This window comes from Winogradskyella jejuensis, assembly GCF_900129745.1.
GTDB classification, from domain to species: Bacteria; Bacteroidota; Bacteroidia; order Flavobacteriales; family Flavobacteriaceae; genus Winogradskyella; species Winogradskyella jejuensis.
This window is the reverse complement of the sequence record NZ_FQWS01000002.1, coordinates 288,357-346,027: the sequence shown is the minus strand read 5'-3', so window position 1 is coordinate 346,027 and position 57,671 is coordinate 288,357. Positions and strand designations below refer to the sequence as shown.

Below are 57,671 nucleotides of genomic sequence, written 5' to 3'. Positions count from 1 at the left end.
GAGTCATTAAAGGCTAAGGCAATGTCTTTTGAGGCGTCTTCTGTACCATCAATGCCAAGCAATAGTTCAAAATCAGTAAAGGTTTGAGATAATAAGCTCTCAACAGTAGCCTTAATGGTCTTTTCGCCATTATAAACAGGAAGTAATATGGTAACCAAAGGTGAATTCATCTTAAGTAAACTTCGCTTTTAGTTTTACTAATCTTGATAGTAAAGGATGAAATCTTTTTTGAAGTTTTTGTCGACATTCTTTATGCAAATATGGCAACAAGGTATTGTAATACGTCTTATATAAAACCTCCGTTTCATTTATTTTTTCAGACTTATTAACAGCAGATGCTTGAGCAGAATGCAATCTAAACGAGCTTAAATAGGCATCAACAAAACCTATTTTGTAAAAAGGCATTAAACGACTCCAAAACTCACAATCTAAGGCTTGCTTTAATTCCTCATTAAAATAACCAACTTTATCAAAACATGCTTTATCTATAAGTACACTTGTCGGTTCTCCAATTTTATTTTTTGGGGCGTTTAAGAATGATTTATCTGCTAAATAGTCTTTACCTTCTAAAACACCTTCAGAAATATTTAGATTAAACCAATAGTTATGAAGCGCTCCGTATACGTTTTTAAACTCTAATAATTGTGGTGTTTCTTTTTCGTATATAAAATCCCGCTTGGCATAAACCATAGCAATATTAGTATCTGAAAGCATCACATGCATTAGCTTTTCAACACAATCTCGCTCTAAAATATCATCTTGAAACAAAAACTTTATATAGACACCATTAGCATGCTTTACACAATTATTCCAATTGGCACCTATACCATTAGGCTGATGATTAAAAATATGAATTGGAATATCATTTTTGGATTTATAATCATTTATGATAGCCAATGTATTATCACTTGAGGCATCATCAGAAATTACAATTTCAAGTTGACTATAAGTTTGAGCTAAAGCTGAATCCAAACATTCTTCTAAATAGCTTTCACCATTGTAAGTTGGTATACAGATGGAAACTAAAGGCCTATTATCTGTTTTCATCTAAATACGTTTTTTGGTGCAAATCACTTTTTAGTTCACCGCTTTTTTTCAATAACCAAGATGCAGATTCATTAGCTGTTTTCTGATAATAAATTTGCTCTTTTGTAAGATTAGCAGGATTAATATACCAACCGCCGTGAATAGCCTGTAATGGATAATCTGTACGCCAAGCTTTTGTAAAATTTTGTTTTTTATAGGTATAACCTGGTCTATACAAAGCAAAAGTGGTATCTATTTCCGCTTTGTAAGCTTGTGGACGAATTTTAGTTGTCCAGAATTGCGCTTCCCAGTCTTTAATGGTTTGTGCTTGAGGATTAGAATCTGGAATATCATCAAGCTTCAGAGAAAACCCAACTTTGGTTCGGTCATAAGCTTTATCTAAAAGTTTAAGCATGGTTTTTAAAAAATCGTCTGGGCATTCAGCCAACGGAACAATATCTGGGTCAGTAACTACATAATAGCCTTTAGTATATTTTTCCACAAGCTCTCTTTGCTTCCAAAAAGACAAATGACCATAATTAGAAGATAATCTATGAATTTTAACCGCTTCCTCAATGCTTTTATAATAGTCTAACAAAGGCTTATAGGATGAGTTATTGTCTAGAATAACAATATTGGCATATCCTCTTTTTTGTAAACTCTCAATGAGCTGTTTAAGATAATAGAGTTGATTAAAGTTATTGATGATGATAGGTATAGACTTGGTATCTCTAATTTGTTTCCGAATTGTTTTATTAAATAATTTGTTTGAAAGAATAAAGCATGAATGAGTTATTAAGCTAGTAAATTTGTTGTATCTATTTTTTAGTTTTGAAAACATAAATATTACTTATAAAGAGATACTTTGCTTAAAAAAAAGTCGCCTCTAGAAAACAATTTATGACTCAATAACCCGAACCTTAAAAGCCTTTTTTCTTTATTAGTAAGCTTTTCTACTTTTTTAATTTTTTCTTTATAAACTACTTCAGCATATTTAAAACTTCCCAACCTAGTGAATCTTTTAAAAATAAAAAGGTAGAAAATATTTAAAATGTCTTTACTCTTTTGACAAAGATTTCCTTCTAGCTTATTTTCTAACATATTTCTAGCTAGGTAATAATGCCAATACTTTTCGCTAGATGTTTTGTTAGATATATTATTACTATGATTTCTAATATAATCTAAAGGCTCGTTTATCGAACTATAATCAGCATATTTTTGAAAAATTCTAGCAAATAATTCCCATTCTTGACCAGCTTGTAATGACTCATCAAAAAAGAACTTGTTATTTATTATAAAATCTTTTTGAAAGATTGGAGCCTGTATAGGAATGATTATTCTTTTTGAAATAAAATCATTAAACGGGTCATCAGTTTTCACATCCTTAGATTTAAGTATAAGTTCTTTATTGTCGGTAATAGAATTTTCAAAAACATAAGACTTACAAATAGAGAAAAACACTTTATCCTCAATTATTTTCATAATTTGTTTTTCTAATTTCATAGGGTGAAAAATATCATCACTATCTAGCCAATTAATATATTCACCATTACTCAATTCTAAACCGTAATTTCTACATGCATTAGCCCCTTTTGGTTTAGATTCTGGTCTTTTATGAAATCTTATCCTACTATCCTTTTTTGCCAAGGCATTAATGACCTCAAAACTATTATCAGTACTTCCATCATCAACAATTACACATTCCCAATTCTTATAGGTTTGAGCAATAATAGACTCTATTGTTTCACCTATCAAATCTGCCCGATTATAACTTGGAATAATGATTGAAACTAATGGTTGCATTTCTAATTCTTTAAACTATCGTAATAAATATCTAATAATTTTTCTCCTAATATACTGCTATCATAATTTCTTACAACAAATTGCCTACCTGCTTCACCCATTTCTTTTCTAATACTTGGGTTATCCATTAACCATACTATTTTTGAAACAAATGTATCAACATTACTCTCTTCTACAATAAAACCTGTTTTCTTATCAATTAAACCATCAGAAATTCCACCAACGTTAGATGTTACTACTGGTAATTGCATAGCTTGCGCTTCTTGTATAACTAAGCCTTGGGCTTCAGAATTACCTTGACCATCTACAATACCTGGAAAAAGAAATATATCAGAATTTTTCATATGATACTTTATATCTGATTGGGATTTACTCCCCAAAAGATGAATTCTATCGGTTAGATTATTTATTTCTATATAGCTTTCACACTCTGAAAACATTGGTCCATCTCCAATAATATTAAGAATTACATTGTCTCGAGCCTCTAATATCTTCTCAACAATCTTAATAGCTAAAATTGGTCCTTTTAATTCTATTAAGCGCCCTACAAATAGAATATTTATATTATCAAATTTGCTATCCTTTTTTTCTGGATTAAAAATATTAGTATCTAAACCTACAGGCAAAATATTTATTTGAAAAGTATCAAAACCTAATTTTTCTACTTTACTTTTCGTGAAATTGGTATTGACCGTTATCGTTATATCCTTTCTCTGAGATAATAAATTATAGAAAGATTTCTCAAACTTATGAGCATCATATCCGTGGAATGTAACCACTATACTTTTCTTAAAATTGTTTATTAAACTATCTAGATGCACCGCATTGTCTCCATAATGAATATGGACAACATCATAATTATAAATATTAAAATAATACTTGTAATAAGTTTTAAAAAAAACATTAAAATTTAAAGCATCACTACCATACTTAAATACATTAAATGCTTTTAATAAATGAATAGAACTACGGAACTTTAATAAAATTGAGAAGGCTTTAAACAATCTCTGAAAATAAGATTTAGACAATAATGAAGTTTTACTAAGCTCTCTAGCTTTTGTCTTTAAAGAATTATAAGCTTCAGAAGAACAAAGTGGATTATCTAAATCTAAATGTCTAGTTGCTAAAATATCTACATGATGACCTGACTTAACTAAAAACCTCAACTGGTTAGTTATAAAAGCTTCCGAAACACTAGGAAAAACTCCAACCACTACAGCTATTTTTAAAGGTTTTCTCTTTTTCATTTTTTACCAAACAATTTTACCAATATTCGTTTTATATGCTTTAAGAAATCGATGACTTTTCCATTTTTAAAAAGTAAATCAATACTCATCCACAATGCGGTAGATAAATGATTAGCTCTAATATTGGCATTTAAAAAATTTTTATAAGAATGCAAATATTTACGTCTAAGATATTGATTAGAAGCGTTATCAAGGTATATTTCTTTATGCGTGAGATAACCGATTTTGTAGCCATTGTATTCGGTCACAGAAGTATGGATACCTCCATCATGCATTCTATAAACAGCTCCAAAAAAATTAAGACATGCTCCTTCTCCCTTTTTTAAAAGCTGAGAAATAAGATGCACGTCTTTAAAATTCTTAAATTTTTTGAATGCAACGGCGTTAAAATTTTCTTTTCTAAATACTAAAGTCTGATTTCCTATATGCCAACCTTCACTAAAAGTCTGATAAGTAAATGGAACAAATTTAGAATCATTATGAAAATGTTTTCCGTTAAAGTCCTCTACAAAAGAATCATTATCATTCTTATATACCTTAAAACGTGTATAACAAAAGCTATAGCTTGGATTGTCTCTCAAAAAATCAACTTGCTTTTGAAGTTTATTTTTATCATTCCAATAATCATCACCTTCGCAGATTGCAATAAAATTGCCATTAGATTTTGAATATGCATATTCAAAATTCTTAGTCATACCAAGATTTTCTTCGTTCCTAAAATATCTTAAGTTTAAATTTTTAGAAGTATTGCTAACGGATTTTACTGCTTGCTCTGTGTCGTCTTTAGAATTATCATCTGCAATAATTAGCTCAAAGTCAAAGTTAGTAACCTGATTAACAATACTTTCAACAGCTTGTTTTATGTACTTTTCATGATTATAGGTAATCATTATAACACTCACTTCCATAGTTATAATAATTTTCTCATTTTGTAACGCTTGGTACCTTCTTCTATAATACTAAATCCTTTTTTTTTATACAATTTAATAGCCGATACATTGGATTTTAAAACTTCTAAATCAAAATACTTAAATCCAATCTTTTTTAAATGGTCTTCTGCTTTACATATCAGCTTTACAGCTATACCATTACCTCTATGAGATTTATCAACAGCTAACATGCTCATGTAGGCAATTTTAAATTCTGTATCGTTGGCGTAGAAAGCTATGAAACCTATTAATCTATCATTTAGGTACTCAGGATATAAAACACTTTTGTTGACTAACTTTAAAACATATTCTTCAATTCCAAAAGAAATGAGTCTTCCTGAAAACTCTGAATTTATACGTTTTAATAAATCAACTATATCTTCTTTCAAACCAAAGTATATTTTTCTAAAAGTTCTCTAGTAGACGCTTTAGAATTAAACATTAACACATCCAATATAGAAAGAAATGGGACGAATTCGTTTCCAAACTGCTCATATTTTATGTCATGTGTTTCGAGAAATGCTAAATCTATATTCTGGGCTTTAAACTCATTCTTATTATAAAGTGACTGTCCTCCAATTGCATTGACATACGTCTGCTTACCTGATTGTTTTGCTATTGCAATTAAACGCTCTGCTTTAGTTAGCTTTTTTGTACTCGGATAATCGTTTGAACTTAAACTAAACTTACAATTAACATCTAAGTATTTACAAACCTGCGTAACACTTATCATTGAAAGTTCAGATATGTTTTTGTAGTCAGAATTAAAAATAGTTTTTACTATCTGTACTACTTCTTCATAGAAAGGCGCCGATTTGTAGGCATGCTCTAATGTTTTTAAAAAACCATTAAACCATTTTTGGTCAGTATAAACTTCAATATCTTTTATGAGCTTGTTCTGAGATGCTTCTTTTAATGGTGTTGTAAACTGAAATGCTTTTTGGTTAAGTAAAATTGAGTTTCTATTGATGTAACTTTTTTTTATAAAATTAACGTCGTCATAAAACACAAATTCATCAACAGCATTTATTAATTGAAAATACCCTATATATGGAAAAAAGTAAGGCTGCATTATAGCTATCCTCATAAACTATGCTTTACTAATTCTATAATTTTTTCTTGCTGTGACTTATCTAAATCATGATATAAGGGTAAACACAGTACTCTATTTGCTATAGACCTAGACACTTTACAATTATAACCACTTACATAGGGTAATTCATCCAAACTAGGATAAAAATAACGCCTTGGATAAATATCATTTGCATTTAAAACATCTAAAATAATTTTTAGCTTTTTCTCTGAAGGACAAATAATTGGGTAATAACTAAAATTCCATTTTGTAGCTTCTCTAAGCCTTAAAAGGCTTAGAGAAGTATTACTAAATGCCTTATTATATGCGAACACAATAGCTTCTCTTCTTTCAATTATTGACTCTATATAAGGAAAAACAGCTAATCCCATAGCAGCTTGTAGCTCACTCATTTTTGCATTGATGCCAATACCGAAAAATCGTTCAGTACCGTCATGTCCAAAATTATGATGGTAATAAAAATCGTTATACAACTCGTCAGAATTAAAAAACGCTGCGCCGCCTTCTCCTGTATGGAATAACTTTGTTGCATGAAAACTACAGGTGCTTACATCACCATATTCAAAAACGCTTTTGCCTTTATAAGTTACACCAAAACAATGTGCGGCATCATAAATAACTTTAAGATTATGTTTTTGAGCAATGGCTTCTATAACATCAATATTGCAAGGATTACCAAAAACATGGGTAGCTAAAATTGCTGTTGTGTTTTTGGATATAGCAGCTTCAATTTTAGTTTCGTCAATGGTTAAGTATTCTGGGTGTATATCTACAAAAACAGGGTTACAACCTTCCCATACAATACTAGATGTGGTAGCCACATAACTGAATGGCGTTGTAATTATATCTCCCGATAACCCTAAAGCTTTTATAGCTATTTGTATGGGTAAAGTCCCATTAGTCATACAAATAACATTTTTAACGTCGAGATAATCTTTTAATTGAACTTCTAGCTCCTTCACCAAATGACCTCGATTAGTTATCCAACCAGAATTCCATGCTTTTTTTAGAATAGCCTGATATTCGTCTTGAGGCGGTAAAAATGTTTTGGTAACCTTAATCATCTGCTATACTCCAATTAAAATTTGGTCTTATGTAACCTGGCTCTCTTCCCATATATTCACCAATATCACGACTAGAATCTACAACTGTAAAACTAATAATATCGCGCTCTACAAATGCGGCGTGCTTCTTATCTTTTACAACTATCAGTGACAAAAAGTATTGACCAGATTGCAAAAACTTTGCTGGTATTTTACATAGCAACTTATTTTCACCTTTCTTCAAAGGTGCATCAGTTTTATAGTTAGAAAACGAAAACATGGCATCACCTAACTCATTAGTCATATGGTAAGTGATATGTAAATTTTCAGGTGTATTACTCTTTACAAATAATTCAGTTTTCACTTCTATATCTAGACTCTCCTTGATAATGTCTTTTACTTTACTTCCTGAGTTATATACACTAATGTTTTGAAGATTAAATTCCTCTTTTTCGTAATCTTCACCAAAATCTTTTGCATTTTCAATTTCTGCTCCACCTTTAAGGTAGTAACTCACTGCCTCATCTGTTCCTCCTGAGAATACAATACTTCCATGTTCTAATACTATGGCTTTTGTACACAATGTTTTTACCGATGCCATGTTATGGCTAACAAACAATACAGTTCTTCCTTCGCCTTTGCTTATATCCTGCATCTTACCAATAGCCTTTTTTTGAAACTCTGCATCACCAACTGCTAAAACTTCATCAATAACCAAAATATCAGGTTCCAAGAAAGCAGCTACTGCAAAGGCTAAACGGACTCTCATACCTGATGAATATCTCTTAACCGGCGTATCTATATACATTTTACAACCGCTGAACTCAACTATATCATCTTCTTTCTCCTGAATTTCAACTTTGGTCATACCTAAAATAGCACCATTAAGATAGATGTTTTCTAAACCAGTTAATTCTGGATGAAAACCTGTACCTACCTCAAGTAATGAAGCTATACGACCTTTTGTTTTTATTTGCCCTTTTGTTGGTAAAGTAATACGAGACAATATTTTGAGTAAGGTAGATTTTCCTGCGCCATTCTTTCCTATAATTCCTAGAACCTCACCTTTGTTTACATCAAAATCTATATTACGTAATGCCCAAACATAGTCTGAAGTTGCAGATTTATTCCTATCGCTACTATCTCCTACTTTTAAAAAAGGGTCTTCCTTTCCTCTAATCTTATACCAAAAACGCTTTAAATCATCACCTAGAGTTCCTGTACCAATAAGACCTAAGCGATATTGCTTTGATACATCTTCAACTTTAAGTATAATCTCTTTTTCCTTCATTATGCGTTTTTAAAGATATTCTTTAATCTAAAAACTCCTAAGTTTTTACAAATTACGAATAACATATAAGAAATTTTAAAACGTACATTGTAATTAAAATTAAATCCCTTGAGTAAACTCTTATTAATAGTTAACTCTGGATACAATTTGTTTGAAATATTAGCATCATGGATAGTTTGAAGCCAATAAAATTTATTATCAATAGCTATAAAGTCTGCTAAATCACCCCAAGAGGTATGCTCACAATCATAAACAGTTTTAAGTGAATTAATATCTGATTTCTTTTCAATTAAAGTTATAAATGGTCCAGAAAACACGTTTTCTCTTTTAGCTAATTTGTTTTCATCTTCAATAAGCATGGTTAACCCTTTAGATAACTCTATGATTGTTGAGTCTTTTTTTACAAAAGCTTTTTGAATAGCGCCAATGGCATCTTCATGAAAACAATCATCATTATCAAAACGTGATGTCATTATATATTCTGTATGTGAATTTTCAAATACAAACTCACGTAAAGTATTTTCAAAATCTAGAAAGTCATTTACATATAATGGTATAAACTGTGGTAATTCTCGCCTAATACATTCATTTACTTCCTTAAATTCTTGAGGAGTATCTTTATCAAAAAAAACTAACCAAGAATACTCTTTTTCGGTTTGAGTTTGCATTGAGGGTAAACAAAATTTTTTGAATAAATCATATCGCTTTTTAAGCCAAATAAAATCATTGACTTTCTTACCATTTTTATCATTTACCCAACCTTCAGATTTGATATTAAACCGAGTGACTATATAATGGGAAAAAACTTTCATACTAAACTGTGTCTATAAAAGTTTTTTCAGTTTTATTAAAAATAATAAGACCTATAAAGAAAATAACAACAGTTATTAAACTTGTATATGCTAAACCTCTTAAAGAAAAAGAGCCCTCATTTAACAATACAAATCGAGTAGCTTCAATAATATATGCAAGAGGATTATAATTAACTAACCATGCAAACTGAGGTAATTTTTCACGCATTAATGCTAAAGGATACATTACTGCTGATACGTACATCAATAATTGTACACCGAAATTGAGTAAAAACTTAACATCTCTATATTTTGTAACCATAGATGATATAATCATCCCTAATCCTAGACCTTGGAAGGCCATAAGAATTATTAACAATGGAAAAATGAAAATAAATTCGTTAATACTAATAGCTGCACCATTTATATAATAATATATATAGAAAATAATAAAGACTAATAATTGAATTAAAAAGCGCAATAAATTAGATATAACAGATGATAATGGAGAAATAATTCTAGGAAAATATACCTTAGAAAATATTCCAGCATTTCCACTAAATGTATTTGAGGTAGATGTTAAACAACTTTTAAAATAATTCCAAATTGAGATTCCTGCTAAATTGAATAAAAATGGTGGTACTGCTCCTGTTTCTATATTAGCGACTTTATTAAAAATTAATGTGAAGGTCAGGGCTGTAAACAAAGGCTGGATTAAATACCATAAAGGCCCTAATATGGTTTGTTTATATACGGTAATTACATCTCGCTTAACAAAAAGCACCAATAAGTCTCGGTACTGCCAAATTTCTTTAAAATTGAAATCAATGAGTTTACGCTTTGCAGAAATGGTATAAAGCCAGTTGTCGTCTTGCTTAGCTTTCAAATTGGTTGACATTTAGGGTTGGGCTAATATAGGAATTATAACAAATACATACACTCTACACGAAAGAACTTATCCGTAAAAAATAAACAGGTAATCTCTATTTACGCTTAAAAAAACTCTTGATGCGTTTTACAAGTCCTTTTTTATCATTCTCATGATAAGCATCTCCATATGCCCCGTATCCATATCCATAACCATAACCATAGCCATAACCGTACCCATAACCATGACCTTTTTTATGACGGTAAAAATTAAGTAGGAAATTAACATTTTTCAACTCACCCTTTCTCACTTTAGAATTGACTAAAGCCAGCATCCCTTTTTTTGTATAATTAAGTCGTACCATAAAAATAGAAGCATCAGCATGCTGAGATAGCTCTAAAGCATCAGTGACTAAACCTAATGGCGGTGTATCTAAAACCACCATGTCGTATTTTAACTTCAACTCATTAATAAGTTCAGTCATGCGCTCACTCATTAGCAATTCTGATGGGTTTGGAGGTATTGGACCTGATAAGATTAAATCTAAATTTGGAATATGTGTTTGGTGTGTTATCTCTTCTAGATTACTATCATTGATTAAAAAATTTACAGCACCTTTATCATTTTTTACTTCAAAATCATCGAAGATTTTGGGTTTACGTAAATCTAACCCTACTAAAACAGTCTTTTTACCTGACAGAGCATAAACCGTTGCTGTATTAATAGAACAAAATGTTTTTCCTTCACCACTTATAGAAGAGGTAAACATGAGCGTTTTAGCTCCACTATCCTTTTGTTGACTCTTGTAAATAAACTGTAAACTTGAGCGTATGGCCCTAAACGATTCTGCTACTGCTGATTTTGGTTTTTCAAAAGCCACTAGATTGTTCTTGTAATTGTACTTGCCCACTAAACCAATGATCGGAATTTTGGATAAGCGCTCTATATCTTCTGAACTGCTTATAGTATTATCTAAAACAAAAAGAACAAAAATGCCCAGTACTGGTATTAATCCACCCAGCATTAAGGCCATCATATAATTCAAAGACTTCTTAGGACCAATTGGGCCATTACCCACATCTTTTGCAGCATCAATCATTGTAATATCAGAAACATTAGCCGCTTTAACAATAGCCGCCTCAGAACGTTTCTCTTGATATACATTATAGGCTTCTTGACTTATGTCTAACTTTCTTTGAATTTTTAAAAACTCCTGCTGTTCTTTTGGTAATTTTTTAAGTTCGCTTTCTAATTTGGCTATGGAGCCATTAATAGAGCCTAATTGAAGATTTATACCTCTACGAGCAGCACTAATCAGCTCAAAGGTTACGTTCTTTTCTGTATCAATCTGAGCATCTAAACGACGAAGTAATATAGACCCTTCTCGTGCAGTTTTGGATTGGTTTTGGCGCTGTATAGCTAAACTTGTGAGTTTACTAATACTGTTTAACAAACCACTTTCCTCAATACCAACAGAAGTTGGTGCTGCTATGTTTGTATAATCTGATTTATTTTGAAGATAGCTTTCAAGATTATTTAAGTAATTAATTTTTGTGCGTTCAGCTTCACGACTGGTCTCGTATTCTTTTAAACGCTCAGATGTATTAGTAATATCGTCTGTAACATTAAATACCTTATTTGATGACCTAAAGTTATCCATTTCTTGATTTACACCTTTTATATCATCACCTACCGCTCTCATTGTACTATCAATAAAGGCTATTGTATTAGTCGCATAAAGATTTTTAGTTCGGAGCTCAGTTTTTCTCAATATTTCTGTAGTCGCATTAAGATAATCTACAATTTTAGCTTTATTATTTCCAGATTGAGATAAGGACAAGACTGTAGAACTTCCCCTAAAAAAACTAACATTAACACTATTTTGAAATCTAGATACAAGACTATCAAAATTCAAAAAGTAAATAAAGTACTGATTTTCAGTATCTGGATTAATACCATTTCGCTTGTTTACAGTAGCATTAAAAAACGGCAAGCTTACAGGCTCTCCATAATTAAATACTTGCTCGAAAACACCTGGCGAAACGGGCACACTAATAATTGAACGGTCAGAATAACGTTGACAAGACACAGATTGTGTTTCACCAAAATCGTATATAATTTTAAACTGATTGTCATTAACGTGCTTTAATTCCAACGGACTACCTAATATTTGATGCTTAGATTTGTCTAAAATAACATCATAAGGCGAGGCCTTATAAATATCTAACAAATGATATTTTCCTTGTTTTAAATATTGCTTGTAAAACTGAAGTGAGTCGATAACTAACTCATTATGACTTCTTGTGGCCAAGGTGGTCATCACTTTTCCTAATTTACCTGAAACACCTCCCCAATTAAATGAAATACTAGTGTTAGCAGTAAAAAAAGGATTTTGCTCAGACTCTACAGAAACAAGAGCATTAAGACGATAGATATTCTGCTTTCTAACGTTTATGTAATAAGCAATACCCAAAGCAATACCAACAGATATGGCTATAATAATCCAGTTATTGAGAACTTTAAATAGAAATCCTTGAAAATCAAAAGTTAGTCTTCTGCTTGATTCATCAAATTCGATATCTTGATCTAAATTGGCCATAAAATTAGAGTCTATCAATCAATAATATAGTACTCGTTACAACAGTAACAACTCCTAAAATTGCAGTAAATGTTTGAAGTCCATTTGTTCCTGTTCCCAAAGACTTTTGCACTAATGGATCTACGATAATTACATCATTAGGTTGTATGTAATAATATGGAGATTTCATCACGTCAATGTTTGTTAAGTCTAAACGATGTATTTCTTGACCATGAGGATATTGTCTTAATATACGAACCTCTTTTCGATTACCTTCTATAGGTATGTCTCCAGCATTGGCTATAGCCTCTAAAATAGTAGCTCGCTCTTGAAATATTACCTGAGAACCTGTGTTGTTGATTTCGCCTAAAGTGGTGTAGCGTAAGCCTGCTAATTTTACAGTCACAAATATCTGTGCAAATTCATTAAACTCCTTTTCTAAAAGTCGATTGTTAACTAAAACTTCTATTTCCTCAAGAGTTAAATTTAAAACATCAAAATCACCTAATTGAGGAATTCTAATATTCCCTCTCAAATCCACAGTAAATCCATCAAAATAAGCACGCTCTTGGGAACTAGCTTCCAAACTACCTTCACCAGTTGGATTAAAAATTGTAGCATTATCTTGATCTAAAACCTTAATACGTATATTAAGTATATCGTTAATCTGAACACGGTAAGGTTTCTGTTGTTCAACAACACTTGGAATAGTATCATTTGTATTGCCTTTATCCTGAAGGTAAATGATATCTTTTTGAGGCACACAAGACGTACAAATCACAAGACCCAAAAAGCAAATGGCCAATAAATACCGAATCATATATTATATAGGTTTACTCACAAATATAATCTAACGTTAGGAATAACAAAACTATTGGGTTTGTTTTTGGTTTATTTACCATCTTTGCATAAAATTACTTAAGATTGAATTACCTCAACGTTGAAAATATATCTAAGTCCTACGGAGAACTCCAATTGTTTAGCGACATCTCTTTTAGCATTCATAAGGACCAAAAAATTGCATTTGTAGCTAAAAACGGAAGTGGAAAAACGTCTATTTTAAACATCCTATCAGGAAAAGATTCTCCAGATTCAGGTCAAGTTGTTGTTCGTAAAGGTTTAAGGTTAGCTTTTCTAGACCAAGAACCAAACTTAGACCCAAAGCTCTCTATTGAAGAAACCATTTTCGCAAGTGATTTACCAATTCTAAAAGTTATAGAAACCTACGAAAAAGCATTACAAAACCCAGAGGATACTGAAGCTTACCAACTTGCTTTTGAAGCTATGGATAGACATAACGCATGGGAATTTGAAACGCAGTTTCAACAAATATTGTCTCAGCTTAAACTCAATGATTTAAAAGCTAAAATCGCTTCACTTTCTGGAGGACAAAAAAAACGTTTAGCCTTAGCACAAGCGCTCATAATTAAACCAGATATCCTAATTCTTGATGAGCCTACGAACCATCTTGATTTAGAAATGATTGAGTGGCTCGAAGATTACTTTGCCAAAACACAACAAACCCTGTTTATGGTAACGCACGACCGCTATTTTTTGGAGCGCGTTTGCAATGAAATTATTGAGCTTGACCATGGTAAAATGTACACATATAAGGGTAACTATTCTTACTACTTAGAAAAAAAGGAAGAACGTATAGCTAACGAACAAACCGAGGTTGGTAAAGCCAAGCAACTCTTTAAAAAAGAGCTCGACTGGATGCGTCGTCAACCTAAAGCACGTACCACAAAATCTAAAAGCAGAATCGATGATTTCTTTGAGATTAAAAAGAAAGCACACCAACGTCGTAAAGACCATGTCGTTCAGTTAGAAATAAGCATGGAACGCCTGGGCAGTAAGATTGTGGAATTTCACAATGTGTCTAAGGCTTTTAAAGACAAGGTAATTCTTAATGGATTTGATTATACCTTTAAAAAAGGTGAACGCATTGGTATTATAGGAAAGAATGGCACCGGTAAATCTACATTTCTAAACATGCTTACAGGCGCTATTGTTCCTGATGGTGGAAAAATAGTTGTTGGAGAAACAGTTAAATTCGGGTATTACACACAAGGAGGCATTAAGGCCAAACCTAACCAAAAAGTCATTGATGTTGTTAGGGATTATGGCGATTATATTCCGCTTGCAAAAGGCAGACAGATTAGCGCACAGCAATTACTCGAACGTTTTTTATTTGACCGCAAAAAACAATATGACTTTGTCGAAAAATTAAGTGGTGGTGAGCAAAAACGATTGTATTTGTGCACGGTTTTAATTCAGAATCCTAATGTTTTAATTCTAGATGAGCCTACAAACGATTTGGATATTGTAACACTCAATGTTTTAGAGAGCTTTTTGTTAGATTTCCCTGGATGTCTGCTAGTCGTTTCTCATGATAGGTATTTTATGGATAAAATTGTGGACCATCTATTCGTTTTTCAAGGCGAAGGTGTTGTTGATGATTTCCCAGGAAATTACACAGATTATCGTGCCTATGAAAGTAGTCAACCTAAGCAAGAAGCAAAAGTTGAAAAAATTGAAAATACCGAAACCGTAAAAAAGAACCAAGCGAATAAGCTATCTTACAACGAACAGAAAGAATATAAAAACTTGGAGTCTAAAATCCGTTCATTAGAATTAGATAAAAAGGAATTTGAAAAGAAATTTTTGAATCCAAATTTATCTCAAGATGAAATCACTAAACTCTCCGAAGAGCTACAAATTATTATTGATACGATTGAAGAAAAAGAAATACGTTGGTTTGAATTGGCAGAGAAGTTTGAAGGTTAGTAAGCAATAAGCAAAATTGAAAACAATTCGAGGCAAACAACAAATAATTAAAAATTAATAGACAAATCAATTGCAAAATTGAGAATTGAAATGCAGAAATAATGAACGAAGGAATGGAGATGCAAAGCGAAGCTTTAGGCACGTAATTCCGATAGTGAATGTTCCAAAGGAATTTCCTCATTTCAATTTAAATTTTTGGTTCGATTTGCATCAAGGCAAAATGAATATATTTAAAATAGAATGCATCAGTTTTTATCATATGTAAAATTCCTAATCAACTCCACCAACCAACACGGTGTGCACTCGCCATTTATTTACGATTTTGTTATCAAATGCTTATATGACAAAACAAATTACGAAGCTTACTCCCATTTAAAAACCTATAGAAATCAACTTCTACAATCTAAACAAACACTTAATATTACAGATTTTGGCGCAGGTTCAAAAGTGATGAACTCAAAAAAACGTTCTGTTTCTAAAATGGCTAAAAATTCGAGTAGCTCGTTAAAAGATTCGAAGTTGCTTTACAGAATAGCGAATTATTTCAAATTCAAAAACACATTAGAGTTAGGCACATCATTAGGTGTCGGAACACAAGCTTTAGCTTTAGGTCATTCAAACAATAAAATTACAACCATTGAAGGCTGTCCAGAAACCTTCAAGTTTACAAAACAACAATTTGAGGCCTTAAACCTTTCAAACATTAGAACTATCAATTCAGACTTTAAAACAGCTATCTCTCAACTAAAAGAAGACACTTTTGATTGTATCTTTTTTGATGGTCATCATAACAAAGCGGCTACCTTAGAGTACTTCAATCTATTAATTTCAAAAGCACATAATGATTCCCTTTTTATTTTTGACGATATCTACTGGTCAAAAGACATGACAGAAGCTTGGAAAGATATAGTTAATGACAATCGTGTTACAGCGAGTATAGATACATTCAATTTGGGCTTCGCTTTTTTTAGAAAAGAGCAACCGAAACAACATTTTAGAATAAGACTGTAACAACTTATTAATTTTAACGTCATATTCAGATAATAGCTTTTATAAACTTTTATCTTGCAAGAGATTTAGCTAAAGAACCAACAACATATGAGTGACAACGTCATTGAAATCCGTAACATCATAAGAGATTTTAAACTCGGTCAAGAAACCGTTCACGTATTAAAAGGTATTGATTTAGATATAAAGCGAGGAGAATATGTCGCCATTATGGGACCTTCTGGCTCGGGTAAATCAACACTTATGAATCTTTTAGGCTGTCTAGATACACCAACAGCAGGCTCATATTTATTAAATGGTAAAGATGTAAGCCAAATGACGGATGACGAACTTGCCGAAATCAGAAATACAGAGATTGGTTTCGTTTTTCAAACTTTCAACCTTTTACCAAGGACTACTGCTTTAGATAATGTGGCATTACCTATGATTTACGCAGGACAGTCTAAAAAAGCTCGTGAAGAGCGTGCTTCTGAAGTGTTAACTGATGTTGGTTTGGCAGACCGTATGGACCACAAACCCAATCAGCTTTCGGGCGGTCAGCGTCAACGCGTTGCGGTAGGTCGCGCACTGGTGAACAAACCTTCAATTATTCTTGCGGATGAACCTACCGGTAACCTCGACTCAAAAACAGGAACCGAAATCATGGCACTTTTTGATGAAATTCATTCTAAAGGAAACACTGTAATTATGGTTACTCACGAGGAAGATATCGCCGCACATGCCAAGCGTGTTATCCGTTTAAGAGATGGTATTATTGAAAGTGATACGATGAATTAAGTTAAAATAATAATAACTTCAGAATTCGCTAAAAATCCTTCAAGTCAAATTGCTTAAATTTGACTTATGAAAATCTACACAAAAACAGGAGATAAAGGCACTACTGCCCTTTTCGGTGGAACTCGAGTACCAAAACATCATATTCGTATTGAAAGTTACGGTACCATTGACGAGCTAAATTCACATATAGGTTTAATCAGAGACCAAGCCATAGACCCAATTCACAAATCAGTTTTGATGGAAATTCAAGACCGATTATTTACAGTCGGAGCTATTTTGGCAACTGACCCAGAAAAAGCCACGCTTAAAAACGGTAAAGACCGCCTAAATATTCCTAAAATTTCTGAAGCAGATATAAAGCTTTTAGAGGATAATATGGATAGTATGAATGCCGCTTTACCTCCAATGACGCATTTTGTATTACCTGGAGGACATCAAACGGTGTCATTCTGTCACATTGCACGTACCGTTTGCCGACGCGCAGAGCGTTTGGCAAGTCATCTCAATGATATTGAGCCATTTCAACCAGAAACGCTGATGTATATTAACAGACTATCTGACTACCTTTTTGTGTTGGCACGGAAGTTGTCTCATGAATTACAAGCCGAAGAAATTAAATGGATTCCTAAAAAAGAATCGTAATCAATTCGGTAGAAGATTGGGCAATGCAAAATACCAATCTGTAAGTTACAAGATTATACGTTCTTTTATTTATGAAGCACACATTTATAAATTAAATTCAAATAATTTAATTTTTTCTTGACTTTTTGAACTAAAAATTTATTTTTGCAAAAAATTAAACACCAAAGTAAATGTATTGGACATTAGAACTCGCATCGTATTTAAGTGATGCACCTTGGCCAGCAACTAAAGATGAGTTAATCGATTACGCGATTAGAACAGGCGCACCTTTAGAAGTTGTAGAAAATTTACAAGCTATAGAAGATGAAGGTGATTCTTACGATTCTATAGAAGAAATTTGGCCAGACTATCCAACTGACGAAGATTACCTCTGGAATGAGGACGAATATTAAAAGATAAAACAACTTAAAAAAAGTCTCTTTCGTTACTACGACAATGAGACTTTTTTTGTTTATAAACGTTTCTGTATACCTAATACAAAGTGTATATTTGAAACCCCTTCAAACCAAAATAAAAATTAACTCAAAAACCTATGTACATAGTAGGTTTTTGAAAAACATACAAACCAAATGGGATTACTAGATTCTGTACTTAAAGTTTTTGTTGGAGACAAATCCAAGCAAGACGTTAAGTCCATTATGCCAATCGTGGAAAAGATAAAAACTTTCGAAAAATCTTTGGAAGCTTTATCTCATGACGAATTAAGAGCAAAAACATCTGAATTTAAAGCTAAAATCGCTGAAGCACGCGCCCCTCTCAATGAGCGTATTGAGGCATTGAACACAAAAGCAGAAAATACTGAAGATATTGACGAGCGTGAAGATATCTATCAAGAAATTGATAGTATTAAAGATGAAATCTACACAATTTCAGAAGACGTCTTAAACGATATTCTTCCTGAAGCCTTCGCCGTAGTTAAAGAAACAGCGAAGCGTTTTGTTAACAACACACAAATTGAAGTTACTGCAAACGCCTATGATAGAGAAATATCAGGTGATAATGATTATGTAACCCTCGAAGGTGATAAAGCCTATTGGGCAAACTCATGGGATGCAGCTGGTAAAGCCATTACATGGGATATGGTACACTACGATGTACAGCTTATAGGTGGTATAGCGATGCACCAAGGTAAAATTGCAGAGATGCAAACTGGTGAAGGTAAAACCCTTGTGGCTACACTTCCAGTATATCTTAACGCCTTAGCTGGTCGTGGTGTTCACTTGGTAACGGTTAACGACTATCTAGCAAAACGTGATAGCGCATGGATGGCACCGCTATTCCAATTTCATGGATTGAGTGTTGATTGTATAGATTACCACAGACCAAATTCTGACGCACGTCGTAAAGCATACAACGCCGATATCACATACGGAACCAATAACGAGTTTGGCTTTGATTATTTGCGTGATAACATGGCGCATTCGCCAGACGATTTAGTACAACGTCCACATCACTATGCCATTGTCGATGAGGTCGATTCGGTATTAATTGATGATGCACGTACCCCATTAATAATCTCTGGACCAATCCCTAAAGGAGACGAACACGAGTTTAATGAGCTTAAACCAAAAGTTAGTAGTCTTGTAGAAACACAGCGTAAATATTTAATAGGCGTTTTAGCCGAAGCTAAAAAATTGATTGCGGATGGAGATACTAAAGAAGGTGGTTTCCAGCTTTTACGTGTTTACAGAGGTATTCCTAAAAACAAAGCATTAATAAAGTTTTTAAGTGAAGAAGGTATTAAACAGCTGCTTCAAAAAACAGAAAACTTTTACATGCAGGATAATAATAGAGAAATGCCAAAAGTAGATGCAGAACTCTATTATGTTATTGACGAAAAAAATAATCAGGTAGAATTATCTGATAAAGGTGTAGACTACCTTTCTGGTGAAGACGATCCAAATTTCTTTGTGATGCCAGAGATGGGTACAGAAATCGCAAAGATTGAAAATAAAGGGCTTACTTCAGAAGAGGAAGCCGCAGAAAAAGAAGAACTGTTTAGAGATTTTTCTGTAAAGTCAGAACGTATTCATACTCTAAATCAGCTACTAAAAGCTTACGCGCTTTTCGAGAAAGATACACAGTACGTGGTCATGGATAATAAAGTTATGATTGTCGATGAGCAAACGGGTCGTATTATGGATGGGCGTCGTTATTCTGATGGTTTACATCAAGCGATTGAGGCGAAGGAAAATGTAAAGATTGAAGACGCTACGCAAACTTTTGCAACGGTAACACTTCAAAATTACTTTAGAATGTACCGTAAACTATCTGGTATGACAGGTACTGCGGTAACGGAAGCTGGTGAGCTTTGGGAAATCTACAAATTAGATGTTGTAGAGATTCCAACAAACAGACCAATAGCTCGTGATGACCGTGAGGATCTAGTTTACAAAACTAAGCGTGAAAAATACAATGCCGTTGTTGACGAAGTAACCAAACTATCGAAAGAAGGAAGACCAGTACTAATTGGAACAACCTCTGTAGATATTTCAGAATTATTAGGAAAAATTTTAGCACAGCGAAAAATTCCTCATAATATCCTTAACGCTAAGCAGCACAAACGTGAGGCAGATATTGTTGCTGAAGCGGGTAATGCTGGTCAGGTCACTATTGCCACAAACATGGCTGGACGTGGTACCGATATTAAATTATCTGATGAAGTAAAAGCAGCTGGTGGTTTAGCTATTGTAGGTACAGAGCGTCATGATTCTCGTCGTGTAGATAGACAGCTACGTGGTCGTGCGGGTCGTCAAGGAGACCCAGGAAGTTCACAATTCTATGTGTCTTTAGAAGACAATTTAATGCGTCTTTTTGGTAGTGAACGCATTGCCAAAATGATGGATAAAATGGGCTTGAAGGAAGGCGAAGTTATTCAGCATAGTATGATTTCTAAATCTATAGAACGTGCGCAGAAAAAAGTAGAAGAAAACCAATTTGGTGTTCGTAAGCGTTTATTAGAATATGATGATGTGATGAATGCACAGCGTGAGGTGGTTTACAAACGACGTCGTCATGCCTTACATGGAGAGCGCCTGCGTGTGGATTTAGCAAATATGATTTTTGATACGTCCGAAATTATTGCTGAAACCAATAAAGAAGCTAACGATTACAAAAACTTTGAGTTTGAGCTGATTCGTTATTTCTCGATGCCATCTCCGATTTCTGAAGACGAATTTGCAAAAATGGACACTCAAACTATTGCAGGTACCGTTTACAAAGCCGCGTTTAAGCATTACAGAGAAAAAATGCAGCGTGCAGCGGATTTGGCTTATCCTGTAATCGAAAATGTATACAATACACAGCGTGATAAATTTAAGCGTATCGTTGTACCGTTTACAGATGGCACAAAAACGCTTCAAGTGGTTACAGATTTAGAGAAAGCCTACGAAACAAAAGGTACACAGCTGATTAATGATTTTGAAAAGAACATCACGCTTGCCATTGTTGATGATGCTTGGAAAACCCATTTACGAAAAATGGATGAGTTAAAGCAATCTGTACAATTAGCAGTACATGAGCAGAAAGACCCACTTTTAATTTACAAGTTTGAAGCTTTTGAATTATTCAAGGTGATGATTGACCAAGTGAATAAAGATGTGATTTCATTCTTATTTAAAGGCGAAATTCCTCAAGAAACGGCTAGTACCATTCAAGAAGCAAAAGCTAGACGACAAGAGAAAACTCAAGAACAAAAAGAGGAAATCCAAAATTTAGACGAGCGCGCGGCACAAAGTAGAGCTGCTGGTGCTGGAGCATCAAGACAACAGCAAGTGGTAGAAACTATTGTACGTGAGCAACCAAAAATTGGCCGTAACGATCGTGTAACGATAAAACATGTGATGAGTGGCGAAGCCAAAGAAGTGAAGTACAAACAAGCTATCCCTTTAATACAAAAAGGTGAATGGGTTTTGGTTGGAGACTAGTCACTTACCGATTATTTGATAAAACCTCATATATAAAAATCCTGATGTATCTATGCATCAGGATTTTTTTTGCAAATAAGCAGTTATAACATACTAATAATTAATTTATTAGTAACTTAGCATATCAGCTAAATCAAAACTCAACTTTATGAAAAAAGATTACTTTTTTACAATTATTACATCATTATTTCTTATTTGTAATGTAAGTGCGCAAGGTACTGAAGACTTTGAATCACCTCTTTCACCTGGAGCAACTTCATTCACAAATAATGGTCAAATTTTCAATATTTTAAGTACTGCACCCGAAAGATTTGATGTTTTCTCTCAAGGCTATAATCAAAATCCTACTGGTAATAGCGACAGCTGTGTTGGATGCGGTTGGAACGGAACTGCTGCTGATGACCAATTTATTGACTCTTCAAGGAACTCTAATGGAGATAATAATGGAAGTACCTTTTCAATGACTACGGGATTAGGAAATAACATTACAATTAAATCCTTATATATGTACTGTGCAACTAGTGGGTTTGTTAAGCCTGTTACTGGAACTTTAACTATTACTGGATTAGTAGACGGTAACACTACACCTGTATTTACTTTTACTTTATTACCCGCTGATTTAAATGACCCTAATAATTTTGCTCTAAATAATGGTTTTACAGAGATTAATTTTTCGAATATTAATGGTACAGATTATTCAGAATTAAATGTAGATGAAATAACATTTGTGGCATCAAATGATATGGACTATATAGCTCTAGACGCCTTCACTTGGGGTGCAGAAGTACTTTCTACTAATGATTTTCAATTAGAAACCAAACCAAAATTATTTCCAAACCCATCTTCAGATTCAATATCAGTTTCTAATCTTAAAACAGCTCAAGACTATAATATTATAGATATATTAGGCAAGACAATTGATAATGGTATCATCGCTGTAAACGAGTCTATAGATATCTCAAAACTAAAAACAGGCACATATTTCTTGAAATTAAATTCTCCTGAAGTCATTCGGTTTATTAAAAAATAAAAAGCCACATCATATAGTTAGAATCCTAATGCATGGCATTGGGATTTTTTTTATCTTGAAATCATTCAAACTTCTATTCATGAAAAGTTTAATAAGTCTATTTGTAATAGTATTAGCTACATATTCGGTGAGCGGACAATCTAAAGAGAACCTTCAAGGCATTAATAAAACATGGGGCAAAGTTCTATAAAGCTTTTGAAACCCTTGATTATACTCTGATGGCTGAAATCCATTCAAAAGATTTAGTCCGTGTTTCTGGCGGTAGAAATATTTCAGATTACTATAGCTACATTAACAACTACAAAAGGCAGTTTGCTTCTATGAAGCAATCTAATCAAAGTAATAGCATAGCACTCAGGTTTTTTGAACGGGTAACTAACGACTCTGTCTCTAGTGAGCGTGGTGTGTATAAACTTACTCGTAATCCTAATACTGCTAAAGCGCAAAGTTATTACGGTCAGTTTCATGTTATCATGAAAAAAATAGGTGACCAATGGATCATAACCATGGACTATGATTCTTCAGAATCTAATACTATAGATGAAGTAGATTTCAACAAAGCTCACGCTATTGATGATTTAGATAAATTCTTAAACTAAGTTCAAGAACAAATTTGGGTCTGGACAGTTGGATTTATAAAACTCTAAATCTTGTTGATTAGAAACACCTGGATAATCTCCATAGAAATCTTGTATATCTTTTATCAGCTGAAAGTGTAAATGCGGGGCATAATCGCCATTAACTTCAGCGGTGCCTAAAGTTGCAATTTCTTCTCCTTTTAAAATTTGATCTCCAACGTTTTTATTCTCTAGAGATTCTATACTTAAATGACCATAAAGCGTATAAAATCTGTAATTTTCTATTTGGTGCTTTAGAATTAGGGTTGGACCATAATCACCATAATTGGTATTATTTTTAAAACTATGAATTTCGCCATCAAGAGGCGCATAAATTGGAGCATTCGCTTCTATCCATAAATCTAGTCCTAGATGGATATTTCTTTCCAAGTCAGGATTTTGTTGATTAAAATGGGAACTGCGATTATAAATACCTCGTTTTTCAATATATCCACCAAAGGCTACTTTAGCGTTGTTATGCTTCATATGGTTCCAAATAAAAGCTTCTAAGTTGTCGGCACTAGAAACGTTAACACACTCTAAATCTTTGTTATTAACCGACAAATCTAAAGGGGTATAATCTTCTAAACTATATGATTTTCCTAATACGGGAAATGGATCTAAAGATTGTAAAGTAGATTGAAAATCTGAAACTATCATAAACTAAAAATTTCCATAAAAATAAGAATCTATTTCATGGAAAACTGCGAAAGAAAATATAGAATATGATGAGGAAGTTTTAGACCAAATCTATATTTGAAAAGAAATGGTCTAAAACTAATTTACAGTAACATTACTGTACTTGGCATTGACAACAATAGTTTTACTACTTGGTTTGCCATCGTAGCGTTTTAATGTTTTCTGTTTGGTAGGCTGATTGTTGTACTTAGAACGATTACCATTAAAGAAAAGATTGTAATTTACATTTTCAGGTATCTCCACATGTGCATCACTATTCTCTAAAACAAGATTTAAATTTTTGAACGTCTCTGCTAAGTTAGAAATGGTTAAATCGCCAAAACTACCATCTATAATTCCTGTTTCTGTAAGATTATCTATAATAATATTTGATGATTTAGAGGTTAACATTAAATTATTGGCGTTCTTAATTTGGGCGTTTTCAACAAAATTAAGATTAAGTGAGCCTACATTCCAGTTGTTAATGACCACAGGAGAATAAGAAATATTGATGGAAGTGTTACTTCCATCAATGTTTTCTGCTAATAAAAAGGTATGTGACACATCGCCTCTTGCATCATGCACAGCAGAGGCAATTTTAAGCTCACCGTGTCTTACGTTAAGTTTTAGTTTTGCTTTTTTAGGCATTTTTATTTTTATAACACGTTTCACCCTGCTATCTCTAGCAGACTCATAACGCTTTACAAAAATAGACTCTCTACGGTCTTGCATTTCTTCTCTTCGGTTTGCAAGTTCTTCGGCTCTTTCTTCTCGCTCTTTTGCACGTTGCTCTAGACGTTCACTCATCTTTTCGGCACGTTCTTCCATAAGTTCAGCTCTTTTCTCATAAGCTTTAGCTTTCTTTTCCATTTGTTTTTCTAGACGTTCGCCCCACTTTTCCATGTCTTTTCCAAATTTTTCGCCAAATTCTTCGCCCCACTTTTCCATGTCTTTTCCAAACTTTTCGCCAAATTCCTCACCCCATTTCTCCATGTCTTTTGCCCATTGTCCTTCAAAACGTTTTCCGTACTCTTCGCCCCATTTGGCCATCTTCTCTTGGTAACCAGACTCAGCAAATTTCTTTGCCCACTCTTCCATACGTTTTTGAAGCTCTTTACCACCTTCTTTCTCATACTTTTTACTCCATTCTGCTAAATACTTTTCGCCATCTTTCTGATATTTATCATAATCAAATTGAATTGTATTTACACCTTCTGGCAATTCAGGTAATTCAGGAAATTCTGGCATCTTAGGCATTTCTGGTAAGTTTGGAAAATCTGCCATTTTTGGCATGTTTGGTAGTGCCCTCATCTCAGGAATATCTGGTAAATCTGCTAAGCTAAACTCCAAATCCTTTAAAATATCGTCATAAGACCCACTAGGAAATAAACTTCTGCTACCACCCATAGATGAAATTTTTACCTCATCAGATGTTGCGTCTATGTTTAATCTCCAACTATCGAGCGCTTTCTTTAATTCCTCCTGCGATAATTTACTGCTTTCAAGATAGGCTTCAACTTCAACTACATTTTTGTTCCATGTTTCGATTTCTATCTCAACATAATTGGTATTTAAGTCTACAACAACGTCCTTATTAACATTGATTGATTGAGATGTTTTAGTTTCCTTTTTCTGTGCAAATCCAATTGTGGTGATTAGACACAACATTAAAATTTTGATTGTCTTCATTTTGTTTTGATTTTAGATACCCAATTAAGTTGAGTATAAACTGTTCGTTTTTTGATTTATAATTGTGATTAGATGCTTACTTCTTCAAATTTATCTGCATTGAATTCTTGTAATTTTTCTTTTAATCGCATAACTAAATTCAATCTGAATTTTAGATTATCTATCAACGCGTCAAGCGTATCTTCATTAGGTCCGTTTTCGTTAAGCTCAATGGTAAGGTTATCGTATTCGGTGTTCAATTCTTTTAACCTAGCGATATAACCATCGACTAAGTCTTTATTTTGTGGCGTCAATTTTACTTTTGATAGCTCCAAATTAATACTTGCCAAATAGTAATCTTCAACCTTTTTTAAGTCTGGAGAAATATCTCCCATTGTTTTAATATCCTTAGTTGCCATTTCCTCTTTTGGCTCATCTGGATTATCTGTATTATTACTATACTTAAACGCCCCATAACTTAATCCAAGTAAAACAATAACACTCGCGGCAATATTTAAAAACCCAAAGCGACTCGACTTCTTCTTTTCTGGTAAGGCTTTGTCTAACTTTTGTAAAAAACGAGCCTCGTGGCCTTCAGACATCTTTACACTCTCGTCTTTAGGTTGGTTTTTGAATAAATCTTTAAGATTCTGTCCCATTTTTCCTTTTATTTAGTAATTCTTTTAATTTTCCTTTTCCTCTCGATAGCTGTGTTCTAGATGCTATTTCGGAGATATTTAATATTTCTGATATCTCTTGGTGGTCGTACCCTTCTACCAAATACAACATCACCACATACTTATACTTTTCAGGCAATTGCTGTATCGCAATTTTAACATCATCTACAGTTACGCTGCTATTAACCGACCAATCTTCATCATAATTAGCATCAACAACTTTTAACTGTACCTCTTCTAAATCTACTAAACGTTGTTTTTTAGATTTTAATAGGTCTATACTTTTGTTAATTACAATACGTTTTAGCCATGCTCCAAAAGTCACTTCAGCTTTGTATTGCTCTAATTTTTCAAAAGCCTTTATAAATGATTCTTGCACGACATCTTCTGCTTCCATTGTATTTTTCACAAAACGCTGAGCCACTACTAGCATACCGTTACAATACTGATTGTAAAGCTTTAGCTGTGCTTTTCTATCGTTTTGTCTACACTTTTCAATGATGTCTACTTGAAACATTCTTGGTTAGCTTTTGGTTGTTTTTTCATTCGCCGAAGCTAAAAAGCATAGGAGAATTGATTGGTTTGTCTTAAAGACGACGTAAAAAAAGGAGTGTTGCAAAAAATGAAAAAAATCTTCGGAAAAATTTAATTAAGTTAAAAATACGCTGTCTCAAGTCTTAAATTTAGGGATTTCATTTATCTTTAGTTTTTAATTTTAAAATTACTATTCCACAAAAGTTTATGTTGAAACGTATTCTAATTATTCTATTCATAGCCGCTCTTGGCTTATTACTTTATTCTGTTTTTGTCGAAAATATTTTTTCTCCTCGTTTAAGTCCCAAAGATTCTGCCGCTATAGAACTTAATGATTTAAAATTGAAGGTGGAGTATAATAGACCTTCTAAGCGTGAACGTGAAATTTTTGGCGCACTAGTTCCTTTTAACAAAGTATGGCGAACAGGAGCTAATGAAGCCACAACATTTAAAACAAACAAGAATCTTATAATACAAGGTATGCTTTTGCCTAAAGGTAATTATACACTTTGGACGGTGCCTATGGAAAATTCTTGGAAAGTAATGTTCAACTCCGGGCAATATCAATGGGGTGTTGATGAAAAAATGGAACCCATGTGGGACCCTAACTATGACGTTATAGAAATTGAAGTCCCGACAGAAAAGTTAAATACAACAGTAGAGAGATTTACAATTGCTTTTGATAATACAACAGGTAACCTCAAACTCACTCTAGCTTGGGATAACACAAAAATTGAAGTCCCTATCAGGGAAGCAGACTCCAAAACAAATCAGAATTTGAATCAAAGAAACTAATACAATTGCAGTGGCTAAATCCGATAAAAAAAAATCAGCCTTAAGTGAGAACGAAGGCATAAAAGAGCCAAAAGCGCTCAGTTCGGTTTCTGCAAAAGCCATAAAATCTAGACGCCAAAAACAACCATCAGTTAACGATTTAGTAAACGGTATTACCAGTAGTAATATTACGTCTTTAAGTCGTGCTATAACATTAATAGAGAGCACCAACTCAGCACATACTAAAAAGGCAAATGCTATAATTACGGCTTGCTTGCCTTATGCAAATAATTCAGTAAGAATAGGTATTACAGGCGTTCCTGGTGTTGGCAAAAGTACATTTATTGAAGCTTTAGGGAAGCATTTAACCTCACAAAATAAAAAAGTAGCCGTATTGGCTGTTGACCCTAGCAGCTCTTTAAGCAGAGGTAGTATTTTAGGAGATAAAACTCGTATGGAGGATTTAGTGAAAAATCCGCATGCCTTTATAAGACCATCACCTTCTGGAGATTCCCTTGGTGGTGTAGCTCGAAAAACCAGAGAAACTATTATCCTATGTGAAGCTGCTGGTTTTGACACCATATTAATAGAAACCGTTGGTGTTGGACAAAGTGAAACCGCTGTTCATAGCATGGTAGATTTCTTCTTATTATTGAAATTAGCTGGTGCTGGTGATGAACTTCAAGGCATAAAGCGCGGCATCATTGAGATGGCTGATGCCATAGTCATTAATAAAGCAGATGGTGAAAATATTAAAGCTGCAAAATCTGCTAAACTCGAATTTAATCGTGCCCTACACTTATATCCAGAAAAAGAATCGGGTTGGACACCAAAGACAACACTTTGTAGTGCCTTAAAAAATGAAGGTATCTCTGAGGTTTGGAAGATGATTTCAGACTATATTTCCAAAGCTAAGTCTACTAATTATTTTGAAAACCACCGTATGGAACAAAACAAGTTTTGGCTATTACAAACTATAGAAGAACGGTTAAAATCTAACTTTTATAACCGTAAAGACATTAAAACTGAGCTTCAAAAACAAATTGCTTTAATCGAAGAAGGAAAAACAACGCCTTTTAATGCAGCGGAATATTTATTAGGAATTTAAGTTTACAGACAATTCTCCTTAAACCACTTCACCTGCGCTTCAACACTTTCTAAAAGTGTAGTTTGTGGATTATAATTAAGCAGTTTTCGCGCTTTATCAATATTGGCCTTAGTACGTAATTGGTCACCAGCACGTTTTGGCTTTACTTCAATTTTAATTGATGTGCCAATCACTTTTTCTACAGCTTCAATACCTTCTTGAGTTGTATGTTCTGCCTCAGTACCTAGATTAATAACCTCACCATCAACTTTTTCTTCTCTCCCGATAACACTTACAATACCGTCAATAATGTCTCCTACATAAGTAAAACTTCTAAGGTGTTGGTGACTGCCCTCAAACAATGGAAAAGCTTCGCCTTTTAATCCTAAATCAATAAGCTTAGTGTACATTTTCTCAGGGCGCTCTCTTGGACCAATAACAGAATAGAGTCTTAAGCTACACGCTTTCATTTGCTTCTCTCTACTCTTTTGTAACACTAATTGTTCTGCTGTCAACTTTGTAACACCATAATGAGATGCTGGCTTTGGCGCAATACTCTCAGGAAAAGTGGCTTCTAGTCCATAGATAGAAGACGTCCCAATATTTACAAAAAGCTTCAACGATTTACATTTAAGTGCAAAATCAATAAGATTCTTAGTTCCTAAGACATTATTCGAAAAATAATCTTCAAACGTAGACGTTAAAGAAATTCCAGGTTGCGCCGCAAAATGAAAAATATAATCGAAATCCGTATTTAAGTTCTCATCAAAATTTTCCTCACGAAGGTCTACTTTAAGAACAGTAGCACCTTTAGCTTCAACAGCTTTTGCATTTTTAGTCTTCAAATCTAGACTGTAGTAATCCGAAAAATTATCGATACCAACAACCGAGTGTCCTAAATCTAAAAGGCGTTCGGCACAATGCGAACCAATAAAGCCAGCTACTCCCGTGATTAAAATTTTCATACACTTATTATAATGAAGATACAAAATAACAGCTTTTTGAACTTTAAACAAGACTTGATGCCACGGAATACAAAAAAAGAATAATTTTGATGCTACAACTCAACATTAGATGGCTTATAGATTAACCATATTAGTTCCTGCTTATAATGAGTACGACAACCTAAATCGTTTGGAAAAAGAGCTCTCCAACTATCTAGCCATCGCTTCTGTTTCTACTTGTGTTACCATTATAAATGACGGTTCTACAGATAATAGCCAAGTACGAATCGAAGAAATCTGTATGCGAAATAAAGATTTCAGCTTTATTCAATTAAAACAAAACTATGGTTTAAGTACAGCTTTAAAAGTGGGTTTTGACCATACCGAAACTGAACTCGTTGGCTACATTGATGCCGATCTACAAACGGCTCCTAAAGATTTTAATCTTCTACTTGAACATATAGACCATTACCAATTAGTTACTGGCGTTAGAACTAATAGGAAAGATAATTTTTTGAAAAAGATAATTTCAAAAATTGCAAATTCTACACGACGTGTTTTTACCAAAGATGGTATGGATGATACAGGTTGTCCGTTAAAAATATTCCAAACAAAATATGCAAAATGTATCCCTTTGTTTAGAGGTTTGCATCGATTTTTGCCAGCAATGATACTTTTGCAAAATGGTAAAATAAAGCAAATACCTGTGAATCATTTCCCAAGAACTGCAGGTAAAACAAAATTTAATCTTGGAAACCGGTTTATTGGCCCAATAATAGATTGCTTTGCTTATTTATGGATAAAACGAAAGTATATTAATTACGAAATAGAAAAGAAAAATTAAGCCTTGAAATAACGATTTTCTAGAGCTCCGTATAGCTTAAAAAACCCAAATCCAGAAAGCGCTCCAAATGCCATTCCACATATAATATCTACAGGAAAATGCACCCCTACATAGATTCTACTGTAGGCCACAATAGCACTCCAAAGCAGTAAAAAGAAGATTAAATTTTTAAAATACGGACGAAGCATTAACCCACCAAAAACAGCTGCAGCCATTGAGTTAGAGGCATGCCCTGAGAAAAAACTCCTATTAGTACTACAATAGTCTGCCACAAATCTGATAGTGTCTTTTATTTCGTCACATGCGCAAGGTCTAAATCGTAATACAGTACGCTTAACCACATTTGTTAACTGGTCAGTAAATGTTATCATTGCAGCTATAACAACGACAATAACCAACATTTTTTGCCACCCATATTTTCTGTAAATAAGAAAGAGTAGGATAGCATAAAACGGAATAAATGTGAGCTTATTTGTGATTAAAAGCCATAGCCAATCCCAATTTTCACTTCCTAAACTATTAAGGAATACAAAGAGCTCTGTATCGTATTCGAGGAGTTGTTCTAGCATTAGTCTTCGTATCTGGCTACTTCCCTATCGTAGAATTCTGTAGCTAAGCGAATATAGTTTTCGGTTTCTGTTGCCAATTCTTTTTCATCATGTTGATCAAACTCTTCAAACCATTCTACTTCATCATTTTCAAGATTAATGATAAATCTTGGAAACTCGGTATGAATAATAAATATCGCATCTGGATAATCTGTATTGTCTCCTAAAATGAATTTTGGCAATTCCATATAACTTAGTTTTCGTTTTGCAAAATTAAACGCTTCGTCAAATATACAAACCTTATGTATAATAAGATTGCCGCAGAAGTTAATCCTGCAAGTAAACCAATCCAGATACCAAGACTACCATAGGCATCTGGCATTCCTAGGTAATAACTTATAGGAAAGCCAATAAGCCAATAGGCTATAAACGTGATTATAGTTGGGATATATACATCTTGTAACCCTCGTAATGCGCCCAAAACAATAACCTGTAAGCTGTCTGTAATCTGAAATACAGCAGCAGCCAATAATAATGTTGCAGCAATCTTAACAACTTCTGCTATATCTAATGCATTAGCAGGGTCATCTAAATCGACATATAAATTTGGTAATGCTTTATGGAAAACAACAAAAATTAAAGCAAATACAACAGCAAACAAGAAGCCTAAAAAGAAAATAGATTCTGCTATCCGTTTAAGTGCTTTAAAATCTTTTAACCCTTTTTGGTTACCCACACGTATCATGGCCGCAACACTTAATCCCATCGCTACCATAAAGGTCATTGAGGATAGATTTAATGCTATTTGATTTGCTGCTTGAGCGTTGGCACCTAACGTTCCACTTAACCAAATAGCTGCTGTGAAAATCCCAACTTCAAAAAACATTTGCATAGCGCTTGGTAGTCCAAGATTGACAATCTTTTTTAAGGCTTGTTTGGTTAATTGAAAGAATTTTATTCCTGTGACGTAGGCTCTTGATTTTTCTTTTTTGGACAGTAAAAACCAGAGGTAAAACAACATCACAAATCGAGAAACTAAAGTTCCTACTGCAGCTCCAACAATACCCATTTCTGGAAACCCAAACTTTCCGAAAATTAATACATAATTTATGGCTACGTTGAGAACATTTGCTAAAATAGTAGCAAACATCGGATATTTGGTGAGTGACATACCATCACTAAACTGCTTAAATGCTTGAAAAACGATTAAAGGCACCAACGAGAAAGCTACTAAATCTAGATATGGAATGGCTAAAACAACAACCTCTTCTGGTTGCTCCATAATATACATCATGGGCTTGGCCAATAACAATATAGCAAACAACAGCAACGCTAAAACTGTGCATAAAAATAAGCCGTGCTTAAAAGCCGATTTTCCTTTTGCAAAATTATCTTCCGCATCAGCTTCTGCAACCAAAGGTGTAATGGCTGTAGAAAAACCAATACCCAATGACATAGCAATGAATATAAAGCTATTACCCAAAGATACCGCAGCTAACTCTGCGGCTCCCAATTGTCCTACCATGACGTTATCTACAAAACTAACAAAGGTATGTCCTAGCATACCCAGTATTACTGGTGTAGCTAATTTTAAGTTATAAGAAAACTCTTTGGTGTAGTTGGTCAAAACCATGGCGCAAAAGTAGCGGTTTTGATTTTAGTTTTTAAGCTAGTTTGACTGATTTATTTTCGAAATTCCTTTACTCAACATTGGGCAATTTGTAACTTCGAAAAGCACCATAAAATCCAAATAATGAAAGTGCGAGAATAACGCCTTCGATAGAGATTAGTGATACCAATGCACTTAAACCTCCTGTTAATAATAGAATAAGACCAATAACCGTATTACTAACCGATACATAGTCTGTACGTTGATTTCCCTTGGCCATGTCTACTACATATGTTTTTCTGCCTAATCTAACACCTCCATGAGCAATACCCAAAACAAAAAATGCAATTGGATATAACCATAACTGAGAACGTAATGTTTCAGAAAATGTTACTAAAACAACCATAAAAACACTAAGGACTGACGCAATAACAACTGCAATTGACATTGTATTCTTACTAGAATTATCTGCCATCTTACCCCAAAAAGGCGAGCTAACAACAGAGGCAATACCATTTGCCAAAATAAGCAATCCTAATAAGTAACTTTCCTTACCTACATATTCTTGTGCTAGTAAAACATAAAACGGAGCGGATAAAGCAGAACACAATAACAGAGATCTTGCAATAACAAAATTGCGAAACTGAGTATCTGTTTTGAGAAGCGAAAATTTGGAGAATGCGGTTTGTTTATCTTCAGTATTAGATGATACCTCTCCAGGAAACTCTTTTATTGTACTATAAATAAGAGCTGCAAAAATCCACATAAAAGATGCAAAGAACATTAAATTGGTATAGAAGTTAACTCCTGCATTTGTGTTAGACTTGTAAATAATATATAAACCAGCTAATAGAACCAAAACACCAGAAAGTAAAACTGTGTAACCACTTAAGCGCCCTCGTCTAGTTTTTGGAATAGTTTTCCCAATAACGTCTTTGGATGTTACTGAACAAAGACTTCTAGCTAAGCTAAAGAAAATGAGACATGCTACAATCAGCCAGCCGGCTGTGGCATTTTTAAAAAATAATGCTACAACCCCAATTAAACCGATAGATACAAATTGTAATACTGAACCAATAACCCAAATCCATTTTCTTATTTTTTTCTTGTTAATGTAATTAGAGATGGCAATTTGAGGAATCATTGCCCCCGATTCTCTAATTGGTACGATAAGACTGATTAGATATACAGGAGCGTTAACGTAACTCATCAACCAAGTTAAAACTGTTTTAGGGTTGCTTAATGTATCTCCTAACTTGGTAAATGTATGTGTAAGTAATACTCTAAAAAAATTAGGAACAGTGTACTCGCATGCATCATCGGTAAGACCTTTACATACACGCTGTTCAGACTCATTATTAAGATAATCGTAAAGTTTCTCTAGGTTGGTCTTAGACATTTAACAAAGATACAATATGAAAACTACCAAAACTAAACTTAAAATAATGCTTGCTCGAGGCACTAATATTTTACGTTTTATGAATTATAGGATTGGTTATAATAATGCTACATTCTGCTTAGCAGTTTCAAACTCAGCAACGATTTCTTTTACTATCTCTGCTACTGGTTTTATATCATGAATTAATCCTGAGATTTGTCCGATTTCGAGTTCGCCGTCTTCCAAGTCGCCTTCAAACATTCCGCGTTTGGCACGTGCACGTCCTAAAAGTTCTTTTAGCTGCTCGACTGTTGGTCCTGTTTTGTAGAGCTCATGAACCTCATTGTAAAACTTGTTCTTTATCAAACGTACAGGTGCTAATTCTTTTAAGGTTAACTGCGTGTCGCCTTCTTTGGCATCTACCACCACTTGCTTAAAGGCTTGATGTGCAGAAGATTCTTCGCTAGCTACAAAACGGCTACCTACTTGCACGCCATCTGCACCTAAGACCATTGTTGCTAACATGGCTTTACCTGTGGCAATACCACCAGCAGCTATCAATGGAATACTCAACTGTTCTTTCACCATTGGTATTAATGTTAAAGTCGTTGTTTCGTCACGACCATTGTGTCCTCCGGCTTCAAAACCTTCAGCAACAACAGCATCAACACCTGCAGCTTCTGCTTTTAATGCAAATTTTACACTACTCACCACATGCACTACGGTAATTCCTCGTTCCTGTAACCAATTGGTCCAAGTCTTTGGATTTCCTGCGGACGTAAAGACAATCTTAACTCCTTCTTCAACAATGATATCCATAATCTCTTCGATGTTTGGATAAAGCATCGGGACATTAACACCAAATGGCTTGTCTGTCGCGGCTTTACATTTTTGGATATGCTCGCGCAACACATTAGGATACATTGATCCCGCACCAATTAATCCTAAAATGCCTGAATTACTGGCTGCAGAAGCTAATCGCCAGCCACTATTCCAAATCATTCCGGCTTGGATAATGGGATACTTTATATCGAAGAGTGATGTGATTTTATTTGCCATTTAATCTTTTATTTAATGGCTTAAAGTTAGATAAAAGATGCAGAACCAAGTTTAGCATGACAGAGAAATTATTAAGAAATAACGCCAGAACCAATAAGCTCATCGTCCAAATACCAAGCAACAAATTGTCCCTCAGTGATTGCGGATTGTTTATTCTGAAACTCTACATACAAACCAGAATCAACTTTATAAAGTGTCGCGTTTTCTAAAGGCTGACGGTAACGAATACGCGCCTTTACTTGCATAGTTTCGTCATCTTTTAACGCTAAATCTTCACGCACCCAATGCAATTCTTCATTTTTTACAAATAATACAGAACGTAATAATCCTGGATGATTTTTACCTTGACCTGTATAAATGACATTTTCGTTAACATCAGTTTCAATGACAAACAAAGGTTCTTTTGTGCCACCAACTGCCAAGCCTTTACGTTGGCCTTTGGTGAAATAATGAGCGCCTTGATGCTTTCCTACGATTTTACCATCTGAGATACTATATTCAGTTTTATCTGCATGAAATGCCAATTCACTAGTTTTAGAATCAAACCTTGGAATAGATTTGTGATAGGTATTTAATGTTTCAGGAATTTCAACAATAACGCCTTCTTTTGGCTTCAATTGCTGCTGTAAAAACTCTGGTAGGCGCACTTTGCCTATAAAACAAAGTCCCTGAGAATCTTTCTTTTCGGCAGTTATTAAATCTTGAGCTTTGGCTATTTCGCGGACTTCAGGTTTTGTTAATTCTCCAATAGGAAACAAAGCTTGTGCCAGTTGTGCTTGCGATAATTGACACAAAAAATAAGATTGGTCTTTGTTAATATCTACACCTGCTAGTAATTGATAGATTTGTTTTCCTTCTTTTTCGAAAGTAGCTTTACGACAATAATGACCCGTAGCTACATAGTCCGCACCAAGTTCTAAAGCAATATCCATAAAAACATCGAACTTTATTTCTCTATTACAAAGAACATCTGGATTTGGTGTACGTCCATTTTCGTATTCCTTAAACATGTAATCTACAATACGCTCTTTGTATTGTACGCTTAAATCTACAGTTTGAAATGGAATCCCCAACTTATCTGCTACCAACATAGCATCATTACTGTCTTCCAACCAAGGACATTCATCTGAAATAGTTACAGAGTCATCGTGCCAATTTTTCATAAATAGACCAATAACCTCATAACCTTGCTCTTTTAGCAAGTATGCAGCTACACTGGAATCTACTCCTCCAGACAGGCCAACTATGACACGTTTATTATTCATATTCTAAAAATTCCTGATTACATTGGAAAACTGCGGCAAATTTACAAAATAAGAATGGCAATCTTTTAAGGATTACCATTCTTATAACTTATGACATTAATAGCTTCAGGCTATTGTTTTCTTAGCAAAACTTTATTGTTGGTATGGTCTGCTTTTCGCGTGAGTTTACCATTCTTGTAGTACTCCCAAATACCCGTTTTAAGATTGGCTTTAAAAAGGCCTTTAGCTTGTATATTTCCATCGGCATCGTAATATGTCGTTTGTCCCTCTAACTTATCCATTTTGTATAAAGACTCTTGAAGCAATTTACCAGATTCTGAATAGATTTTAGAAATGCCATTGAGTAGACCATCTTTGTATTCAGCTTCTTCAGCTAAAGCCCCATTAATAAAAAATACTGTACGTATTCCATCAAGCTTACCCTCTGGATTGTAATGCTCTTCAATCATGATTTGCTGTGAATTTTTATGAAAGTATAGCCATTTACCAACAAAGTTTTTACCATCCATCTCTCCTTTACTGACTACTTTTCCATTAGAAGCCATAAAAGTGACTTGTGCTCTATTGTTTTCTATATTGAAAACCTTAATCGCACTCAAAACACTCTTTTTTCTTTTGAGTTTGTAATACTTAAATGTGTCTACTTCCTTTCCATGGACAAATTGTCCCTCATAACGAAGCTGGTTGGTTTTTGGGTAGTTTTTCTGCCAAACACCGTGTCTTTTGCCACTTTTATCGAAGTTATTAACTTCATTTTGAGCCGCTAGCGATGTTAAAGTTATTGTAAAAATAAACCCAAATATTAATTTATGTTTAATCATTTTATAGATTTGTTAAACAATATGAACAAAATTTATTAACTTTTAAACTCAAAAAAATGAAAATTATTTCAAAGTATTTAAAGTTACTCCCAGTTTTTTTATTGGTTTTAGTATTGACTGGATGTAGCGATGATGATGACAATAATACACCTACAACTGTGACAGTTGTAGATGTTGCTGTTGCCAACGGTTTTACATCTTTAGCTGCAGCGTTGCAAGCTACAGATTTAGTAACGACATTACAAGGTCCTGGGCCATTTACAGTATTTGCACCAACAAATGAAGCTTTTGACGATTTACTAACGGCTACTGGTTTAGATTTAGCAAACTTATCTACTTCAGAGGAAGAATTAGTTAGACAAATTTTATTAAACCATGTTATTGTAGGAACTGAAGTACCATCTTCTGCAATTACTACTACAGGTATATATGCTAACACTGGTGCTGACGCTCCAGGAAACAACAATTTAAGTATTTATGCGAGAGTAAATGCAGACAACAACAATACCGTTGAGATTAATGGTGGAGACGGTACAACGTCTGCTCCAAGAAATGGAGCTGATGTTACTACACCTGACGTCCCAGCAGATAATGGCGTAATTCACGTTATAAATAAGGTATTGGGATTACCAACAGTAGTGGATATGGCTTTAGCCAACCCAGAATTTGGAAGTTTAGTAGCTTCTTTAACCACAGCAGGTCAACCTGATTTTGTTTCAATTTTGTCTACAGCAAACGGAACTTCTCCAGCTCCTTTTACTGTATTTGCTCCAACCAATGCAGCATTTCAAACATTATTAGACTCAAACATGATGTGGAATTCTCCTGCAGATATAGATTCTGCATTGCTTACTGCTGTTTTACAACATCATGTATTAGCTGGACAAAATGTTCAATCTGGTGATTTAAATCAAAGCGGAACTACAAGTCCAGAAACTTTACAAGGACAAACCATAGATATTACTTTACCAGGAACAAACGGAAACATCGCAGATGTTGTTGATGGAGCTGGTAACGAAGCGGGTATTAGAGCTGTAGATGTACAAACATCAAATGGTGTAATACATGTGGTAAATGCAGTGTTATTGCCTGCAAGTTAAAAGAATAAAAGTCGAGGCTGATTACCTCATTTTTATATTGATTGATTTAGTTAGTGAAAAACCTTCCGGCTTTGGGAGGTTTTTCTTTTTTATATATTTATCTAAAATATGTAAATCACTAATGCAAAAATCAAAAAATCAATCCAGCCAACTCAATAAAAATATTAAACTATACTCTACAAAATCTATTACAGGCGCCACATTTCTTGGCGGTCCTTTGGTCGCTGGATATTTGATTAGTGAAAATTTCAAGGCTTTTAATGAAATAGAAAAAGCTAGAACCTCTTTAATTATAGGTATCTTCTGTACTCTAATGTTGTTCACGGCTATCTTTATGATACCAGAACAAATAATGAATAAAATTCCAAATTCTATTATACCACTAATTTACACTGGGATTATATGGTTTTTAGTGGAATGGTCTCAAGGTGATAGATTAAAAGCTCACAAAGAGAACAACCATACATTTTTTTCAGGATGGCGAGCAGCTGGATTCGGATTAATTTCACTATTAATAATTCTTGCTGGTGTTTTTGCATATACTTTTTTAGAGATGAATAATCCAGCCTACGACGTTTACGATACCAAAATAGCTGAGTTTTCTAAAAACGAAGATGAGTCTTTAAAGTTTTACGATAGGATTGATTCTAAGGGTAGAATAACCTTACTAAATGAATTAGATGAAACCGTAATTCCTCTTTGGAAAAAAAATATATCTATTGTAAACGATATTATAAAAATTGAAGATTTACCTTCTAATTTTGAATCAAGTAATGAATCGTTACTAAAATATGCCGAACTACGTTTAGAACTTTTTCAATTAACAAGAAAAGCCATAGATGAAGACACTAATAAATATGACTACAAACTGATTGATTTAAATAATCAAATAGAGGAGGCATTAAAAAACTTTAATTCGTTTTAGGTTATCTGATATAAAAAAAAGCCACAGTATTAACTGTGGCTTTTTTTATCGAAACATAATATTGAAAATTACTTTTTCCTATTACGTTGTTGAATTTGTTTTTGCTTTTCGGCTTGCTCCATCATATCCGCCATTTTCTTTTGGAAACGATTTTGCTTCTTTGGCTTGCTTTTGCTCACCTGAATTTTTGCTAAAACCTTTTCTTCATCAATAATGTAGTTTTTAATAACTAACATAATACCAATACTAATTAAGTTAGAAATAAAGTAATATAAACTTAAACCTGATGCATACTGGTTGAAGAAAACTAACATTAATAATGGCGAGAAGTAAATCATGTACTTCATCATTTTACTCATATCTGGCATTCCTTCTTGCGTAGGCTGATTTGCCATTTGCTGACCTGTAGTCATCTTCATATAGAAGAAAATAGCGATAGCTGCTAAAATTGGAAATAAACTCACATGGTCTCCATAAAGTGGAATACTGAACCCTGGAGGAAATTGATAAATTACATCATAACTACTTAAATCATCTGCCCAAAGGAAACTTTTCTGACGTAAATCGAAAGCTGTAGGGAAGAACATAAATAAAGCATAGAAGACAGGTATTTGCATTAAGCCTGGCAAGCAACCACTTAATGGACTTGCTCCTGCTTTGCTTTGCAATGCCATAGTTTCTTGTTGTGCTTTTAATTTATTGTCTTTGTATTTAGCTCTAATAGCATCTAACTCTGGCTTTAGAATTTTCATTTTTGCCTGAGACAAAAACTGCTTATATTGCACAAAAGACAATAGTATCTTCACTAAAACTGTCATCACAATAATGGCAATACCATAAGGTAAAAAGCTACTTAGGAATCCAAATAAAGGAATAAATATAGCTTTATTAATCCAACCAAAAATTCCCCATCCAAATGGGATGCTTTCTTCTAGATTCTTCTCATAAGTCTTTAACACTTTACTATCTGTAGGTCCATAATAAAGCCCCATATTGGTATCAAAGTTTCCACCTTTAACAACTAGTGGCATCTTAGAGGCGTAAAGTTTTGTATAAACCGTATCAACTTCTTCATCTTGAACCAAGTCCTTAGATGACATACTCACCGTCTTAAAAGGTGAATCTGGAACCAAAATACTGCTAAAGAAATGCTGACGGTAAGATATCCAGCTCACATCAGAAACCACTTCTTCATCATCATTCATCTGAGCTAACTTATCTATCTTATCTCCTTCATGCTGATAGGTTAAACGTGTATATCTATTCTCGTAAGTAATACTCTGGTCATGTCTGTAACCTTTAAGTTTCCAATCGAGATTTACCTCTTTAGAACTATTAACAATGCCATCTAAACCTTGTGATTTTATGGTAAAATCAATCATGTAATCATTTGGTTTCAACTCGTAACGGTACTCTAAATATTTAGATTCTGAAACCTTAAGTTTCATAGAAACTACCGTATTATCACCATTCTTAGTTACTGATGGTTGAAAATAAAGACTCTCCGTATTTAGGGTACGATTGTCTGTCGTTGCAAAATTGATATTAAGATTGGTATTTCCATCTTTTACCAAGTAGATAGGCGCATCGTTATAATCTACGAAGGCTTTTAGCTTAACTTCCGATAAATGACCACCTTTATTATTGAATTTTAAGCTTAAAACTTCCGTTTCAACTTCCGTTACGGCATCAGTTGCCGATGGTAATGTTGAAGCATAAGCAAAAGCGCCTAACTTATTTCTTAAGGCAATTTGCTGTAAAGAGTCTGATGCAGACACATTAGAATAATCTTCAGCAGTAGTTACTGCTGTTAAGGCTTGTTCTTCAGGTTTGACTTTATTTTCAGCTTCAACTTTTTCAGTCTCTGCTTTTTTCTGTGCTTCTAATTCTTCTGGACTAGGTTGGTTTTGGTAGAAATACCATATCATTATTCCGAATAACAGAATAAAACCTATCATTGAGTTAATATCAAATTTCTTTTCTTCCATATGTCATTGTCGTAGTTACGACGTTGTAAATTGATTAGTTAATGCTCTCGATATCCCAAAAAGCTATCCAAAGTCTTATTTATGCCAAACTGACACTAATTTTCTATTTTATATTTTAGGGCAGCTGCTACAAAAGATACGAATAGCGGATGTGGATTAGCCACAGTACTCTTATATTCTGGATGATACTGCACACCTACAAACCAATTATGCGTTGGTAACTCAACAATTTCTACCAGACCTGTTTCAGGATTAAGTCCGGTAGTTTTAAGGCCTGCCGCTTCAATCTGTGCTTTATAATCGTTATTAAATTCAAAGCGGTGTCTGTGACGCTCTTTTATATCTGTAGTTCCATAAGACTTGTAGGTTATACTATCATTTTCAACTTTACAATCCCAAGAGCCTAAACGCATGGTTCCACCTTTGTTAACTACATTTTTTTGCGATTCCATAAGGTCAATGACCGGATGAGGCGTATTTTCATCCATCTCAGTAGAATTGGCACCTTCAAGTCCTAAAACATTTCGTGCATATTCAATAACCGCCATTTGCATACCTAAGCAAATACCTAAAAATGGGATGTTGTGTTCTCTTACGTAACGCACCGCATCAATCTTTCCTTCGATACCGCGCTCTCCAAAACCAGGCGCAACTAATACACCATCTAAATGGCTTAGTTTCTTCTCTACATCATCAGTGCTTAAGTATTCTGAATGGATTGACTCTACATTAACCTTAACTTCGTTTTCAGCACCTGCATGAATAAAAGCTTCTAAGATAGACTTGTATGAATCTTGTAACTCAACGTACTTACCGATTAAGCCAATAGTAACCTCGCCTTTTGGGTTTTTATGTCGCTTTAGAAACTCGTTCCAACGGCCTAAATCTGGTTGGTTACTTTCTAAATCTAACTGTTTTAAAACTACTTTATCTAATTGCTCTTCGAGCATTAAATTTGGTACGTCATAGATGGTTGACGCATCAATAGATTGAATAACAGCTTCCTTTTTTACATTACAGAAACGTGCTAATTTGGTTTTTATACTATCACTTAACTCATGCTCAGTACGACATACCAAAATATCGGCCTGTACGCCACTTTCCATTAAGGTTTTTACGCTATGTTGGGTTGGTTTTGTTTTTAATTCACCGGCAGCAGACAAATATGGCACAAGCGTTAAATGAATAACACATGTATTATGCTCCCCTAAATCCCACTCTAATTGACGAACCGCCTCAACATATGGAAGAGATTCAATATCACCCACTGTACCGCCAATTTCGGTAATAACAATATCGTAATCGCCAGAGTTGCCTAAAATTTGAATGCGATGCTTAATCTCATCCGTAATATGCGGAATAACCTGCACCGTTTTGCCTAAAAACTCCCCACGACGTTCTTTATCTATAACACTCTGATAAATACGGCCCGTAGTTACATTATTGGCTTGTGATGTAGGAACGTTTAAGAAGCGCTCATAGTGTCCTAAATCCAAATCTGTTTCTGCTCCATCGTCAGTAACGTAACATTCGCCATGCTCATATGGATTTAAGGTGCCTGGGTCGATGTTGATGTATGGGTCTAATTTTTGGATGGTGGTTCTGTAACCTTGGGCTTGGAGTAATTTGGCTAGAGACGCCGCTATAATGCCTTTTCCGAGAGAAGAAGACACGCCGCCAGTTACAAAAATATACTTAGGATTTGTTGTCATGTTGCGCTGTTAAACGCAGGCAAATTTACGAAATTAAATGACTTATTTGAGAACTATTTTGGGTTTGTTTCTGTTGTACCTTACAAAGATTTATAATCTTGATTTTGAAAGATTTTTAAGCTAACTTCGTTTAACAACAGTTATGAAATACGAAAACATTTTCATCATCTGATTGAAGCATTATTACTCAATACCAAAGCACATTGATATTTGAAACACATAATTTAAAGAAACCATTAGTAGATTATATAGAGTCTATATTCTATTACAAAGGGTTTAAGCCAGACCATTCTATTGAACGTGTAGTTCCTACGGGACATGTTTTTATAATATTTGAGTTGGATGGTTTTGAATATCATACGTTTGACAGAAAAACCTTGAAACCTAACGGAAATTACAGAAACGTATGGGTTTCTGGCATGCATAAAGATTACCTTTCTATTTCTGCTCATCAGAATTCTGAAATGTTTGTAATTCAATTTAAAACTAGTGGCGTGAGTCCTTTTTTCGATATTCCAATTCACGAGCTAAACAACAAAGTAATCCATGCCCAAGAACTATTTGGAAATGAAATTTTAGAATTAAGAACTCAGATTTTAAACGCTATGAGTATTTCAGAAAAGTTTAAAAATGCTGAAAACTGGCTTTTGAAAAGATTTGACAAAAGCCATTCAGCAGCAGAAGACGTTCAATCCATCCTCAAGAAAATACAATCTCAACCTGTTTCAGAAAGTAGCACAATTATTGCTTCCTATCCAAACTCCCAAAAGCACCTTATCAATCAGTTTAAAAAATACTTTGGGTTAACCCCAAAAGTGTTTCATAGAATTTTTAGATTTAATGAGATTCTCAAACAAATCCGAAATAAGCAGAAATTAAAATGGACAGATATTGCCTATGAGTTTGGTTATTCTGACCAATCGCATTTTATAAAAGAATTTAAAGAGTTCTCAGGCTTTAACCCAGAAGAATTTATCAATTTTGACTTTCATAAGGATGAACCCAATTTCTTCCCACTTGACAGGGAAGGTTAATTTTTTACTATCAGGTTAATATCAAACTTCTTAATTTGCGATTTACTAATCTCATCAATATGAAAAAAATACTATTTATAAGTTTATTGGTTTCTATTCCTTTTTTATCAATAGCGCAATCAAATAATGTATCCAAAGAAAACAGAGTTACTTCTATTGTTGATTCTTCTCACGTCTACAATGTGGTTTTAAAACAATCATTTATAGTTAATGTAGCTTTAGATTCTGTTTGGAATGCGTATACTACAAAAAAAGGATGGGAAAGTTGGGCCACTGCGATTGCTGATATTGATTTTAAAATTAATGGAGTTATAAAAACTAATTACAATAAGAATGGTAGTATTGGAGATGATTCTACAATTACATTACACATCATAAATTATATCCCAAAGCGGATGTTAACACTTCAGGCAGAACTCAATAAAAACTTTCCAGAATTTATGAAAGAAGATGAGAAAGACTTATTTAATACAATTCTTTTTGAAGAAATAAGCCCTACAAAAACAAAAGTCACTTCTTATGGTATAGGCTATAAAAAGAACGAAAAATATATGTCTTTGATGAAATTTTTTATTCAAGGTAATGAACAATCATACCTAAATTTAATATCCTATTTAGAAACAGGAAAACCTAGTGTAAAATATTAACAAATGGAAAAAGCATTACAAACAATGATTGATAATATGCCTGAAAAAACAGGTAAATCATTAGAAGAGTGGAAGTCTATATTGCAGTCTAAAGATTTTGCTAAACATTCTGAAGCAGTAAATTATCTCAAAAATGAACATAGTGTTACACATGGTTTTGCCAACACCATAGTTTCTTTGTCTAAGGAAGAACAAACAACGCCACAAGATTTAGTTAAAATTCAATACAACGGTAAGGAAAATTTATTTCAAATTTATGAAAACCTAATTTCTGTTATTAAAACTTTTGGAGATGATGTAAAGGTTACTCCGAAGAAAACTGAAGTTAGTTTGGACAGAAAAAGAAAATTTGCTGTTATAAAACCTGCAACTAAATCAAGGATAGATTTGGGATTAAAGTTAAAAGGAAAACCAACAACGGAAAGACTCGAAAATTCTGGTCCATTTGGAACAATGTGTACGCATAGAGTAAGATTAACAGATGTAAACCAAATAGACTCTGAATTAATAGAATGGGTTAAGGAAGCCTATCAAAAAGCTGAATAAATTCTGACTACAACACAATAAAACCAAGCTTCTCAAAACTCCCTCCTAATCGTATAAATTAACTCTTCTAATCCGTTGATTTTAATATCGTACATCTGTTGCATCATATTGCCTAGCTTTCCTTTTGGGAAGCCTTTTTGCTTAAACCATGTGTAGTAATATTCAGGAATGTCTACCAGATATTGGTCTTTGTATTTGCCAAATGGCATTTTGTATTTGGCGAGTTCTATTAAAGCGGCTTTATTCCCTGATAACATTTACTGTGTTTTAAAAGCTTCAAGCTTTTTTAACTCTGCCGTAATATAGTTTTGCCAAGCCGCTTGCTGTTCTTTGTTAATAGAGTGATTAGTCTCATCATCGTACTTGTTTTGCATCTCATACGAAGCTTTACTAATGGCTTTATACAAACTATTTAATTGGGTTTTGAGCTGCGATGAGGCTCTTAATTCACTTATCTGCTGACGAAACATACGCGCATGCAACTCTGTAATATTAAAGTGCAATTGTTCGTGTTTAAGAATATGGTCGTCAGCATCTTCTACCTTATACCAAGATTCTGATGGATAGAATAAACACTCTACAGTGGTTGAAAAATCGGTAATTCTATTGCCTGTTTTACCTATAGAAAATCCAAATGAAATTCCAGAAGCTGTTAATGCAGCGGCATCTGTATTGGGATTAGGCTTGCCTTTAAAATCTGCCCAGACCAAAGGTCTGTCTTCTTGCCAAGAAAAAGTTTCTAAATCTTTGTCTTGAGCAAATGTAAATGAAGTGACGAATAGAAGGGCAAAAAATAATCTTATCATATTAGCGGTAATTCAATCTTAAGAACGTGAACTAGTACTTGATATTGTAGTAAAAGATTGAATACAATAGACTTTAGTCCACCTCAACAATCTTAAGATTATCGAACTTTACAATGTAAGACGCTTCGTTAACATAGCCACCAAACAACTTTTTGTTATAGCGGAACTTGTTTTCGATATACTCTGTTTCCGTATCAGAATTGCCAAATCCTTCTTCTGCAGATAAACGTAATAAGATATCCATCGTTAAATCGTAACCTCTTGTTGCATACTTGCTAGGCGAAACGCTATACCTTTCCGTGTATTGCTTTACAAACGCATTCGCATTTTCACCATCGTATTCTTTATTAATCGTGGCATAATGGAATTTAAGATTAGATAAATGGTAATTATTATCTGGATCTTTACTCTCAAAAGCCTTACTTTTATGAGTTGTCGTTAATATAATCTCGATTTTATCGGTAGATAATCCATTTAACAAACTAATAATACTAGAACCAAAAGAAACATCATCGGTTTCTAAAAACACGATGTTCTTACCTGGCTTAAAAACGCCTTCGAAGGTCGTTGGGTAGATAAAATAAGCGTCTTTACCTTTATCCTTACCTTTTTTATTTACCTCAGAGAATAACTGTGTAGCTACAGGAAACTCTTTCTTAAGATTGTTACTAACTTCTTTATGTTTCTGGTCTGCGATAATTACAACTTGGGTCTTAGTACTGTCTGCTTTTATATAGTTGACCATACGTTGAGATAATATCTTTTTCTCTGGAATGGTTTGATAAACATTACGAGACACTTTTGTGGGCAGCGCTAATGGTGCAAAAACAGGCACATTATCACTATTAACAGCAGCAGCAAAACGGTCGAAAGTTTTAGTCATCATAGGACCGATAACAGCGTCATAATTCGAAAAGTCTTCATTATCTACAATATTAGCCACTTCTGCAGTTCTGTTTTCAGTATCAAAAACTTTTAAATCTGTAGAAATGCCCAATTCTTTTGCAGAATCTAATGCCATTAAAACTCCTGAATGAAAATCTAGAGCTGTACTTAACACTTTATCAGATTTCATCATAGCCTTCACCTCTGCTACTGAGTCTATATCTATAAGATGAAGTTTGAATGGCAATAACAAAGCTAGACGCTTGGTATCTGTATTCTTAATGTTATCTCTTAAATCTGTTTTGTCAAAATCTTCAGAAAGTGTTGATGCCACCTCCACATCCGATGGTACTTTTAATACCATTCCTGATTTTAAGCCAGTTTCCTCTAGACCTGGATTTAGTTCCTCTAACTGTTCTTGAGTAAGACCTAATTTTACTTTAAGTCTGAAAAACCCTTCCTTTGGCTGAACTTCGTAAAAGTTATATTCTGTATCTGTTGGTTTCTCTTCATTGTTAGCAATATTAGGTACATTTAATTCATCTCCAGGTTGAATCACCTCATTCATATTAGGATTTAAGTCCTCCAATTCTTGAACTGTAATCCCAAATTTGTAAGCGATACGCCACTTGCCTTCACTAGGCTGTACTGTATATTTTTTAATGGTGTTAGATAAGGTTTGCTTAGACACTACCGTTTTGTAACGCGGTATTCTAATACGGTCACCTTTTCTTAAATTTTCTGAATATAGTCTTGGATTTGCTTTTTTGATTTCGTCCTCAGTAACCTTGTACTGTTTAGATAATCCATAAAGTGTTTCTTTTCGTTTTACTTTATGTTTTTTGTAGTCAATGATTTCTTTTGAAGGCTCTACGATTTCATCATTCTTAACTTTAGAATTTGGAATAATCAATGTCATATTTGGCGCAAAATCAGCTTTGGCATCTGGGTTAAGAGCATATATATCAAAAGGTGTTACTAAATATCTTTTGGCTATACTCTCTATGGTCTCACCAGATTTTACTTTGTGCGTTTTATAATTCTGAGCACTTGCACAAAATGAAAATACAAAGATGATGATGGCTAAAAAATTCTTCATTTACTACAATTTAATTATTCCCACTCTATAGTCGCAGGCGGTTTAGAACTAATGTCATATACTACTCTATTAACGCCTTTTACTTTATTTATTATTTCGTTTGAGGTTTTTTGCAAAAACTCATAAGGTAAATTTACCCAATCCGCCGTCATACCATCTGTACTTTCTACAGCTCTTAAAGCCACACACTTTTCGTATGTACGCTCATCTCCCATAACACCTACACTATTTACTGGCAACAACATGGCTCCTGCTTGCCAAACCTTATCGTACAAATTCCAAGAACGTAAATTATTTATAAAAATGGCATCTACTTCTTGTAATATACGAACTTTCTCTCGTGTTAGATCTCCAAGAATTCGGATTGCTAATCCTGGTCCAGGAAATGGATGACGACCTAATAAATGGCTATCCATATTCATTGATGCACCAACACGTCTTACCTCATCCTTAAATAACGCCTTTAATGGCTCAACCACTTTAAGCTTCATAAAATCTGGTAATCCACCAACATTATGATGACTTTTTATCGTTGCACTTGGTCCACCTGTAGCCGAAACACTTTCTATCACATCAGGGTAGATAGTACCTTGTGCTAACCATTTTACATCTTGAATCAAATGCGCTTCATCATCAAAAACCTCAATAAAAACACGACCTATGGTCTTGCGTTTTTCCTCTGGGTCACTCTTTCCTGCTAAGGCATCCAAAAAGCGTGCCGAAGCATCTACACCTTTTACGTTTAATCCCATACCTTCGTATTGATGTAGTACATCTTCGAACTCATTTTTACGTAGCAAACCGTTGTTTACAAAGATGCAGTAGAGATTTTTACCAATGGCTTTATGCAATAACATTGCCGCTACGGACGAGTCCACACCACCAGACAACCCAAGAACCACTTTATCGTTCCCTAGCTTGTCTTTTAAGTCTTGTACGGTTTCTTCTACAAAAGCATTTGGTGTCCAATCTTGCTCAACCTTAGCAATTTTTACTAAGAAATTTTGAAGCAGTTGGTGTCCGTCTGTAGAATGATAAACTTCTGGATGAAATTGAATGGCATATGTAGTTTCACCTTCAATCTTAAAAGCTGCATTTTCTACGTCTTCTGTACTTGCTAATAACACACCGCCTGTTGGTAGTTTCTTTATGGTATCGCTATGGCTCATCCATACTTGGCTACCTTCGTGTATGTTTTCAAAAAAGTTTTCATCTTCTTTTACAAAGCCTAAATTAGCTCTACCATATTCTCTCGTGTTAGATTCAGCCACTTCTCCTCCAGAAAAATGCGCTAAATACTGTGCGCCATAACATACGGCTAGCATAGGTTTTTTCCCTCTAATATTTGATAAATCTGGATGAAGGACGTCTTCTCCCCGAACCGAGTTTGGGCTACCAGAAAGAATAACTGCTTTGAAGCTATCTGAATCTGAAGGAATCTTGTTGAATGGATGAATCTCGCAATAAATATTTAACTCTCTAACGCGACGCGCAATAAGCTGTGTATATTGCGACCCGAAATCTAAAATAAGGACTTTGTTGTGTTGCATGTGCAAAAATAATCATTGCAATGAAATTTACGATTTACGATTTATGATTTTTTGAATAGTTTTTAACATATAAAAGAAGTTTAATTTGAAATTGAATTCCAAACAGAAAATTTTGGAATTTGACCTACGAAATTTGAATCTTTTGAAGTTGTACCCCTTTTGTCCTACCTGTAAAATTTAGGCTCTTTTTATAATTGGTATCTTTATAATTTTATCTAAACACTTTAATGAGCTATGATTTTTAAACATATTACATTAATTACGGTATTCTTTTTATCATTATCGATAGGTGCTCAAAATAAGAAGAAAATTGACAGTCTAATGCAGATTTACAAAGAGTTACCCAACGATACCACAAAAGTTAATGTATTAAATCAAATAATTATCTATCACTTAAAAAATGATACCTCAAAGGCAAAGCATTTTGTTAATAGACAATATGAGCTGGCAAAGAGTATTAATTTTCAAAAAGGAATAGCTACCAGCTTTTATAATCTTGCAAATTATCATAGTAAGAAAAAAGCATTAGACTCAGTCATCTATTATTACAAAAAGAGTCTAAAAAAATATGAAGAAATCAATTTTATTGAGGGTCAAGCATCCGTTAGGTATTCGCTTATTGATTACGTCAGGTGGGAAGAGGGTTACGAGGCTGCACTCAAAATGATTGCTGAAAACTTAGAATTCTATCAAAAAATTAACGACTCTAACTACATAGCAAAAACCTTTGAAAAGGAAGCTAGAGCGCATTTCTTTAATGATAATTATGTACTAGCAGTTAAAAAAAACCTTAAGGCCTTAAAATACTTTGAAAAAAGAAAAGACACATCTCATCTTGGCAATATATATACCAATCTAGCTAAAACAGAATGCGAGTTAGAGAATAATGATCAAGCTTTGGAATATGCAAAAAAATCTCTGGCTCTAATTGATGAAAATAACAAGAAGTATCTATGCAACATGTATAACACTATTGGCATTATTTATACTCAACAAAAAGACTTCAAAAGAGCGGATAGCTCATTCAATAAAGCCTTTAGTCTGGCCAAGGATGAAAATTGGCCTTATATGCAGAAACTAGTACTCTTTAATCATGGTGAAAGTTATAAAGAGCGTGAGGATTATGAGATGGCTCTAGAAAAAGCTAAAGCTTATTTAGATATTGAAAAGAACAACCAAAATAATAGGATTTCATCTCTTGGTCCTTTAACTATGGGAACTGCACTTGTAAATTTAAACCGAGCACAAGAGGCTAAACCATTTTTAGACAAAGCATTAGAAGCTGCTAATAAGGAGAACTTAAAACGTAGGCTCATTCCAACATATCAAAATCGTGCAAGAGCTAATGCTATGCTGAATAATTATAAAGAAGCCTATGAAGACCATAAAATGTATGTTATTCTACAAGACTCTGTTTTCAACAAAACAAAATCAAAACAGATAGAAGAACTTCGCACCATTTATGAAACCGAAAAAAAGGAACAAGAAATAAAAAATCAAAAAAATGAAATAGAGATTTTAAATATAAAAAGTAAAAACAATAATCTTCAACGTCTTTTACTGGCGCTAGGTTTAGCAATGGCTCTAATAGCAGTTTACGCCTTTTACCAAAGAAATAAACGTAATAAATTGGCTAAGGAAAAAGCTGAAAGTGATTTAGAATTTAAAACCAAAGAACTCACTACGCACGCCTTACATCTCGCAAAAAAGAACGAAGTCCTAAACGACTTAAAACAAAAAGCCAAGGTATTAAAAGCTGATGCAGATGCTGATCCTGGCTACCAAATGCTCATACAGACCATCAACTTCGATTTGCAGGACGATAACAACTGGGAAAACTTTAGTAAGTATTTTGAGCAAGTGCATAAAGGGTTTAATAACAAAGCACAAGAACAGTATCCTAGCGTTACCAAAAATGATCTGCGTTTAATGGCACTCTTAAAAATGAATCTATCTTCAAAAGATATTGCAAATATCTTAAACATCTCTAGTGATGGGATTAAAAAAGCCAGACAACGCCTTCGTAAAAAGATGGGATTGGACTCAAGTGAGTCTTTAGAAGCCACAATTATAGGTATTTAATCTAAAAATTAAAACCGTTTAAAACACCTGTAAATACAGGTGTTTTTTTATGTACCCCTTTTGTACCCTGCACTTATTTTGGAACTTTTAGCTACTCCATTATGTTTGTTTTGTATACATCCTAAAATAGTATTGTGTTTTATTAATTAGCTACAATTCTTTTTCAATGTGTACACGAAAAACTATTAATCCAATCCACAAAAACAAAACATTATGAAAACTATTATTTTAGGTATCCTTTTACTACTTGTAGTTACAGGATTACAGTCACAAACTACAATCATAGAAGAAGGGTTTGAAAGCGGAATATTTCCACCAACAGGTTGGGCTACCTTTAGAGGTGTTGATGATGTTGGACCTGCTAATGATTGGACAACTAGTACAGATGCATATACTGGTAATTTAGCAGCGTTCAGTCGTTATGCAAATTCAAATATTGGTGTAGCGGAAGATTGGTTAGTCACACCGTTAATAGACCTAACTAATGCTTCAAACACAGTTCTGTCGTTTTTCTCTAAAGAAAATTTTAATACTGAATATGCTTCACGGTATGATGTTAGAATATCAACAATTTCACAAACAACGCATGCTGATTTTTCAACAATAGCAACATACAGCGATTTTACTTTAGATTATGAACAGATTATTATTAATCTTTCTGCATATGATGGTCAACAGATCTACATCGCTTTTGTACATATAGATGAGTATCAAGATGACTGGTTATTAGATGATATCTCAATTTTATCTGATTCGGAATGCCAAATAGGTTATAGTAAACCAACCTATCTTTCAGCAGGACGGTTATTAGGCCAGAGTTTTACAGCAGAATGTACAGGTAGTTTAGAATATGTTCAGTTTAACACACCAGAGACTGGTACTGTATCCTCTAATACATTAAATATTTTTGAGGGTAACGGAACTAGCGGAAATCTCATTTATACTGAAGTATTCCCAGACATAAATGTTACGACTATAAATGATGATATCAGAGTCTATCTTGTAGATGAATTAAATGTTGTAGAAGGACATCAATACACATTTCAATTTTATGTAGATAATCTTCTTACGGAATATAGTGGTAGTAGCACAATAAATCCCTATCCTGGAGGATCATCCATAAATTCTAATGGTTTTCCTAGCCCTAACCTAGACAGAGGTTTTGAAGTCTCTATTAAGGGCCTACTATGCTTTCCACCTGAAGATATTTTGGTAACATCAATTACAGATGTAACCGCAACTATTTTATGGACATCACCAAACTCTAATGCTGATACCTTTGATGTACTACTTATGGCATCGGGCGATAATCCAGAAACAGAAACCCCTTTATTTAGTGAAACAACTACAGGTAACGCTACTAGCATTGAGTTTACAAGTCTCATTCTGGATACAACCTACGACGTATATGTTGTATCACAATGTGAAAATAGCTCGAGTTTATATTCACCAGTAATTTCATTTACAACAAATGAATTACCTACACCAATAAATGATAGCCTATGTGACACTATTATGATTACGATGAATACCAATTCTAGTGGAGGAGCATATTATAACAACTATAGTAGTACTGAAGCTAATGAACTTGCAGGATCGTGTTATGCTGACGATGTTTCAAATCATTCTGTTTGGTTTAGCTTTGTAGCACCTGCCTCTGGTGAGGTACAGATAAACACACGATATCCTGATGGTACACTAACCGACTCTCAATTATTATTATATGATGTTTTAGATTGTACTAATTTAGCAACTGCAACACTTTTGGCATGTGATGAGGACGATGATGCTAATATAGACGAAAATGGTGCTCCACAATATAATGCCCTCATAGAGTATTCTGGTCTAACTGCTGGCGAAACCTATTATATTTCCGTAGATGGTTATTCTGGACAAACTGGTTCTTTTGATATTGGTGTTTTTGATCGTAGTACACTTTCAACCAACCAAATTGAAACGAATAATGTGTTAAAAGTTTATCCAAATCCAACAGAAGATTATATCAACATTTTAAATCTAAATACACAAGAAAATTATATAATTTATGATGTTTTAGGAAAACAAGTAAGCTCTGGTCAACTTCTACGGCAGTCACAGATTTTAGTGTCGCATTTAGATAAAGGCATTTACTTCTTAAAACTTGATAATTATGAAACGTTACGATTCATAAAGAATTAAGTTGATACTAGTTAAAAAAAGTAAGCTTTATTTAGCTTGCTTTTTTTATATAGTGACAATTAGAAATTCACCTTCTAATGGCTGTAAAAATTCAATCAAAGTAGGTATTAAATCCTCTCCAAACTCCAAATACAACTCTGAGAAATTAGTATTACGCTCTTGCAAGCTTTGATTAGGAAACAGTTGCTCTTGCAAGTCAGTGGCTCTAGAAATTTCGTCGGCAAGTTTTCTCTTTTGGGCTTTTAGTAAGCGCTTTTCTAGATGTTGTAAACCCTTTATTTGCTTTTTTACTTGCGCATCAACAGCACCAATAAATGACTTATCGGTTTGTTCTGCTAGGGCATATAAATGCTGAAATTGTTGTTCTAAATGCTGTATCTGTTGAGTAAAATCAATATCTATATTAGATATTAGTCTAACATGCTTGTTAATAAAACTCGGACGTTTTAGAAATAAATCTTTATTAGATATTTCTAGGTGTTTTTGTTTTTGATTTTGCTTTTCGGTTTTTATTAAAACTGAATTACGAAGCAACAGTATAGGAAAAACAACCGCTTGCGCTTCAAAATTTGATTTTACTTGAAACCAGTAGGCTAACTCGCCGCCGCCTCCAATATAACATAGATTCGGTAGAATAACTTCTTGATACAATGGACGCATAATGACATTTGGTGAAAAACATTCAGGTGATTCCAAAAGGTGTTTCAGCAATTCGTCTTTTGTCCAGCTGATTTCGGTGTTTTTCACCTTAAAAACACCAGCTTCAAAAACAATACGTTCCCGAAGATTATATGTTATGTAGAATAAATTAATTTCTCTTGGATTAACTTGTACACCGTAACCTAAGGCTTCGATTAGTTTGTTAGTCTCATTAACTTTATTAAAACTCGTTTGCTCTACTAATTCCTTTTGCATGTTTGGAATAAACAAACGTTTCAAATCTGCATCATCCGCATCTAAAATCACTAAACCATAGTTGGTAAAAAGCGCATTTGCCAAATAACGTGTAGCATCGGCCAAATTATCATGATTCACATAAGCTTCTTTAAACCAAAGCTTCAATTGCTCCGCGTGTTTTCCAGGACCAAACTCCGACGAAATAATATCTAAAACAGCATCTAATCCGTTAGTATCAAAACGACCAACCGCACCTCCATCTTCACGATTCCATTTTATTTTTTTGCCTTTAAAATTGAAATAACTAATCTCGTCAAAATCATGGTCTTCTGACGCCATCCAATAAATTGGTACAAAATTATAATCAGGATACTTCTCTTTAAGTTCTTTTGTAAGATTTATGGTCGATATAATTTTGTGTAAGAAATATAACGGTCCCGTAAATAGATTTAATTGATGACCAGTAGTTATAGTAAATGTATTTTCTTGCTGTAGGCTTTCAATATTTTGAACAGTCAACTCTGAGGCTTCAATATTTTGATATTGTTTTTTAAGAACTTCAACTAAGACAGTTCTCGACTGATTATTAAAAGCGAAAGATTTGTCTTCAATTTGTGCCTTAAAGTTTTCAAGATTTGGAAAACGATTATACAAAGGCTTTAGCTTTGGGTTTTCATCCAAATAATCGCAGATAAACGAAGAAAAGTAGTTTGTCTCTCTAAACGAAATACAGTCGGTTGGCATGTGTAATCTTTAAATCAGGCATAAATATACATTATGCGCAAAAGACAACTGCTAATTTTTAGTTAATATGACTATTAGAAACACCATATTATAAAACACAGTATTTATTTTTACTAGCTTTGATGCTAAACTAACTCTTACTATGCAAAGACTCCTTTTATCGTTATTATTTGTTTTTGGATTAAGTCTATCGACATTTTCGCAAAACATTCCATCACCAAATGAATTTTTAGGTTACCCAATCGGCACACAATTTAGCAGACACCATCAAGTTGTGGACTATTTTAAAGCTGTTGAGAAAGCTGTTCCTAAGCAAATGAAACTAGAAAAATATGGTGAAACTTATGAACGTCGTCCTCTATATTTAGCCTACATCTCTAGTGAAGAAAACATCAAAAGTCTTGAAAACATTCGCGAGAATAATTTGAAGAATGCTGGTTTACTAAATGGCACTCCTAACAATCTTGAAGTTGCTATTGTATGGTTAAGCTACAACGTTCACGGTAATGAAGCCTCTAGTACTGAAGCTTCGATGTTGACACTTTACAAACTATTAACCGAAAAGCAAGAGTGGCTAAAAAATACGATAGTTATTATCGACCCATGTATTAACCCAGATGGTCGTGACCGTTATGTGAATTGGTTTAACGAAACGGCTAGCCAACCTTACGACATCGACCAGCAAGCTAGCGAACATAATGAACCTTGGCCTGGCGGAAGACCAAACCATTATCTATTTGATTTGAATCGTGATTGGGCTTGGGCAAGCCAAATAGAGTCAGCTTCAAGACTAAAAGCGTATAATAAATGGATGCCACATATTCATGTCGATTTTCATGAGCAAGGTATAAACGAGCCGTATTATTTTGCGCCAGCTGCAGAACCGTTTCATGAAATAATTTCGGATTTTCAACACAACTTTCAAACGGAAATCGGGAAAAATCACGCCAAATATTTCGACAAAGAAGGTTGGTTATTTTTCACACGCGAACGCTTCGATTTGTTTTATCCAAGTTATGGTGACACCTACCCAACTTATATGGGCGCTATTGGTATGACTTACGAACAAGGTGGACACGGACGTGCTGGTTTAGGTATTTTAAACGACGAAGGCCATGTACTGACTTTAGTTGAGCGTTTAACGCATCATACGACTACTGGTTTATCTACTGTTGAGATTGCTTCAAAAAATGCGAAACGCTTAAATGATGAATTCGGGAAATTCTTCGATAATTCAAATTTGAAATATAAAAGCTATGCGCTTTCAGGGAATTCAGATAGAATAGAACGTTTGAAATCACTTTTAGAAAAGCACGACATTGCATTTGAAAATGCAACTACAACTAAGGCAACAGGCTATAATTATACCACTGGAAAACAAGGTAGTATTAGTTTAAATAACAACTCGCTTGTAGTACATACAAATCAGCCAAAAGGTAAAATGGTAAAAGTGTTATTTGAGCCTAACGCAAAACTCACCGACTCTTTAACCTATGACATCACGGCTTGGAGTATGCCTTACGCTTACGGATTAGATGCTGTGGCAAGTACAACGAAAATAGCTAGTACTAAACCTACTTCAACAACGGAATACCAAGTCTTACAAGATGCTTATGGCTACGTGAGCGATTGGGACTCGATGAAAGATGCGCAATTTTTAGCTTCACTTTTAAAAGCAAATTTCAGAGTACGTTTTACAGAAAAACCATTCACATCAAACGGAAAAAGTTTTGAACGTGGTTCATTAATCATTACAAAAGGTGATAATGCCAAGCTAGACAATATGCTTTCTACCTTGAATAGTATTGCTAAAAAGCACGATAAGGCGCTAGCTACTATCAATTCAGGATTTTCACAACGCACACCAGATATTGGGTCGCCAGATATTAAGTTAATCAATAAACAGAAAATAGCTATGCTTTCAGGTGAAGGCACCTCATCATTAAACTATGGCGCACTTTGGCACTTTTTTGAGCAGCAATTGCATTATCCAGTAACATCGATAAATACGGATAACTTGAGTCGAACAAATTTAGACAAGTACAATATCTTAATCATGCCAAGTGGTTATTATGGCCGTATTTTAAATGAGGACTTGATGAAAACCTTAAAAGATTGGGTGCGTTCTGGAGGTAA

At 33.9% G+C, this 57,671-nt stretch carries 52 protein-coding genes (2 of these 52 cut by a window edge); 19 read left to right on the top strand and 33 right to left on the bottom strand.

Features of this window, described 5'->3' with window-relative positions; translation table 11 throughout:
* The 14 genes from BUB95_RS09350 to BUB95_RS09285 form a co-directional block, all read right to left on the bottom strand.
* On the bottom strand, positions 1–170 hold the 5' end (the start) of the coding sequence (locus BUB95_RS09350; protein WP_073085815.1) for a glycosyltransferase family 2 protein. Its footprint begins 754 nt before the window's first position; only the first 170 of its 924 coding nucleotides appear in the window; it begins with the start codon at positions 168–170; the stop codon falls past the left edge of the window.
* A 1-nt stretch (position 171) separates the two neighbouring features.
* Complete coding sequence (locus BUB95_RS09345) at positions 172–1,047, bottom strand: glycosyltransferase family 2 protein (protein ID WP_073085813.1); 876 nt, start codon at positions 1,045–1,047, stop codon at positions 172–174.
* Positions 1,034–1,867, bottom strand: a complete 834-nt coding sequence (locus tag BUB95_RS09340; protein ID WP_073085811.1) for a glycosyltransferase family protein — start codon at positions 1,865–1,867, stop codon at positions 1,034–1,036. The genes BUB95_RS09345 and BUB95_RS09340 overlap by 14 nt, the downstream gene beginning before the upstream one ends.
* A gap of 5 nt (positions 1,868–1,872) precedes the next feature.
* On the bottom strand, positions 1,873–2,829 hold the full coding sequence (locus tag BUB95_RS09335; protein WP_073085809.1) for a glycosyltransferase family 2 protein: 957 nt from the start codon (positions 2,827–2,829) through the stop codon (positions 1,873–1,875).
* 2 nt (positions 2,830–2,831) lie between these two features.
* A complete protein-coding gene (locus tag BUB95_RS09330; RefSeq protein WP_073085807.1) occupies positions 2,832–4,076 on the bottom strand; it encodes a glycosyltransferase in 1,245 nt (414 codons plus the stop codon).
* Positions 4,073–4,984 carry a glycosyltransferase family 2 protein gene (locus BUB95_RS09325; protein ID WP_073085805.1) on the bottom strand — a complete coding sequence of 304 codons (912 nt, stop codon included), beginning with the start codon at positions 4,982–4,984 and terminating at the stop codon, positions 4,073–4,075. Before BUB95_RS09325 ends, BUB95_RS09330 begins: the two co-directional genes overlap by 4 nt.
* A gap of 2 nt (positions 4,985–4,986) precedes the next feature.
* A complete protein-coding gene (locus tag BUB95_RS09320; RefSeq protein ID WP_073085803.1) occupies positions 4,987–5,394 on the bottom strand; it encodes a GNAT family N-acetyltransferase in 408 nt (135 codons plus the stop codon).
* Positions 5,391–6,092, bottom strand: coding sequence for a WbqC family protein (locus BUB95_RS09315; protein ID WP_073085801.1), 702 nt, complete (start codon positions 6,090–6,092; stop codon positions 5,391–5,393). The genes BUB95_RS09320 and BUB95_RS09315 overlap by 4 nt, the downstream gene beginning before the upstream one ends.
* Positions 6,089–7,162, bottom strand: coding sequence for a DegT/DnrJ/EryC1/StrS family aminotransferase (locus BUB95_RS09310; protein ID WP_073085799.1), 1,074 nt, complete (start codon positions 7,160–7,162; stop codon positions 6,089–6,091). Before BUB95_RS09310 ends, BUB95_RS09315 begins: the two co-directional genes overlap by 4 nt.
* A complete protein-coding gene (locus tag BUB95_RS09305) occupies positions 7,155–8,432 on the bottom strand; it encodes an ABC transporter ATP-binding protein (RefSeq protein WP_073085797.1) in 1,278 nt (425 codons plus the stop codon). The genes BUB95_RS09310 and BUB95_RS09305 overlap by 8 nt, the downstream gene beginning before the upstream one ends.
* The gene (locus tag BUB95_RS09300) at positions 8,432–9,244 is read right to left on the bottom strand and encodes a glycosyltransferase (protein WP_073085795.1); all 813 of its coding nucleotides are present in this window, start codon (positions 9,242–9,244) and stop codon (positions 8,432–8,434) included. The genes BUB95_RS09305 and BUB95_RS09300 overlap by 1 nt, the downstream gene beginning before the upstream one ends.
* 1 nt (position 9,245) lies before the next feature.
* Positions 9,246–10,121, bottom strand: a complete 876-nt coding sequence (locus BUB95_RS09295; RefSeq protein WP_073085793.1) for an ABC transporter permease — start codon at positions 10,119–10,121, stop codon at positions 9,246–9,248.
* Positions 10,122–10,206: 85 nt separating this feature from the next.
* Positions 10,207–12,690, bottom strand: a complete 2,484-nt coding sequence (locus BUB95_RS09290) for a GumC family protein (RefSeq protein ID WP_073087358.1) — start codon at positions 12,688–12,690, stop codon at positions 10,207–10,209.
* Between the two features lie 4 nt (positions 12,691–12,694).
* Positions 12,695–13,489 (bottom strand): polysaccharide biosynthesis/export family protein, encoded by a 795-nt coding sequence (locus BUB95_RS09285; RefSeq protein ID WP_073085791.1) that lies wholly within the window; start codon positions 13,487–13,489, stop codon positions 12,695–12,697.
* A gap of 104 nt (positions 13,490–13,593) precedes the next feature.
* Between BUB95_RS09285 and BUB95_RS09280 the strand changes: the two genes are divergently transcribed.
* The 8 genes from BUB95_RS09280 (at position 13,594) to BUB95_RS09245 (ending at position 23,438) form a co-directional block, all read left to right on the top strand.
* Positions 13,594–15,456 carry an ABC-F family ATP-binding cassette domain-containing protein gene (locus BUB95_RS09280; RefSeq protein WP_073085789.1) on the top strand — a complete coding sequence of 621 codons (1,863 nt, stop codon included), beginning with the start codon at positions 13,594–13,596 and terminating at the stop codon, positions 15,454–15,456.
* A 240-nt stretch (positions 15,457–15,696) separates the two neighbouring features.
* On the top strand, positions 15,697–16,467 hold the full coding sequence (locus BUB95_RS09275; RefSeq protein WP_073085787.1) for an O-methyltransferase: 771 nt from the start codon (positions 15,697–15,699) through the stop codon (positions 16,465–16,467).
* An 87-nt stretch (positions 16,468–16,554) separates the two neighbouring features.
* Positions 16,555–17,241, top strand: a complete 687-nt coding sequence (locus BUB95_RS09270) for an ABC transporter ATP-binding protein (RefSeq protein ID WP_073085786.1) — start codon at positions 16,555–16,557, stop codon at positions 17,239–17,241.
* 66 nt (positions 17,242–17,307) lie between these two features.
* Complete coding sequence (locus BUB95_RS09265) at positions 17,308–17,883, top strand: cob(I)yrinic acid a,c-diamide adenosyltransferase (protein ID WP_073085785.1); 576 nt, start codon at positions 17,308–17,310, stop codon at positions 17,881–17,883.
* Between the two features lie 170 nt (positions 17,884–18,053).
* Positions 18,054–18,275 carry a DUF2795 domain-containing protein gene (locus BUB95_RS09260; protein WP_008272287.1) on the top strand — a complete coding sequence of 74 codons (222 nt, stop codon included), beginning with the start codon at positions 18,054–18,056 and terminating at the stop codon, positions 18,273–18,275.
* A 177-nt stretch (positions 18,276–18,452) separates the two neighbouring features.
* Positions 18,453–21,809 carry a preprotein translocase subunit SecA gene (gene secA, locus BUB95_RS09255; RefSeq protein WP_073085783.1) on the top strand — a complete coding sequence of 1,119 codons (3,357 nt, stop codon included), beginning with the start codon at positions 18,453–18,455 and terminating at the stop codon, positions 21,807–21,809.
* A 148-nt stretch (positions 21,810–21,957) separates the two neighbouring features.
* The gene (locus BUB95_RS09250; RefSeq protein WP_073085781.1) at positions 21,958–22,839 is read left to right on the top strand and encodes a T9SS type A sorting domain-containing protein; all 882 of its coding nucleotides are present in this window, start codon (positions 21,958–21,960) and stop codon (positions 22,837–22,839) included.
* A 218-nt stretch (positions 22,840–23,057) separates the two neighbouring features.
* On the top strand, positions 23,058–23,438 hold the full coding sequence (locus BUB95_RS09245) for a hypothetical protein (RefSeq protein WP_073085779.1): 381 nt from the start codon (positions 23,058–23,060) through the stop codon (positions 23,436–23,438).
* Here the strand turns inward: BUB95_RS09245 and BUB95_RS09240 are convergent.
* From BUB95_RS09240 to BUB95_RS09225, 4 genes are all read right to left on the bottom strand, one after another.
* A complete protein-coding gene (locus BUB95_RS09240; protein WP_073085777.1) occupies positions 23,430–24,116 on the bottom strand; it encodes a peptidoglycan DD-metalloendopeptidase family protein in 687 nt (228 codons plus the stop codon). The genes BUB95_RS09245 and BUB95_RS09240 overlap by 9 nt on opposite strands.
* Before the next feature lie 117 nt (positions 24,117–24,233).
* Positions 24,234–25,823, bottom strand: a complete 1,590-nt coding sequence (locus tag BUB95_RS09235) for a YggN family protein (RefSeq protein ID WP_073085775.1) — start codon at positions 25,821–25,823, stop codon at positions 24,234–24,236.
* A 68-nt stretch (positions 25,824–25,891) separates the two neighbouring features.
* Positions 25,892–26,461 carry a hypothetical protein gene (locus BUB95_RS09230; protein WP_073085773.1) on the bottom strand — a complete coding sequence of 190 codons (570 nt, stop codon included), beginning with the start codon at positions 26,459–26,461 and terminating at the stop codon, positions 25,892–25,894.
* Entirely contained in the window at positions 26,445–26,996 is a 552-nt protein-coding gene (locus tag BUB95_RS09225; RefSeq protein WP_073085771.1) for an RNA polymerase sigma factor, read from the bottom strand. Before BUB95_RS09225 ends, BUB95_RS09230 begins: the two co-directional genes overlap by 17 nt.
* A 224-nt stretch (positions 26,997–27,220) precedes the next feature.
* Here BUB95_RS09225 and BUB95_RS09220 point away from each other — a divergent pair, with 224 nt between their 5' ends.
* Together BUB95_RS09220 and meaB are read left to right on the top strand one after the other, a co-directional pair.
* Positions 27,221–27,808 (top strand): DUF2911 domain-containing protein, encoded by a 588-nt coding sequence (locus BUB95_RS09220; protein ID WP_073085769.1) that lies wholly within the window; start codon positions 27,221–27,223, stop codon positions 27,806–27,808.
* Between the two features lie 10 nt (positions 27,809–27,818).
* Positions 27,819–28,895 (top strand): methylmalonyl Co-A mutase-associated GTPase MeaB, encoded by a 1,077-nt coding sequence (meaB, locus tag BUB95_RS09215; protein ID WP_073085767.1) that lies wholly within the window; start codon positions 27,819–27,821, stop codon positions 28,893–28,895.
* Positions 28,896–28,897: 2 nt separating this feature from the next.
* Here meaB and BUB95_RS09210 read toward each other — a convergent pair whose 3' ends face one another.
* Positions 28,898–29,839 (bottom strand): NAD-dependent epimerase/dehydratase family protein, encoded by a 942-nt coding sequence (locus BUB95_RS09210; RefSeq protein WP_073085765.1) that lies wholly within the window; start codon positions 29,837–29,839, stop codon positions 28,898–28,900.
* A 109-nt stretch (positions 29,840–29,948) separates the two neighbouring features.
* On the opposite strand from BUB95_RS09210, the gene BUB95_RS09205 reads away from it, so the two are divergent.
* Positions 29,949–30,662, top strand: coding sequence for a glycosyltransferase family 2 protein (locus BUB95_RS09205; RefSeq protein WP_073085763.1), 714 nt, complete (start codon positions 29,949–29,951; stop codon positions 30,660–30,662).
* Here the strand turns inward: BUB95_RS09205 and BUB95_RS09200 are convergent.
* The 7 genes from BUB95_RS09200 to BUB95_RS09170 form a co-directional block, all read right to left on the bottom strand.
* On the bottom strand, positions 30,659–31,231 hold the full coding sequence (locus tag BUB95_RS09200; protein WP_073085761.1) for a phosphatase PAP2 family protein: 573 nt from the start codon (positions 31,229–31,231) through the stop codon (positions 30,659–30,661). The genes BUB95_RS09205 and BUB95_RS09200 overlap by 4 nt on opposite strands.
* Positions 31,231–31,458: a hypothetical protein gene (locus tag BUB95_RS09195; RefSeq protein ID WP_073085759.1), complete on the bottom strand. Its 228-nt coding sequence runs from the start codon at positions 31,456–31,458 to the stop codon at positions 31,231–31,233. The genes BUB95_RS09200 and BUB95_RS09195 overlap by 1 nt, the downstream gene beginning before the upstream one ends.
* A 5-nt stretch (positions 31,459–31,463) precedes the next feature.
* Positions 31,464–32,843: an MATE family efflux transporter gene (locus BUB95_RS09190; protein ID WP_073085757.1), complete on the bottom strand. Its 1,380-nt coding sequence runs from the start codon at positions 32,841–32,843 to the stop codon at positions 31,464–31,466.
* A 67-nt stretch (positions 32,844–32,910) separates the two neighbouring features.
* Positions 32,911–34,218: an MFS transporter gene (locus BUB95_RS09185; protein ID WP_073085755.1), complete on the bottom strand. Its 1,308-nt coding sequence runs from the start codon at positions 34,216–34,218 to the stop codon at positions 32,911–32,913.
* 96 nt (positions 34,219–34,314) lie between these two features.
* Positions 34,315–35,256 carry an NAD(P)H-dependent flavin oxidoreductase gene (locus tag BUB95_RS09180; RefSeq protein ID WP_073085753.1) on the bottom strand — a complete coding sequence of 314 codons (942 nt, stop codon included), beginning with the start codon at positions 35,254–35,256 and terminating at the stop codon, positions 34,315–34,317.
* 71 nt (positions 35,257–35,327) lie between these two features.
* A complete protein-coding gene (mnmA, locus tag BUB95_RS09175; RefSeq protein ID WP_073085752.1) occupies positions 35,328–36,521 on the bottom strand; it encodes a tRNA 2-thiouridine(34) synthase MnmA in 1,194 nt (397 codons plus the stop codon).
* 110 nt (positions 36,522–36,631) lie between these two features.
* Positions 36,632–37,342: a toxin-antitoxin system YwqK family antitoxin gene (locus BUB95_RS09170; RefSeq protein WP_073085750.1), complete on the bottom strand. Its 711-nt coding sequence runs from the start codon at positions 37,340–37,342 to the stop codon at positions 36,632–36,634.
* A 56-nt stretch (positions 37,343–37,398) separates the two neighbouring features.
* Here BUB95_RS09170 and BUB95_RS09165 point away from each other — a divergent pair, with 56 nt between their 5' ends.
* Entirely contained in the window at positions 37,399–38,442 is a 1,044-nt protein-coding gene (locus BUB95_RS09165; protein WP_073085748.1) for a fasciclin domain-containing protein, read from the top strand.
* A gap of 121 nt (positions 38,443–38,563) precedes the next feature.
* Positions 38,564–39,367, top strand: coding sequence for a hypothetical protein (locus BUB95_RS09160; protein WP_073085746.1), 804 nt, complete (start codon positions 38,564–38,566; stop codon positions 39,365–39,367).
* Positions 39,368–39,435: 68 nt separating this feature from the next.
* Here BUB95_RS09160 and yidC read toward each other — a convergent pair whose 3' ends face one another.
* Positions 39,436–41,355 carry a membrane protein insertase YidC gene (gene yidC / locus BUB95_RS09155; protein WP_073085744.1) on the bottom strand — a complete coding sequence of 640 codons (1,920 nt, stop codon included), beginning with the start codon at positions 41,353–41,355 and terminating at the stop codon, positions 39,436–39,438.
* Positions 41,356–41,450: 95 nt separating this feature from the next.
* On the bottom strand, positions 41,451–43,067 hold the full coding sequence (locus BUB95_RS09150) for a CTP synthase (protein ID WP_073085742.1): 1,617 nt from the start codon (positions 43,065–43,067) through the stop codon (positions 41,451–41,453).
* A 203-nt stretch (positions 43,068–43,270) separates the two neighbouring features.
* Between BUB95_RS09150 and BUB95_RS09145 the strand changes: the two genes are divergently transcribed.
* Genes BUB95_RS09145 through BUB95_RS09135 form a run of 3 tightly spaced genes read left to right on the top strand, consistent with a single transcriptional unit; the run spans position 43,271 to position 45,294 of the window.
* Positions 43,271–44,101: a helix-turn-helix domain-containing protein gene (locus BUB95_RS09145; protein WP_073085740.1), complete on the top strand. Its 831-nt coding sequence runs from the start codon at positions 43,271–43,273 to the stop codon at positions 44,099–44,101.
* A gap of 59 nt (positions 44,102–44,160) precedes the next feature.
* Complete coding sequence (locus tag BUB95_RS09140; RefSeq protein WP_073085738.1) at positions 44,161–44,748, top strand: SRPBCC domain-containing protein; 588 nt, start codon at positions 44,161–44,163, stop codon at positions 44,746–44,748.
* Positions 44,749–44,751: 3 nt separating this feature from the next.
* Positions 44,752–45,294, top strand: a complete 543-nt coding sequence (locus BUB95_RS09135) for a DUF4287 domain-containing protein (protein WP_073085736.1) — start codon at positions 44,752–44,754, stop codon at positions 45,292–45,294.
* A 32-nt stretch (positions 45,295–45,326) separates the two neighbouring features.
* Here BUB95_RS09135 and BUB95_RS09130 read toward each other — a convergent pair whose 3' ends face one another.
* The 4 genes from BUB95_RS09130 to guaA form a co-directional block, all read right to left on the bottom strand.
* A complete protein-coding gene (locus BUB95_RS09130; protein ID WP_073085734.1) occupies positions 45,327–45,551 on the bottom strand; it encodes a DUF3820 family protein in 225 nt (74 codons plus the stop codon).
* A complete protein-coding gene (locus BUB95_RS09125) occupies positions 45,552–46,100 on the bottom strand; it encodes a DUF922 domain-containing protein (RefSeq protein ID WP_073085732.1) in 549 nt (182 codons plus the stop codon). It abuts the gene before it with no gap.
* A 73-nt stretch (positions 46,101–46,173) separates the two neighbouring features.
* Complete coding sequence (locus tag BUB95_RS09120; RefSeq protein WP_073085730.1) at positions 46,174–48,084, bottom strand: LysM peptidoglycan-binding domain-containing protein; 1,911 nt, start codon at positions 48,082–48,084, stop codon at positions 46,174–46,176.
* Between the two features lie 14 nt (positions 48,085–48,098).
* Positions 48,099–49,634: a glutamine-hydrolyzing GMP synthase gene (gene guaA / locus BUB95_RS09115; protein WP_073085728.1), complete on the bottom strand. Its 1,536-nt coding sequence runs from the start codon at positions 49,632–49,634 to the stop codon at positions 48,099–48,101.
* Between the two features lie 234 nt (positions 49,635–49,868).
* On the opposite strand from guaA, the gene BUB95_RS09110 reads away from it, so the two are divergent.
* Together BUB95_RS09110 and BUB95_RS09105 are read left to right on the top strand one after the other, a co-directional pair.
* A complete protein-coding gene (locus BUB95_RS09110; RefSeq protein ID WP_073085726.1) occupies positions 49,869–51,716 on the top strand; it encodes a tetratricopeptide repeat protein in 1,848 nt (615 codons plus the stop codon).
* 213 nt (positions 51,717–51,929) lie between these two features.
* Complete coding sequence (locus tag BUB95_RS09105; protein ID WP_073085724.1) at positions 51,930–53,894, top strand: T9SS-dependent choice-of-anchor J family protein; 1,965 nt, start codon at positions 51,930–51,932, stop codon at positions 53,892–53,894.
* A 45-nt stretch (positions 53,895–53,939) separates the two neighbouring features.
* Here the strand turns inward: BUB95_RS09105 and bshC are convergent, their stop codons facing one another.
* A complete protein-coding gene (bshC, locus tag BUB95_RS09100) occupies positions 53,940–55,535 on the bottom strand; it encodes a bacillithiol biosynthesis cysteine-adding enzyme BshC (RefSeq protein ID WP_073085722.1) in 1,596 nt (531 codons plus the stop codon).
* A gap of 142 nt (positions 55,536–55,677) precedes the next feature.
* Here bshC and BUB95_RS09095 point away from each other — a divergent pair, with 142 nt between their 5' ends.
* A protein-coding gene (locus tag BUB95_RS09095; protein WP_073085720.1) for a M14 family metallopeptidase crosses the window boundary here: on the top strand, positions 55,678–57,671 show its 5' portion. Its footprint extends 487 nt past the window's final position; the window shows 1,994 of its 2,481 coding nt (coding positions 1–1,994); the start codon lies at positions 55,678–55,680; its stop codon lies off the right edge, out of view.

Coding starts and splice junctions, on each gene's coding strand:
- BUB95_RS09235 (WP_073085775.1), bottom strand. CDS start 25,823: ATGAAGACAATCAAAATTTTAATGTTGTGTCTAATCACCACAATTGGA.
- BUB95_RS09240 (WP_073085777.1), bottom strand. CDS start 24,116: ATGATAGTTTCAGATTTTCAATCTACTTTACAATCTTTAGATCCATTT.
- BUB95_RS09330 (WP_073085807.1), bottom strand. CDS start 4,076: ATGAAAAAGAGAAAACCTTTAAAAATAGCTGTAGTGGTTGGAGTTTTT.
- BUB95_RS09250 (WP_073085781.1), top strand. CDS start 21,958: ATGAAAAAAGATTACTTTTTTACAATTATTACATCATTATTTCTTATT.
- BUB95_RS09325 (WP_073085805.1), bottom strand. CDS start 4,984: ATGGAAGTGAGTGTTATAATGATTACCTATAATCATGAAAAGTACATA.
- BUB95_RS09345 (WP_073085813.1), bottom strand. CDS start 1,047: ATGAAAACAGATAATAGGCCTTTAGTTTCCATCTGTATACCAACTTAC.
- BUB95_RS09200 (WP_073085761.1), bottom strand. CDS start 31,231: ATGCTAGAACAACTCCTCGAATACGATACAGAGCTCTTTGTATTCCTT.
- bshC (WP_073085722.1), bottom strand. CDS start 55,535: ATGCCAACCGACTGTATTTCGTTTAGAGAGACAAACTACTTTTCTTCG.
- BUB95_RS09245 (WP_073085779.1), top strand. CDS start 23,058: ATGGCTGAAATCCATTCAAAAGATTTAGTCCGTGTTTCTGGCGGTAGA.
- BUB95_RS09340 (WP_073085811.1), bottom strand. CDS start 1,867: ATGTTTTCAAAACTAAAAAATAGATACAACAAATTTACTAGCTTAATA.
- BUB95_RS09220 (WP_073085769.1), top strand. CDS start 27,221: ATGTTGAAACGTATTCTAATTATTCTATTCATAGCCGCTCTTGGCTTA.
- BUB95_RS09300 (WP_073085795.1), bottom strand. CDS start 9,244: ATGAAAGTTTTTTCCCATTATATAGTCACTCGGTTTAATATCAAATCT.
- BUB95_RS09195 (WP_073085759.1), bottom strand. CDS start 31,458: ATGGAATTGCCAAAATTCATTTTAGGAGACAATACAGATTATCCAGAT.
- mnmA (WP_073085752.1), bottom strand. CDS start 36,521: ATGAATAATAAACGTGTCATAGTTGGCCTGTCTGGAGGAGTAGATTCC.
- BUB95_RS09130 (WP_073085734.1), bottom strand. CDS start 45,551: ATGTTATCAGGGAATAAAGCCGCTTTAATAGAACTCGCCAAATACAAA.
- secA (WP_073085783.1), top strand. CDS start 18,453: ATGGGATTACTAGATTCTGTACTTAAAGTTTTTGTTGGAGACAAATCC.
- BUB95_RS09295 (WP_073085793.1), bottom strand. CDS start 10,121: ATGTCAACCAATTTGAAAGCTAAGCAAGACGACAACTGGCTTTATACC.
- BUB95_RS09125 (WP_073085732.1), bottom strand. CDS start 46,100: ATGATAAGATTATTTTTTGCCCTTCTATTCGTCACTTCATTTACATTT.
- BUB95_RS09290 (WP_073087358.1), bottom strand. CDS start 12,690: ATGGCCAATTTAGATCAAGATATCGAATTTGATGAATCAAGCAGAAGA.
- BUB95_RS09105 (WP_073085724.1), top strand. CDS start 51,930: ATGAAAACTATTATTTTAGGTATCCTTTTACTACTTGTAGTTACAGGA.
- guaA (WP_073085728.1), bottom strand. CDS start 49,634: ATGCAACACAACAAAGTCCTTATTTTAGATTTCGGGTCGCAATATACA.
- BUB95_RS09185 (WP_073085755.1), bottom strand. CDS start 34,218: ATGTCTAAGACCAACCTAGAGAAACTTTACGATTATCTTAATAATGAG.
- yidC (WP_073085744.1), bottom strand. CDS start 41,355: ATGGAAGAAAAGAAATTTGATATTAACTCAATGATAGGTTTTATTCTG.
- BUB95_RS09230 (WP_073085773.1), bottom strand. CDS start 26,461: ATGGGACAGAATCTTAAAGATTTATTCAAAAACCAACCTAAAGACGAG.
- BUB95_RS09150 (WP_073085742.1), bottom strand. CDS start 43,067: ATGACAACAAATCCTAAGTATATTTTTGTAACTGGCGGCGTGTCTTCT.
- BUB95_RS09275 (WP_073085787.1), top strand. CDS start 15,697: ATGCATCAGTTTTTATCATATGTAAAATTCCTAATCAACTCCACCAAC.
- BUB95_RS09190 (WP_073085757.1), bottom strand. CDS start 32,843: ATGGTTTTGACCAACTACACCAAAGAGTTTTCTTATAACTTAAAATTA.
- BUB95_RS09270 (WP_073085786.1), top strand. CDS start 16,555: ATGAGTGACAACGTCATTGAAATCCGTAACATCATAAGAGATTTTAAA.
- BUB95_RS09205 (WP_073085763.1), top strand. CDS start 29,949: ATGGCTTATAGATTAACCATATTAGTTCCTGCTTATAATGAGTACGAC.
- BUB95_RS09180 (WP_073085753.1), bottom strand. CDS start 35,256: ATGGCAAATAAAATCACATCACTCTTCGATATAAAGTATCCCATTATC.
- BUB95_RS09335 (WP_073085809.1), bottom strand. CDS start 2,829: ATGCAACCATTAGTTTCAATCATTATTCCAAGTTATAATCGGGCAGAT.
- BUB95_RS09160 (WP_073085746.1), top strand. CDS start 38,564: ATGCAAAAATCAAAAAATCAATCCAGCCAACTCAATAAAAATATTAAA.
- BUB95_RS09285 (WP_073085791.1), bottom strand. CDS start 13,489: ATGATTCGGTATTTATTGGCCATTTGCTTTTTGGGTCTTGTGATTTGT.
- BUB95_RS09165 (WP_073085748.1), top strand. CDS start 37,399: ATGAAAATTATTTCAAAGTATTTAAAGTTACTCCCAGTTTTTTTATTG.
- BUB95_RS09140 (WP_073085738.1), top strand. CDS start 44,161: ATGAAAAAAATACTATTTATAAGTTTATTGGTTTCTATTCCTTTTTTA.
- BUB95_RS09120 (WP_073085730.1), bottom strand. CDS start 48,084: ATGAAGAATTTTTTAGCCATCATCATCTTTGTATTTTCATTTTGTGCA.
- BUB95_RS09170 (WP_073085750.1), bottom strand. CDS start 37,342: ATGATTAAACATAAATTAATATTTGGGTTTATTTTTACAATAACTTTA.
- BUB95_RS09260 (WP_008272287.1), top strand. CDS start 18,054: ATGTATTGGACATTAGAACTCGCATCGTATTTAAGTGATGCACCTTGG.
- BUB95_RS09315 (WP_073085801.1), bottom strand. CDS start 6,092: ATGAGGATAGCTATAATGCAGCCTTACTTTTTTCCATATATAGGGTAT.
- BUB95_RS09310 (WP_073085799.1), bottom strand. CDS start 7,162: ATGATTAAGGTTACCAAAACATTTTTACCGCCTCAAGACGAATATCAG.
- BUB95_RS09110 (WP_073085726.1), top strand. CDS start 49,869: ATGATTTTTAAACATATTACATTAATTACGGTATTCTTTTTATCATTA.
- BUB95_RS09225 (WP_073085771.1), bottom strand. CDS start 26,996: ATGTTTCAAGTAGACATCATTGAAAAGTGTAGACAAAACGATAGAAAA.
- BUB95_RS09135 (WP_073085736.1), top strand. CDS start 44,752: ATGGAAAAAGCATTACAAACAATGATTGATAATATGCCTGAAAAAACA.
- BUB95_RS09210 (WP_073085765.1), bottom strand. CDS start 29,839: ATGAAAATTTTAATCACGGGAGTAGCTGGCTTTATTGGTTCGCATTGT.
- BUB95_RS09305 (WP_073085797.1), bottom strand. CDS start 8,432: ATGAAGGAAAAAGAGATTATACTTAAAGTTGAAGATGTATCAAAGCAA.
- BUB95_RS09265 (WP_073085785.1), top strand. CDS start 17,308: ATGAAAATCTACACAAAAACAGGAGATAAAGGCACTACTGCCCTTTTC.